Below are 56,636 nucleotides of genomic sequence, written 5' to 3' on the forward strand. Positions count from 1 at the left end.
CTGGCGGTCGTGGTCATCGTCATGGTCAGCCTGCTCGCCTTCTTCCACCTGCCGCTGCCCTGGTATGACGGCATCGTGCTGGCCATGCCCTTCATCTACACAGCAGGCATCTGGATCGCCGTCGTCTGCTCGATCGCCTTCACCGCCATGTATGCCTTCCGCGTCGCCGACGAGGCGCGACTGCTCGCCAATGCGCTTGCCGCCACCGAGCTGGTGCTGCAGCGCGAGCAGCATCTGTCGGCGCTCGACGGCCTCGCCGCCGCCGCCGCCCATGAGCTCGGCACGCCGCTTGCCACGATCACGCTCGTCGCCAAGGAGATGGAGCGTGCCCTCGGCAACGATCCGAAATTCGGCGAGGACGTCACGCTGCTGCGCAGCCAGAGCGAGCGCTGCCGCGAAATCCTGAAACGCCTCACCAGCCTGTCGTCGGAGGGCGAGGAGCATCTTGCCCGGCTGCCTTTGACCTCGCTGGTCGAGGAGGTCATTGCCCCGCATCGCGATTTCGGCATTTCGATCAAGCTCGACCCCGGTGATCGCATCGGTCCGGAGCCGGTCGGCCACCGCAATCCGGGCGTCATCTACGGCCTCGGCAATCTGGTCGAGAACGCCGTCGATTTCGCCCGCAGCCGCGTCACCATCCGCTGGAGCTGGGACGACGAGGACGTCAGCTTCGTTATCATGGATGACGGTCCCGGCTTTCCGCCGGAGATCATCGACCGCATCGGCGAACCCTACATGTCGACCCGCCAGGGCGCCGAGCCGGGCGGCGGCTTGGGGCTCGGGCTGTTCATCGCCAAGACGCTGCTTGAGCGCTCCGGCGCCGAGATCAGCTTCACCAATTCGAGCGGCCCGGGCGAGGGCGCTGTTGTCGAGATCTCCTGGCCGCGCGCCGCCTTCCTGAGCCGGCTGCCGGTCGGCACGACAATGTTCGACACTGCCTGAACGGGGACTGCCAAGGGTGCTCCGGACAGCCGGAAACCTTGCGGCAGCTGGTTTTGATCGTCACGGGAATGGCGCCGGCATTGGACATCGGCGCTTTGCACCTATATCTGCATGGAAAAACCATAAGAACGACTGGGATCAACGACAAAAAGGATCAAAGGCGATGACCACCCAGGACATTGCATCCGGGTTGCCAGGCGAAGACCATTCCCTGCTGCTCGTCGATGACGACAAGCCATTCCTGACCCGCCTGGCCCGCGCCATGGAAAGCCGCGGCTTTGCCGTCGACACCGCCGAAAGCGTCGAGGAAGCCGTCGCCAAGGTGCGCAGCAACCCGCCGGCCTATGCGGTGGTCGACATGCGGCTGGGTGATGGCGATGGCCTCGACGTCGTCTCGGCCATCCAGGAGCGCCGCGAAGACACCCGCACCGTCATTCTCACCGGCTACGGCAACATCGCCACCGCCGTCACCGCCGTGAAGCTCGGCGCCATCGACTATCTCTCCAAGCCGGCCGATGCCGACGACGTCTATGCCGCGCTGACCAACTCGTCGGGAGAGCGCGCAGCACCGCCGGAAAATCCGATGTCGGCGGATCGCGTCCGCTGGGAACACATCCAGCGCGTCTACGAGATGTGCGAGCGCAACGTCTCGGAAACCGCGCGCCGTCTCAACATGCACCGTCGCACGCTCCAGCGAATCCTCGCCAAGCGCGCGCCGCGGTAAGCAGATAAGGGAATAGGGGAGTAAGGGAGTAAGCAATAGTAAGGCCCGAAACCGATCTCCCTACTCACCTATCACTCGCTTTCCCCCTCCAGCGCCGGCACCGAAACGCCGGCCAGTTCCGCCGCCAGCAGGCGGGCAGCGCCGGCACGGGCGATGCGCAGCATCAGCGCCTTGCGTGTCGCCGCCACCATACGGTGCTCGGGTGCGTCGCGCATGATTTCGGCGCCATAACCGTCGGAGAGAATGAAGCCGCACTCCTCGGGGAAGATCTCGGCCGGTACCTCGGGATGGGTGGCGAAGAAGAAGCGGTCGGAATGCAACCGGTAGTCGGGCCATTTGCGGTCGACGCGAAAATCCTCGATCGACGACTTGATCTCGATGATCCAGATGTCGCCTTGGCGCGTCAGCGCCACGAGGTCGGCGCGCCTGCCCGTCGCCAGCGACAGTTCCGGCAGCACATGTGCACCCATCTGCATCAGAAGACGCTGCACGCCGCGGCGCACCAGCATGGCTCGCTCGGACTGGCGACCATCGACGAGAGGGTTGGAAGCAAGAGGCGAAATGATCGGCATGGACCGATCATCGCATCATTTGTTCACGTTTTGAACCCACTTGCTGGATTATTCCAGGCAGGCTGATGCCGCGCAGCCATACGTAGCTTCAGGTTGTATCATTGCGGCCTGTCGTTGAATCTGTTGGATTTTCCCGCGATGCGTGTTGCCGAAATGCCATAACCTGTGCCTTACGTTGGGTTCCGCGGGGCTTTGGGTGCACGCAAGGCTTGGCAAGCAAAATGCCTGACCGCTAAGAATGGTGGCAAAAATGAGGCCGAATCGGTCCGGATCCGCTCTTGCTTGGGAACCCCTAGATGCGATTGAAGTCTCTTGCCATTGTCGCCGCCCTGGCGCTGACCACCGCACTCGCCGGCTGTTCGACAGACGGCGTGTCGCGCATGTTCTCCAACGACTATGGCGGTCGCGTCGATGCCGGCTACCAGCTGCCGACGATTCCGATCAGCAAGGTCCCGCGCCAGTTCCATCGCCAGATCGTGCGCTACGAGACCGACGAGCAGCCCGGCACCATCGTTGTCGATACCGCGCAGAAGTTCCTCTACCTCGTCCAGCCCGAAGGCAAGGCCGTGCGTTATGGCATCGGCGTCGGCCGCGAGGGTTTCGAGTGGCAGGGCACGGCCCGCATTGCGGTCAAACGCGAATGGCCGGTGTGGACCCCGCCGCCGGCGATGATCAAGCGCCAGCCCGAGCTCGCCAAGTGGTCGGGCGGCATGCCCGGCGGCCCCAAGAACGCGCTCGGCGCCCGCGCCCTCTACCTGTTCAACAAGGGGGGCGACTCCGGTTACCGCCTGCACGGCACGCCGGAATGGAGCTCCATCGGCAAGGCCATGTCGTCGGGCTGCATCCGACTGATGAACCAGGACATCATCGACCTCTACAACCGCGTCGAAGTCGGCGCCAAGGTCATCGTGAAATAACTGCGGGCCGTCCAGGCAACACGGACGACGCAAACGAAAAACCGGGCACTTTGGCCCGGTTTTTTGTTGTCTTGAGTACCGGTTGCGTCAACCGGCCGGGCTGGTTGGCCTCGATCAGGAAACCTGCTCGACCTGCTGCACTTCGGGTACGAAATGGCGAAGCAGGTTCTGGATCCCGTGCTTCAGCGTCGCCGTCGACGACGGGCAGCCAGCGCAGGCGCCCTTCATGTGCAGGAACACGGTGCCGTTCTCGTAGCCGCGGAAGGTGATGTCGCCGCCGTCCTGGGCTACAGCCGGGCGCACGCGCGTATCGAGCAGTTCCTTGATCGTCACAACGATCTCGGCGTCGGCCTGGTCGAAGAACTCGTTCTCGTCGTCATGATGGCCGCCGCCGCCGGCTGCCTGACCGGCCATGACAGGCACGCCCGACATGAAATGTTCCATGATCGAGCCGAGGATCGCCGGCTTGAGGTGCTGCCAGTCGGGGCCGTCCTTGGTAACGGTAATGAAGTCGTAGCCGAAGAACACGCCGGTGACGCCGGGGATTTCGAACAGCCGGCCGGCCAGCGGCGACGCCGCACGCGCGCTGTCGGCGTCGCGGAAATCGGCCGTGCCTTCGAGCAAAACTTCCTTGCCCGGCAGGAACTTCAGCGTCGCCGGATTGGGGGTCGCTTCGGTCTGGATGAACATGGACGTGTCTCCGTGCCCGCGCGCGCGGGATGTCTCAGTTTGGAATAGTTCTAATTAAGCTTTGCACGGCCGACATTCAAGCCGCTGGCGCGCCTCCGCGCCAATATGTTGCGCCCAGACTATTGGGCCACAAGTCCATGAGGCCAGGCAGCTATCGGGCCAGACGCCTAGGTGTCGTTTCCAAGAAGGTTGTTCAGTCTTTGGAACGGGCTGATGCCTCCAAGGGCCGAGTGTGGGCGTGCCAGGTTGTAGTTGGCTGCCCATTGGTGAATGGCCTTGGCGCGTTCGTTCGATGAGGCGTATGGCCTGGCATAGGCCCATCCTCGCAGCGAAGTCTGGATGAAGCGCTCGGCCTTGCCGTTGGTGCGCGGGGTGTAGGGCCTTGTGCGGATGTGTCGGGCACCGGCACCTTGGAGCGCCTGGGCGAACAGTTTGGAGCGATACGCCGAGCCGTTGTCGGTCATCACCCGCTCAACCCTGGCGCCCAGCCTGGCGTACCAGGCCAGTGCCCGGTTGAGGAACCCAGTGGCATCATCCCGGCCCAGGCTCCGTTCGTAGCGCAACACCGGGGGCCGGGGATCGAGCCAGGCCAGCCGGTTCAGTCCCAGCCGGCGCAGCACCAAGCCTACCGTCGAGCGCGCCAGGCCCAAGGACCGGGCAATCGCCGGCCCGGTCATGCGCTGGCGCCGCAACTGCTCGATCCGCGACACCTGCATGGCTGCCAGCCGATGCCGGCAGCGGTGCGGCGCCGAACTGCGATCGTGCAGAACCCGGTCGCCGGCCCGGTAGCGGTCGAGCCAGCGATAAGCCGTTCGTTCCGAAACCCCGGCCGAACCGGCAGCACGCCGCACGCTCCAGCCCTGTTCAATTCGTTGCACCAAAAGCACTCGACCTGACGGCGTCAGACGCGCATTCTTATGGACGTTCATTCGGGGAGCTCCACTGAAGGTTGGTTGGCTTCGCAACCCCAGCTTCTCAGTCCCTCCTCGAATGAACAACCTTCATAGCTTCGACACCTAGGCCAGGCTGTCGATATCCTCGTCCGACAGGTTCTGCGGCACCACCGTCACCGGGATGGGGAAGGCAGCAGCCTTGCCGGCGATCGAGGCGACAAGCGGGCCGGGGCCTTCCTTGCCGGCACCTGCCGCCAGGACCAGGATAGCGATATCCTGGTCGTCTTCAATCAGCTTGTGGATCTCTTCCGCCGGCCGGCCTTCACGCACGACGAGCTCCGGCTCGATGCCGAGTGTCTCGCGCACCTTCGCGGCGTGGCTGTCGAGGGCTGCGTTGGCGGCAGCGGTTGCCTCCTCGCGCATGATCTTCTCGACGCCCAGCCAGTGCTGGAAGTCATCGGGCTCAATGACGTAGAGCAAGACCAGCACGCCGCTGGTGCTTCTGGCGCGCTTGGAGGCGTAGGCCACGGCGCGCTCGCATTCCGGCGTGTCGTCGATGATCGCCAGGAATTTGCGCCGGTGGCCGGCTTCCTTGCTGAGGCGTTTGGAGACCATGTTCTACCCGTGTTGCGCCGCGTCCCAGAGCACGACCCCGAAAAGTGGAAGCCCATTTTCGGACTAGATCATGCTCAAGACAAATAAGCCCCATTTCGAACTTTTCGGAATGGAACCGGCTCCAATCTGCCACCGGCGTCGGCTGCCCGCAAGCAGCCAGCGCCGATGATGCTGTCAGTCGCCGAGCAGGCCGATGATGTTGCGCACGTCCTTCATCGTCGTTTCGGCGATGGCGCGGGCGCGGTCGCCGCCGTCACGCAGCACGGCGTCGATATGGCCGGGGTCGGCCATCAGGCGGCGCATCTCGCTGGCGATCGGCGACAGCTTCTCGACAGCGAGGTCGGCAAGGGCGGGCTTGAACACCGAGAACTGCTGGCCGGCAAACTGGCTGAGCACCTCTTCCTTGGTCATGTCGGCCAGGCCGGCATAGATGCCGACCAGGTTTTCCGCCTCGGGGCGATCCTTCAGTTCGTCGAGCTCGCTCGGCAGCGGCGCCGGGTCGGTCTTGGCCTTGCGGATCTTCTTCGAGATGGTGTCGGCATCGTCGGTCAGGTTGATGCGCGAAAGATCCGACGGGTCCGACTTCGACATCTTCTTCGAGCCGTCGCGCAGGCTCATGATACGCGCCGCCGGCCCGCCGATGATCGGCTCGGTGATCGGGAAGTAGCCGTTGACCGTCTCTTCGCCCACCTGCATCTCGACGCCGATGCCGAGATCGGCGATGCGGGTCGAGAAATCGTTGTTGAACTTCTGGGCGATGTCGCGGGTCAGCTCCAGATGCTGTTTCTGGTCCTCGCCGACGGGCACGTGTGTGGCGCGGTAGAGCAGGATGTCGGCAGCCATCAGGCTCGGATAGGCAAGCAGGCCCAGCGAGGCGTTCTCGCGGTCCTTGCCGGCCTTGTCCTTGAACTGCGTCATCCGGTTCATCCAGCCGATGCGCGCCACGCAATTGAAAATCCATGCCAGCTCGGCATGCTGCAGCACGCGCGCCTGGTTGAAGACGATGTGCTTCTTGGGATCGATGCCTGAGGCCAGGAACGCTGCGGTGATCGAACGCGTCTGGCTCTGCAGGTCGTCATGGACGAGCTGGGCGGTCAGCGAGTGCAGGTCGACGACGCAATAGATGCACTCGTTGGTATCCTGCAGGGCGACAAACTTGCGAATGGCGCCGAGATAGTTGCCGAGATGGAGATTGCCGGTCGGCTGGACGCCGGAGAAGATGAGCGGTTTGAAGGCGGTCATGATGGATCCCGTGGCTTGTGGAGGGCCGTTTCGCGCGCGGCGAAATTCGAGTGGCGCTTATGAACGATGGCGCTCTTGCTATCAAGAGGGCGGGGCTATCAAGAGGGTCGGCGCCACCTGCCAACGAGGTTCTCGACATGCGCGCCGAGTAGCTTCGCTTGGCCGACGAGGCGCACAAGCAGCGGATCGTCGGGCGGTGTCCATCCGTGGTGCGCAGTGCGGATAGCCCGTTCCAGCGCAACCCGCAATTCGGCGCTGTCGCGACGCTCGAACAGATCCTTGAGCTCGGCAACGCGCTCCTGTGCTGTCCAGTCTGTGCGTGCCGGCGAGGCGATATGGATCGAGGTCGCTTCCAGTCCCGATGCAAAGCGCAGGCCCGGCTGGCGCAGAAACTTCCGCCACATGAACTGGTCCGTGTAGGTCCCCGCTGGCGCCGGGCTCCAGCCGACGGGCAGGGCACGATAGGCGCTCATGCGGTGGCCGCCGACGGTCAGGCCGAAAAAGGCTTTCTCGCCGTCGCGCACTTTTTGCCAGCAGCCGGGCTCGGCGAAGCTGCCGCCATAGACCACAAACTCGTTTCGGCCATGCACGTTGATCTGCACCATGTGGCCGAAATCGTGGCGCTTCAGCAGCTTGGCTAGGCTGGCGAGATGGCCGCGCAGCCAGAGGTCGTCGTCGCCACAATAGGCGACGATCTCGCCACGCGCCTCCTGAAGAGCCACGTGCCGGTGTGCCTCCCCGTGGCGCTGGCCCTTGGGAAAGTCGAAGTAGCGGATGCGCGGGTCGCTCCGGGCAAGGTCGCCGACGACGTCGCGTGTCTCTGCGGATGCGCCGTCGCCGACCACGAAGAGCTCGAAATCGGAAAAGCTCTGGTCCTGGATGCTGCGGATTGCGTATCCAATCAGATGCGCATGGTTGTGCGTCGGCACCAGCACGGTGGCAAAGGGCTTGCGGTTCACTCGGGCAGCCCGGCCATGCGCCTGATATCGCAGACGTGCTCGACGATCGCGGCGCCTTCGGCGGCCGAACTCATCGGCGCCGGTCCACCATTGAGGTGGCGGAGGAAGGCGGCGAGTTCCGCCTCGAGCGGCATATTGTTCTGGATCGCAACCTCGACCTCCGGCGCATTCAGATCGTTAGGGCTTCCCTGGCGCAGGATCAGATGGTCGTCGAAGCTGCCGTTCAGCGTCACCGTGCCATTGGTACAGGACAGGATCACCGACCGCCGGTTGACCGGGTGGTGCGCCGAGGTCTCGATCACCACGCGCGGCCCGCCGTCGCGGCCGAGCACGGCGACGAGACCGCTGGACGCCGGTCCAAGTCCGTCCGCGAACGCCGTTGCTACAGGTGGGACCTCGCCAAGGACATGCAGGCATATCGACAAGTCATGCGGCAGCAGGTTCCAGATCGGGTCGACCTCGTTGTGGGTCATCGACCAGCCGAGCCGGTACAGCCTGAGTCCCAGGACGTCGCCGATCTCGCCGCTTTTCGCAAATCGGGCGATGCGTTCGATTCCGGCGTGATAGCGCCATTTGTCCATGACGAAGAGGCGGTCGGCAGCCTTCTCAGCCAGCAATCGGGCCGTCGCCCGGTCCGAGGTCAGCGGCTTTTCGACAAACAGCGGAATGTTGCGCGGCAGGAGGCTGAGCAGCACCGCGCCATGGCTGTCACTCGGCGTGGCAACAACGGCGCCCTCGACCTCGGGCAGTTCATCCAGCGTCGGGACAATGTGGTCTGCACCGTTGGCTACGGCATTGGCGCGCGATCTTTCGCCAGGTGCCACGCATGTGACCTTGGCACCCAGCGCTTTCAGGTCGCGCAGGATCAGCTTGCCCCAACCGCCGCAGCCGATCAGACCGAGATGCGGGGCCTCACGCACGGCTGGCGCTCATTTGCGCGCGCACAGCCAGGTACTGTTGCGTCATCTCGGCGGCGGAACCCGCAGTCGTATCACGCGGCGACAGGGCAGGATCGCGGATGTCCCAGTCAAGGCCGAGCGCCGGATCGTCCCAGCGGCAGCCGATTTCATCCACAGTGTTCCAGTAGTGCGAAACCGAATAGCAAAGGCTGGAAACTTCAGGAAAATGGAAGCCATGGGCGACGCCGGGCGGGACTAGTGCTGCCTGCATTTTCGAACCCTTGAGCGTCACCGTCGTTGCCATGCCATGAGTCGGCGATTCCGGGCGAATGTCCGAGAGCGCGAGCACCAGCGTGCCTTCTAGGCAGACGAGATAGTCGGAGTGGATCACGTGCACATGTACGCCGCGCAGAACGTTGGCCTGGCTACGTACGAAATTCCACTGCACGGGCTCGATGCCGGCATCCCATTCCTGGCGGAAGATTTCCGTCAGGTTCCCGCGGTCATCGTCATGGGTCTTCAGGTCGCGAACAACGCATCCCAGCGGAAGTTTGATCATCGCTATGCTTCCCCACTGCCCCTGGCGCAGCTCTTGCCATGCCGCGCGTCGTGACTCCCAGCGTCTGTATCTGTCCGGTCGATGCAGAAAGCAATGCTCAATCGGCCCGTCGGCTTACGTAGGCACGGCAATCACTCAGATTCGGCCGGCGTTGGCGCAGGCTTGGCGCGATTGCGTTTGATGTTGCGCCGGATCATGCCGGCATCCGCGCCGCCGATGCCGAAGGCGACGCTGAAATAGATGATCATCGCAGCAGCCACCAGCACGCCGAGCGCCGCTGCCTGGGTATAGACGGGGGCCGCCGACCCCAGCCATTGATCGGCCTCGCCCGTGGCGAACCACAGTCCGCCGGCCATGATCGCGGAGGCGACGACAAGGCGCGGTATCCGTTTCATCAGTGCTGCGTCGCGATCCCACTGGCCGCGCCAGACCAGCGTGCCGAGCAGCATCGCCGCGTTGACCCAGCCGGCGATTGCCGATGCCGCAGCAATGCCGGGCGCACCCCAGGACGGAAACAAGGTCAGCGCGACCGAAATGTTCACCGCCACCGAAATGGCGGCGAAATACATCGGCGTGCGTGTGTCCTCGCGTGCGAAGAAGCCGGGCGTGAACGCCTTGATCAACACGAATGCCGGCAGGCCGAGGCCGAAGATGGCGAGGATCGATGCCACCACCGGCGTGCTGTTCGAGGCGGCGAAGGCGCCGCGCTCATAGAGCACACGCACGATCGGCTCCGACATGACCAGCAGGGCCGCGGCAGCGGGGAGCGTCAGGAACAGCGTGAACTCGACCGAGCGGTTCTGCAGGTTGGCTGCCTCGACCTTGTTGCCTGCCTTCAGCGCCCGCGACAGCTCCGGCAACAGCACGATGGCAACGGCGACGCCGACGACGCCGAGCGGCAACTGGTAGACGCGGTCGGCAAGGTTCAGCGACGACACGGCACTATCCTGGCCCGAGGCGATGGCCGTCCCGATCAGCGTGTTGATCTGGGTGATGCCGCCAGTGATCGCCGCCGGCAGCGCCAGCCACAGCAGGCGCTTGACGTTGGGCGTCAGCCTGGGCCGGCGGAAGCCGATCGATATGCCGGCATGGCGCACCGCGATCCAGACGATGATCAGCTGCACCAGACCGGCGGCCAGAACGCCCCAAGCCAGCGCGTAGCCGACGGTCAGCCCGTCATGGCCGCGATACCAGGCATTGGCCAGGACGCCGACGAGGATGATGTTGAGAAACACCGGCGCGATCGCCGCGGCGAAATAGCGGCGCAGCGAGTTCAGCATGCCGCTCATCATCGCCGCCAGCGACATGCAGATCAGATAGGGGAACATGATGGTGGCGAGCGCCACCGTCAGGTCGTACTTCTCGGGATTGTCGGCGAAGCCGGGAGCCACGACGAAACGCACGATCAGCGGCATCGCCAGTTCCATGGCGATGGTCAGTACCAAAAGCGCCGAAAACAATACGCCGAACACTTCCTCCGAAAAGCGCTTGGCGCCCTCCGTGCCGTTGGCCTCGATCTCCTTGGCAAACAGCGGCACGAAGGCGGCGTTGAAAGCGCCCTCGGCAAACAGCCGGCGGAAGGTGTTGGGGAACTGGAATGCGGCATAGAAGGCGTCGGCCACCGGCCCGGTGCCGAGGGCCGCCGCCATCAGCATCTCGCGCGCAAAGCCCAGCACCCGGCTCATCAGCGTGCCCGAGGCAACGGTCGCGAATTTCTTGATCAGTGACATGGGGCGCGACGATGCCTTGCGGATTTGGGCGGGATCATGGCTGGCGTCATTCGGCCGCCGCCGCCTTGGCCTTGGTCCGCTCGGCGCTTGCGCCCTCGAGGGTGGCGATCAGGCGGGTACGGATATTCTCGAGCCGTGTCGGGTTGTCGATCTTCTGGCCGGTCAGGTCGGTGACGTAGAAGGTGTCGATCACCTTCTCGCCGAAGGTGGTGATGTGTGCCGAGGCGATGTCGAGCGACAGGTCGGACAGCGCGCCCGTGATCTCCGACAGGAAGCCGGGGCGGTCGAGGCCTTCGACCTCGATCACCGAGAAACGGTTCGACAGCGCATTGCGGATTTCCGCACGCGGCTGGATGCGGAAGGTCTTCTGGCCGCGCTTCGGCTTGGCCCGCTTGGCGATCATCTCCGGCAGCCAGGCCCGGCCCGACAGCACGTCCTCGATCAGCTGGCCGACACGTTCGGCGCGCCGACGCTCGTCCTCGTCGCGGTCGAATTCGCGTGAAATCAGGATGATGTCGAGCGCCCGCCCATCGGCGGTGGTGAAGATCTGCGCGTCGACGATGTTGCCGCCGGCAGCCGCACAGGCGCCTGCGATCACCGACAGCAGGCGCGGATGATCCTGCGCCAGGATGGTGATCTCGGTGACGGCCTCGAATTCGTGGGTCCGCACCATTGTCGACAACTGCTTGCCGGCCGCATCGGCGCCGTGGATGAACTCGGCATGACGCTTCTGGTCTTCCAGGTCGACGGTCAGCAGGTAGTTGTCATAATGCAGCTTGACGTATTTCCGCCGCGCCGCCTCCGGCCAGTCGGAAAGTGCCGCGGCCAAAGTCTCGCGTGCCGCCGCCGTGCGCTCGGCCCGCGACAGCTCGGAAAAGCCACCGGTCAGGAGGAGCTCGGTCTCGTAATACAGCGTGCGCAGCAACTGGCCCTTCCAGCCGTTCCACACGCCCGGGCCGACGCCGCGGATGTCACAGACGGTCAGGATCAACAGCAGCTTCAGCCGCTCGACCGACTGCACGACGTCGGCGAAATCGTCGATGGTCTTGCGGTCGTTGAGGTCGCGCGTCTGCGCCGTCATCGACATCACCAGGTGGTTCTCGACCAGCCAGGCGACGGTCTCCGTGTCGGTCGGCGACAGTCCCATATGCGGGCAGATGCGGCGGGCGATCTTGCCGCCGGCCTCCGAATGGTCCTCCGGCCGGCCCTTGGCGATGTCGTGCAGCAGCACCGCGACATAGAGCACCTCGCGCTGCTTCTTCAGGCCGCCGATCAGCGAATGGCTGAGCGGATGGATCTTGGCGCCGTCGCCATGCTCGATCTCGGAGAGCACGCCGATGCAGCGCAAGAGGTGCTCGTCGACGGTGTAGTGGTGATACATCGAGAACTGCATCATCGCGACGATCTTGCCGAAGTCGGGGATCAGCCGGCCCAGCAGTCCGGCCTCGTTCATGCGCCGCATGTTGAGCTCGGGGCTGCGGTCCGAGGTCAGGATGTCGAGGAAATAGCGGTTGGCTTCCTCATTGCGGCGCAGGCCCTTGTCGACGAGACCGAGCGAGCGGGTCAGAAGCTTGAGCGCATTGGGATGCAGCTCCAGCCCGTGCCGGTCTGCGAACCAGAAGAAGCGCAGCATGTTGACCGGGTCGCGCGAAAACACCTTGTCGTCGGCGACGTTGATGCGCTGGTTGTCGATGATGAAGTCGCTGGTGCCGGCGAGCTTGCGCCGTCGCCTGGAAAAGCCCTGCAGCAGCCCGTGGAAGCCCGGCGCGTCTTTGGCCTGTTCCTCTTCCAGGGCGGCGCAGAAGATGCGAGTCAGGTCGCCCACTTCCTTCGCCACCAGGAAGTAGTCCTTCATGAAGCGTTCGACCGCCGAAAGCCCGGGCTGGGTGGTGTAGCCGAGGCGCTGGGCGATCTCCCGCTGGATGTCGAAATGCAGCCTTTCCTCCGGCTTGCCGGTCAGGAAATGCATGTGGCAACGCACCGCCCAGAGAAAATCCTCGGCCTCGACGAACTGGCCGTATTCGCCCTCGGTGAACACGCCCTTGTTGATCAGCTCGGCGCCGGTGCGCACGCGGTAGTAATATTTGGCGATCCAGAACAGCGTGTGCAGGTCGCGCAAGCCGCCCTTGCCGTCCTTGATGTTGGGTTCGACCAGATAGCGGCTCTCGCCCGCCTTGGCGTGGCGGCCATCACGCTCGGCGAGCTTTGCCTGCACGTATTCGGGGCCGGTGCCTTTCACCAGCTCCTTGTCGAAGCGGTCGATCAGTTCGTCGCAGAGCTTCTGCTCGCCCCAGATGAAGCGCGCTTCCAGGATCGCCGTGCGGATGGTGATGTCGCTGCGCGACAGGCGGATGCATTCATCGATGTTGCGGGTGGCGTGGCCGACCTTCAGCCCCATGTCCCACAGCATGTAGAGCATATATTCGACGATCTGCTCGCCCCACGGCGTCTGCTTGTAGGGCAGCAGGAACAACAGGTCGATGTCGGAGCCGGGCGCCAGCGTGCCGCGGCCATAGCCGCCAACGGCGACGACAGCCATGCGCTCCGCCGAGGACGGGTTCTTGGCGCGGTAGACGTGGGTGACGGCGAAATCGTAGAGGACGAGGATGATCTCGTCCATCAGGTGCGAGATCCGCACGGCACAGAGTGTGCCGCCGCCATCGTCCATCAGCATGTTCTCGGCGATCTTCTTGCCGGCGGCGATGTGGTCCTTGAACAGCTGCAGCGCCTTGGCGCGCACGGCCGGGTCGGTACCGTCGCCGTCGCTGGTCTGCGCCGTCAGTTCGCGGCGCAGCGCGTCCGCGTCGATCAGCTCTTCGAGTTTGAGCGGAACTTTGTTCATCTGCCTCGGCTGGCCTCGCCCTTGTGGCGGCGTCTATAGCGTGATTTTCCAGCCATGTGTATGGCCGACGTCGGGGCCCCGTTCAACCTGCGGCCGCGCGCTGCTTGGCTGTGGCCCGCCCCAGCGCGGCGCGCAGAATTGTTGCCCACCGCCCTGCGATCGCCGTCTCGTCCAGGAACGCTCGCGAATACGCCGTCAGCGGGCTTTGCGCGAAGAACGCTTCATAGAGCGCCGGGTCGCGATCGGCCCTCACCGTCCGCCGCGCCACCGAAATCAGCGTCAGCGGCACGGCCAGCTTGCGCATCAGGGGCGACCGTGCCAGCGGCTGCCAGCCGAAGGCAAGCCCGTCGCAGATGCGCTTTTCATGCGCATGCCAGTTGATGAAGCAGCGCTCGTCGAAATCCTCTGCGACCCGCGGGTTGCCCCAGTAGATCGGCACGCTGCCGGCGAGCATAGCGTCGACGAGCTTCTCGGTCGTGTAGCCGGCAGCGCTGCTGTTTTCGAAGGCGATGGTGAAGCGCCTGTCCCTGAGAAACGCCAGCTTGTCGTCGCGCGAGTTGCCGATCGGCGCGCAGTTGCGCTGCACCCGGCCAGGTGCGTCGACCCGGCGGTAGAGCGACAGGGCCCGGAACAGCCAGCGGCGCAGCTTGGCGCGCTTGTTGCCATAGATGAAGGCGCAGAAATGTGGCCTGTTGGCGCGCTGTTCGGGTGTCTCGGGCGGCAGTCCCGCCAGGCAGTGCAGGATCGAATCGCCGCGGCTGCTCCAGACGTAAAGCGGGTAGCGCATGTAGCGCTCGTTGCCGATATCGGCTTCGTAGTCGAAGGCCAGCGCCCACTCGCAATGGTCCATCAGCGGCGTTGCGTTTTCGCCCGTCAGGAAGACGCGCTCATAGTCGCCGGCGGGCACGTCGGGCATGCGGGTGCGGCCGACATTCTGATTCTTGGGCGCGAACGGTCCGATCAGCACGAGGTCGGCCTGATCGAGCTCGTCGCAATATTCGATCGCCACGCCGCAGGCCTGCGCCCACGGCGCGACATAGCTCTCGACGGCGCGACGCGGCGGCATGTCCTGCCAGAAATGGCAGCAATGGACCTTCACCACGGCTTGGCCGGAAAGGGACGTCGCGCTGGTTACGGCTCTATCGGTCATGCTGCATCTGTACTCGCGTAAGGTCGCCCCGGCATCGCGCAGCCCGGCCGACGTTCCATCCTGTGGAAGCCTTGACCTTCCAGCAGGTGGAACATCTACCTTACTGGCCCATGCCGCTGCATATACTGGATTTCTTGAGATGAAACATACCGAAGATCACGCCGGACACACCCACCATGGCCACGGTCACGGCGCGGCGCCCGAAACGGTGGTTCGCGACGCCGTCTGCGGCATGACCGTCGATCCCGCTGCCGGCAAGCCGTCGCTCGAACATGGCGGCCGCCTGTTCCATTTCTGCAGCGCCTCGTGTCGTGGCAAGTTCCAGGCGGCGCCCGACAAATATGTGAGCGCCAAGGACCCGGTCTGCGGCATGGACGTCGCCCGCAACTCGGCCAGACACTTCCTCAAGCACGAAGGTTCCGGTTATTACTTCTGCTCGTCCTCCTGCGCGGGCAAGTTCACAGTCGAGCCGGCAAAATACACCTCCGGCAGGCCGGCCGCGGCACCCGCGCCCAAGGGCTCGCAATATACCTGCCCGATGCATCCCGAGATCGTCAGCGACAAGCCCGGCTCCTGCCCGATCTGCGGCATGGCGCTCGAACCGATCATGCCGTCCGCCGACGACGGTCCAAATCCCGAGCTTGTCGACTTCACCAGGCGTTTCTGGATCAGCGCGGTCCTGTCCATCCCACTTTTGATCATCACCATGGGGCCGATGGTCGGCCTGCCGACACGTGACTGGATCGGCGAGCCGCTCGCGTCCTGGCTCGAGCTGATCCTGGCAACGCCCGTTGTGCTCTGGGCAGCGCTGCCCTTCTTTCATCGCGGCCTGGATTCGTTCCGCAACCGCAGCCCCAACATGTGGACGCTGATCTCGCTCGGCGTCGGCGCGGCCTATCTCTATTCGGTCGTGGCCACGCTGTTTCCCGACCTCTTTCCACACCAGTTCCGCGGCCATGGCGGCTCGGTGCCGGTCTATTTCGAGGCGGCCAGCGTCATCGTCGCGCTCGTCTTCCTTGGCCAGGTGCTGGAGCTCAGGGCGCGCGAGCGCACCGGTTCGGCCATCCGCGCGCTTCTCGACCTGGCGCCCAAGACGGCGCGTCGCATCGCCGCCGACGGCTCGGAAACCGAGGTCCCTCTTGAGGAGGTCGTCAGCGGCGACCGCCTGCGCATCCGCCCCGGTGACGGCGTTCCGGTCGACGGCATCGTGCTCGAGGGCCGCTCGTCGGTCGACGAATCGATGATCACGGGCGAGCCGGTTCCGGTCGAAAAGGTCGAGGGCGAGCGCGTCACCGGCGGCACGCTCAACAAGAACGGCTCGCTGATCATGCGCGCCGACAAGGTCGGTGCCGACACGGTGCTGTCGCAGATCGTCGACATGGTCGCCAAGGCCCAGCGCAGCCGCGCGCCGATCCAGGGGCTCGCCGACCGCATCTCGTTCTATTTCGTCCCTGCGGTGGTGGCCATCGCGATCATCGCCTTCATCGTCTGGGCGCTGATCGGGCCCGAGCCGAGCATGGTCTTTGCCATCGTCTCGGCGGTGTCGGTGCTGATCATCGCCTGCCCCTGCGCGCTCGGCCTCGCCACGCCGATGTCGGTCATGACCGCCACCGGCCGCGGCGCCCAGGCCGGCGTGCTGATCAAGGATGCCGAGGCGCTGGAGCGTTTCGCCAAGGTCGACACGCTGATCGTCGACAAGACCGGCACGCTGACCGAGGGGCGGCCGCAGTTGACCGACGTGGTCGCCGCCGACGGCATCTCGGGCGATGGGTTGCTGTCGCTCGCCGCCGGGCTCGAAAAGGGATCGGAGCACCCACTTGCGGAGGCCATCGTCGACGGTGCATCCAAGCGTGGTGTCACCGTGCCAGACGCGCAGGACTTCGAATCGATCACCGGCAAGGGCGTTTCGGGCACTGTCTCCGGCCGCAAGGTGGCGCTCGGCAATGCCGCCATGATGGCCGATCTCGGCCTTGAATTCGCTGGCCTCGCTTCCCGCGCCGACACCCTGCGTGCCGAGGGCAAGACGGCGATGTTCGTTGCCATCGACGGCCGGCCGGCCGGCATCGTCGCTGTCGCCGACCCGGTCAAGGCATCGGCTGCCGCCGCCATCCGCGAGCTTCACGACCTCGGCCTCAGGATCATCATGGCCACCGGCGACAACGCCCGCACGGCAAAAGCCGTCGCCGAAAAGCTCGGCATCGACGAGGTTCGTGCCGACATGCTGCCGGAGAGCAAGAAGGCGCTGGTCGACGAGTTGCGCGCCAAGGGGCAGGGTGTGGCCATGGCCGGCGACGGCGTCAACGACGCGCCCGCACTTGCTGCCGCCGATGTCGGCATCGCCATGGGCACCGGCGCCGACGTCGCCATGGAGAGTGCCGGCATCACCCTGGTCAAGGGCGACCTCGGCGGCATCGTCCGGGCGCGCAAGCTCGCCCGGGGCACCATCCGCAACATCAAGGAAAACCTGTTCTTCGCCTTCATCTACAACGTGCTGGGTGTTCCCGTCGCCGCAGGCGTCCTGTTTCCGGTCCTCGGCACGCTTCTGTCGCCGATGATTGCCGCCGCCGCGATGAGCCTGTCGTCGGTGTCGGTCATTGCCAACGCGCTGCGGCTGAGGGCGATCAAACTCTGAGATGCGGCCTCCAACAAGGAGATGTGAGTGTTCAGAAAGATCGTGCTCGCCCTGATGGCGACGGGGATGCTGGTTGCCGTTCTGCTCGAAACCGCGCCGGTCTGACCCAACCGGTGTCAACGTTGCCTGCGGCATCATCCGCAGGCGGCCAGCGCCGAACCTGAGGAGCAGGGGCACCCCGCTCCTCGCCGGTTGGCGGCGCCGTCAGAACTGGGTCGTCAGCCCCACCGTGATGATGCGCCCTCGGCCGGTCTTGTCGCCCATCTCGCCCGACACCGCCGGGCTGTAGGCCACGTTGGTCAGGTTCTCGACGTTCAGGAACGCCGTGGCGTTCTTGTGGACCTTGTACGAGGCATAGGCGTTGAACAGCGTATAGGCCTCCTTGGTTGCAGTATCGCCGAAGCCAACCGCATAGCGGCTGCCGCCGACATGGTTCATCGTCGTGCCGATTGTCAGTGCTTCCTCGAAGGCGCGGATGCCGACATCGACGGAGACCTTGCTCTCCGGCAGGAAAGTCGAATCGCCATTGCCGATGCCGGCGCCCCAGCCAACCGGCTGGTTGTTGCTCGCCGGGGTGTAGGAGAGATTGACGTAGGCGATGCCGGCATCATAACCGCCCTCGACCTCGAAGCCCCGTGAGTGCGTCGTTCCGGGAACGTTGACCCAGATCGCCCGTTCGTAAGGGTCGCCCGGGATATTGATCAGATTGTTGACGATGTAGTTGTCGATGGCGTTGTTGAAGTAGTTCACCTTAAGCCGCAGCTCGTCGCCGCCATAAAGCAGGTCGTTCCTGACGATATTGGCGCCGATCTCCCAGCCCCTTGATGTTTCCGGGTTGAGGTGGAAGTTGGAGTACTGGCCACCGCCGACGCCAGATCCGATCGGAACCAGCGCCCACAGCGCCTCGCGCGCCGAGGGCGGCCTGAAGGTGTGTGAGTAGGTCACATAGGGCTGCAGCCAGTCGAGCGGCTTTGCCGACAGCGTGATCTTCGGGTTCAGCGCGGATTCGTGCCTGGAGACATCGACATTGCCACCGGTCGGCGGGCAGAAGCCGATATTCGGTTTGCACGGGCTCTGGCGACCGCTCAGATCCCAGTAGTCGTAGTTGAGGCCGGCGTTCAGCTCGAAGATACCCTGTGACAGGGTGAGGTCGGAGAAGGCGCGCGCCTTCTGCATGTGCCCGGGCGGATTGGCGCCGCGGAACAGGTTGACCTTGTAGTCGTTGGACGAATAGGCCGCGCCATAGTCCCAGCGCGCGCTGAGCTCGTCGGTAATGTCGAACCGGCTGGTATTGGCGATGTCGAAGCCGAAGCCGAAGTCGCGCGTGTTGCGCTTGCGGTAGGATCCGCCCGTCGTCGGATCGTAGGACATGTCGGTGCGGTTGTAGTAGCCGTTGACCCTGAGGTCGATCCAGTCGCCGCCGGGCTGGTATTTGTAGTTGGCCGTATAGGTCGCGTTGTCGACACCCCAGTTGTAGCCCGAAACCAGGAAGTCGTTCTTGTACCAGCGCGCGCCCAGCTTCAGGTCGTGCACGTCGTCGGGCTGGAAGTGCAGCTTCACCAGGCCGGACCCGGGCTTGTTGCTGGCGTCGGGCCTGTTGTAGGTGCCGTCGCCACGCTGGTAGTTGCCATGCTCGCCATAGCTGAACGCGCCCAGGATAGAGGCTTGGCCACCTCCGGCCAATTCGGTCTGGACACCTGCCGCGGCCATCCCCGAAGCGCCATAGCCATTGCTGCCTGCCTTGACGGTCGTCTTGACGCCCCGGTCCTGGCCTTCGAGCACGACGTCGTCGAACTCGATGGTGCGGAAATTGACCGCACCTGCCAGCGAGCCCATGCCATAGGCGCCATTGACCGCGCCGCGTTCCGCGCCGATGCCGGCAAGAAGGTTGGTGTCGATGTAGAGCAACTCGCCGCCGGTGGAGGCGTGGCCTGCGGTGTTCCTGAAGGTCTGGGGCACTCCGTCGATCATCGTGTTAACGCGGCCATCGGCTTCGAAGCCGCGGATGTTCACCGACACGCCGGGCTGGCTCGACGACATGCGGGTGAACGTGCCCGGCATGCTGCGAACGATGGCATTGGCGTCACCGCCAAATTTCTCCTGGACGATCTTGCCGTCGATGACGCTGACGCCACCTGATGTCTGGAAGGGCGCTTTCGTATCGCTGCCGGCGCTGACCGTGATGGGTGGCAGCACCAATGGGCTCGTTGCCGGCGCCTTCCGGTCTGACTTGACCGGCTTGGGCGGCTGCTCGGCGCCGTTGGGGGACTGGGCATTCGCCACGCTGAGGGCAATGGCGCTGCACACGGCCGCCAACGCGACAGTGCTGCAACGGATGATGTGATGATTGTTCACTGTGTTCCTCGGAATGCTGGGAATCAGTGGCTTGCTCTGGAGAAAGAACTGCTAGCTTCTGATGCGCGTCTTCTCGGAAGACGACTTGGCGCCTGATTGATGGGATGAGCCCAGGCTCTCAACGCGCCATTGAAAACACTGGCAATGAGCGCCCAAACACAGGCGGTCGGCCTCTCGTCCAGGCATCCGAGAGAAGACATCGAAATTTCAGTATGTTGTTTGACCACCCCGTTGGCCGGTCGACGGCCATGAAGCTGAGCTACATTAACTTGATATTTGGAGTCAAGTTTTATGCGAGGCGATTTTGCGTCGCCCACAGGCGGATGCGGACGGCTATATCAGTGCCTTCCAGCTGCCTGAGACAGCCGCTGAAGACGAACCCATAGGCTTTGTTGCCGTAACTGCGCGGCATCGGTCGTCATCCTGCAAAGCGGTTTGAAAAGACGAGCAACGCGTCGACGCTGTAGCCAACGTGGCCCGGTGCGGTAAGCTGACACAAATCGCCGAGGAGACTGCCATGCCTTCACCGTCCGCAATCACGACGCTGCCCTCGGGCGAGGCCGTGCCGACCCTCGGCCAGGGCACCTGGATGATGGGCGAGGACCGCGGCCGCGTCGCCGACGAAGTCGCCGCACTTCAGCTTGGGCTCGATCTTGGCGTCACCTTGATCGACACCGCCGAAATGTATGGCACCGGCGGTGCGGAAAAGGTGGTGGGCGAGGCCATTGCCGGGCGCCGCGACGAGGTGTTCCTCGTCTCCAAGGTGCTGCCGTCCAACGCTTCGCGCAATGGCGTCATCCGCGCCTGCGAGGCGAGCCTCAGGCGCATGCACACCGACCGGATCGATCTGTACCTGCTGCACTGGCGCGGCGGCGTGCCGCTGTCGGAAACCATCGCCGTCTTCGAGGAGCTGCGTCAGTCGGGCAAGATTCGCCACTGGGGCGTCAGCAATTTCGATGCCGATGACATGGAAGAGATGAGCCGTCTGTCCAAGGGCGGCGCCTGCCAGTCCAACCAGGTGCTCTACAACCTCACCCGCCGCGGCATCGAGTTCGATCTGTTGCCGCAGTGCCGGGGCCTCGGCATGCCTGTCATGGCCTATTCGCCCGTCGAGCAGGGTGCGCTCGCCGGCAACAAGGGTCTCCAAGGCATCGCCGCCCGCCATGAGGCGACCGCCGCGCAGATCGCGCTCGCCTGGGTCCTGGCCCAGTCAGGCGTCATAGCCATCCCCAAGGCGACGCGCCTCGAGCATGTCAGGCAGAACGCCGCTGCGCGCGATATCAGGCTGACCGGGCAGGATCTGGCCGAACTCGACCGCCTGTTCCCGCCGCCATCGCGCAAGCGTCCTCTGGAGATGATCTGACCGTTTTGGCCGGCGCCTGTCAGCTCGCCTTGACGGAACAGATACCGTTGGCGCCGCCCTTGCCGGTGTAGGAGACGCTCGGCGAGCCATCGGGATTGATGCTCAGCGAGATGGTCACGCCAGCGCCCTTGATCTCGAAGTAGTTGTCGTTGAACTTCTTCAGCGCGCCTTCCTTGCCGTTGATGTAGACCGGCCCGCCTTGGTCGGCATGGACCTCGATGTTGCCGGGGCAGGTGGCGTTGAGAAGCGGGATCGACGCATGCGCCGGCGTTGCTAGCCCAAGGGCTGCCGCCAGGGCAGACATACCAGCCAAAGTCTTGTTCATTTCATTCCCCCATGTCTGGACGACATCAGGCATTGTTGCGCTGCTGCGACCGTGCCGCAAGCGCACATGGGCTCAGCTTGCCAGCGCCACGTCGGGCGCACCGATCCTTGCCTCGAAGCTGCGGCTCTTGATGCCGACATAGTGCTCGCCAAATGGCCGCGGCTTGGCGATGCCAAAGCCTTGCGCATAATCGACGCCGATGTCGCGCAACGCCCTGGCAATGTCGTCGTTCTCGACGAACTCGGCGATGGTGCGCTTGCCGGTCACTTCGCCGATATGCTGGATCATCTCGACCATGGCGCGGTCGATGCGGTCGACAAGCATGTCCTTGACGAAGCCGCCGTCGATCTTGAGGTAGTCGACGGGCAGGGCCTTGAGATAGCTGAACGACGACATGCCCGCACCGAAATCGTCGAGCGAGAAGCGGCAGCCATGCGCCTGCAGCGTGGCGATGAAGCGGGCCGCCCGGTCGAGGTCGGCGATCGCGCTGGTCTCGGTGATCTCGAAGCAGATGGTCGTGGGCGAAATGCCGCTGCGGGCAAACTGCTCCAATACGTAGTCGGCAAAGCTGTCGTCGCCGAAGCTCGCGCCCGACAGGTTGATGGCGCAGGTGGTGATCGGCGAAGCGTCGGCCGTCTGCCGGGCCAGGATGCCGAAGGCCTGGCGCACCATCCAGCGATCGATCAGCGGCATCAGCCCGTAGCGCTCGGCCGCAGGGATGAATTCGCCTGGTGTAATCAGCTTGTCCTCGGCATCGGCCAGCCGGACCAACAGCTCGACATGGGCGCCTGCCGCGCCATCGCCATGCAACGGCACGATCTCCTGGGCGAAGATGCGGAAACGGTTCTGCTCCAGCGCTTCGCGCAGGCGCTGCACCCAGGCCATCTCGCTCAGCCGCTGCTCCACCTCCATGTCGCCGATCTGCTGGATCTGGATGCGATTGCGGCCGCGCTCCTTGGCCATGTAGCAGGCGACGTCGACGCTGCGCAGAATCTCTTCCAGCGTCATGCTGGCATCCGACATTCCGACCACGCCGATGCTGACGCTGATCTTGAAAGCGCGTCCCGCCCAGACGAAGTTCAGCTCGTCGACGGCCTGGCGCAGGCTCTCGGCGGTGCTTGCCGCGAGCTCCTCGGGGCAGTTCTCCATCAGGATGCCGAATTCGTCGCCACCCAGCCGTGCCAGAAGATCGGTCGGGCGCAACCGGCTGTGCAGTGCCGCCGACACCTTGCGCAGGAGTTCGTCACCGGCCGCATGGCCGCAGGTGTCGTTGACGATCTTGAACTGGTCGAGGTCGAGATACATCAGCGCGTGCACCGCCGGGCGCTTGGCCAGGGCTGCCAGCGACGCGTTCAGCCGCGCCTCGAATTCGCGGCGGTTGGCCAGCGAGGTCAGCGTGTCATGGCTCGCCTGCCACGACAGCTGCGCCATGAATTCCTGTTCCTTGGTGCGGTCGTGGAACACCAGCACCGCGCCCGCCACCTTGCCGTCTACATAGAGCGGCGCTGCCACCAGCGACACTGCGACGCTCGAAAGGTCCGGCCGCATCAGCTGCTGCGGCACGCCGCTGCCGCCGACCGCTTCGCCCGAAAGGACGCGTGCGATGAAGCCGTTGTCTTCTTCGTCGCTCTCTTCGCTGACCAGCCGGAACAGCTGGTCGAGTGGCTTGCCCTTGGCGCTGGCGCCATGCCAGTCGAGCATCGCCTCGGCCGCCTCGTTCATATAGTCGAGCCGGCCCTCGGCGTCGGTTGCAACGACGGCCTGGCCGATCGAGGCCAGCGTGATCTGGGCGCGCTCCCGCTCGGCATTCAAAGCGCTTTCAAACGCCCGGCGTTGCTCCAGCAGATTGCCCGTGCGCCGCATCGCCAAAAGGATCAGGGCGCCTGCGGTTACCACGTTGACGCAGAGCAGCAGCACGGTGATGTCGCGCGAGCCGCGCCCGAGCGAGACGGAGAAGGCCTCAGCCAGCGGTGCCGTCTCTTCGTGCAGACGATGGATGTCGTTCTTCCACGCCGCGAGCTGTTCTGCCGAGGCACTGCCGCTCGAGATGCCGGCATGCATGGCCTCGCCGAGTGCCGCGATCTCCAGGATCTTCGGATCGGCGTCGACCCAGCGGTCGACGGCATTGGACAGGTAAGGCACGTGGCGGAAGTTCTTGAACAGCCAGATCAGGCCGGGATTGTCGTTGGGATGGTTGCCGCCGCGAAGGAAGCCGTCATAGGCGGCGTCATAGTCGAGCAGCGGTTTTTCCATCGCCAGGCGCGCGTCGCGGTCGGCCAGCGGCACCGCGATGGCGTGGCGGAAACGTTCGAAATAGTTGGCATCGCCGGAATTGGCATAAAGCGTCAGATAGTAGATCGCGTCCTTGTGGCCTTTCGACCAGGCGCTTTCGCCTGCAGCATAGGCGCGCACGGCAGACAAGGTATATAGACTGGCACCGGCAATGACGGTCTGTATCAGGACAACGGCGATGAAGGGCCACAGCAGCCCGATGAGCTGAAACCTGGATCTGATGTCGCGTTGTCTCGTCACATGTATGGCGAACGAACTCGCCCCCCAGCTTGTTCTCCCTCGCGTTTGCGGCGCGAATAGTTGCAATACCTATATGAGCAAGCTTTAAAATTCCTTTCCCTGTAAGGTTCAAAGCACTATCCAGTACATTGACGTAGGGTAAGGTATTTCCGGCCTGCTGCCAGCGATCTTCCGTCAACTTGGGTTGACGGAATTGCCTACGTCAACTAATGTTGACGAATGGTTGATCTGAACGCCCTGCATTTGCCCGATGATCCCGACGAAGCGCTGGCCGCGGTGGTTGCCTTGCGACGGCTGGCCGACACGCTTGAGCGGCGCGCGGTCAGGTCGGCGCTCGGGCAGGGCTGGTCATGGGCGCGGATCGCCCAGGCACTCGGCGTCAGCAAGCAGGCCGCCCACAAGCGGCTGTCCGACATCGGCGATGGGCCGGAGAGCTAGGAGACGAGAATGTTCAGCCGCATCAAGGCGCGTTTCAACGACATCGGCACGATCGGCACGCTATGCACCGGGGCGGAGCAACATGCGTTGCGGGATCATCAGCGCGAGCCGGGCGCCGAGCACTTCCTGCTCGCCGCGCTCGACCTGCCCGACGGTACGGCGCGGCAAGCCTTCGCAGCGGTCGGCGCGGATCCCGCGGCGCTGCACCAAGCCATCGCCCGTCAGTATGGCGACGCCCTTGCCGCCATCGGCCTGGACATCGCTTCGTCGTCGTCGGCAGGGTCGGAGCGGCTGGCCGCACGCCCCGGCGCATTCAATGCGTCGGCCTCCGGGCAGGAGGTCATGCAGGCGCTGGCGGCAAGCCGAAGCCAGCACGGCCCGCTGCTCGGCGCGCATGTCGTTGCCATCGTTGCCGGCATGCCGCACGGCGTTGCCGCCCGCGCCTTGCGGGCGATGGGCATCGACCTTGCCCAACTCAGATCCGCCGCCGAAGCTGTCGCCGGCGCCGATGCGCGTCCCTGAGCCGGGACGCGCTCACTTCGCCCGGTGAAGCCGAAGCGGCTTGGTCGTCTCGCGCTGGATGACGCCTTGTGCTTCGAGGTCGAGCTGGGCTGCCTTCAGCCACCAGCCGGCCTTGTCGCCGCCGGGAAACAGCTCCTCGGACAGGATCGGCAGCACCGCCGCCTTGGTTTCCGCCACGGTCAGGCCCGGCGTGGTTGCCGGCAGCACCTCAAGCAACGCGTCGCGCATGGCGGTGTATTTTGCCTTGTCGACACGCACGACATGGTTGGGCGAGACGATGTTGCGAATCTCTATCTTCTCAGCCGCCTTGGACATCGAGCTCTCCCTTTACATATTCGATCTTGGGGGCGCGAAAACCCATCGCCGCCCAGGCAGACAAAAGCCGCCACATGAAGCGGCCGGAATGCTTGGCATAACTCGGCAGGCTGTCTGTGAATTCGACGCCGGACCTGCGGTCGGCGGTCATCGTGCGCATCTCGGCCGGTGGCCGGTCGGCGGGGTCGATGCGCTCGCGATAGACCGACAGCCAATGCCCGCCCTTGAACTCCAGAAACATCGGCGAGTTGCAACAGGAAGCCACCACGCGCCGGGTCGGCGCCGTCCGGCTCAGCCGGTGTTCGCGCAACAGCTCGGCGCCATGCGCACAGCGGATCCGGTCTTTGCGGTAGAGCGTGTAGTTCGTGCCGCCGTCGCTTTCGAGCACCGGCGCGCCGCCGGGTAGCGCGGCGAAAATCCCGCCTGCCTTCTGGCAGCTGGAGCAATAGCAGATCGCGCCGACGATCGGCGTGCCGCTCGCCTCGAATGCCACCTGTCCGCATCTGCAGGCGATCCGTCGCATGTCAGCCATCTCATCACCTCGTCCGTCGATTTAAAACTAGACTGGACCGTCCAGTTTGATTTGTCAACGGCTTCGGCTTATGCTCGACATCGCAGCTGCCGATACAGGGACGTGCATTGATGAAGACCGCCAAAACGCGCCAGGAACGGACACGCGACACCATCCTCGATGCCGCCGCCGGCCTGTTTCTCCGCAACGGTTTCCTTGGCGCCAATATGGACGAGATCGCAGCGGTCGCCGACGTTTCCAAGCAGACCGTCTATGCCCATTTCCACAGCAAGGAAGCCTTGTTCCTCGATGTCGTCAGGGGGCTGACCGGCGTTGCCGGCGACGTCCACCAGGAGCAGGTCGCCGACCCCGTCGACGACCGCCCGATCGCCGATTACCTCCAGGAATTTGCCGAACTTCAGCTCACCATCGTCATGACGCCGAAGCTGATGCAACTGCGGCGGCTGGTCATCGGCGAGGTCGAGCGCTTTCCGGAACTGGGCAGGGCGCTGCATGCGCTCGGCCCGCAGCGCTCGATTACCCGCCTGTCGCGCGCCTTCGAGCGCTACCGCAGGCTCGGCCAGATCGAGGCCGACGACCTCGAGGCCGCGGCGTCGTTCTTCAACTGGCTGGTGATGGGGGCCCCCGTCAACGACGCCATGCTTCTGGGCGACGACGCCATCCTGCCCGCCGCGGCCTGCCGCGGCCACGCTGCCGAAAGCGTGCGCATCTTCCTCGCTGCCTTCGGCCCGCGCGCCACGCATCGGGCATAGGCGCCGGCTGGTGGCCGGCGCCGCAGGGTTCATTGACCTGATGCCATCAGGTCGCGCACCAGCGCGTCCTTCACCAGCCCGATCAGCTCGGCATGCAGTTCGCCGCGTGGTCGGCCGGCCTCGTCCGAACAGATCGGATCGAACTCGCCAAACGACTTGAGCAGTTCGGCCGCACCGTCCTTGCACTCGGGCAGGAAGCTGAAATGCGTCGCACCCGCCACGGTCGCATAGGTCCCCTTGGACGTCAGCTTCGCGAGTCCATCGGAGATGACAGCCAGCGGAATGCCTTCACCCTCGCCGAGATTGATGAAGTGCATCGGGATCGCGATGTCCTTCAGGCTGTCGGGGTCATAGGCCTGGGCGAGGCCGGGATCGGCCAGCACCGCCGTCTTGATCCGCTGGTCGAGGTTCGACTGCTCGAAGCGCGCCTGATCGATGCGGCGCAGGTCTACCTTGTCGACTGTAATCTTCTCGTCATTGACGTAGCCGACGCCGCTTACAAACCAGGCGCAGTCCCACTTCTTGTAGCTGTCGCAATAGCGGGCATAGGCCTCGAGATTGGCGCGCGCGCCCGAAAGCTCCATGGCACTGGCACCACCGAGCGAGAAGCCGACGATGCCGATCCTGTCGGCATCGATGACGCTGCTCCAGGCCGGATCCTTGGCCAGTGCGTCGATGACGGCGGACAGATCGGCCGTGCGCTGCCACAGCTTCGGCGTTTCGGCCGGGGTGGAAAAACCGCTGGTCGTGCCCGGATGGTTGGGGCCGGCAACGACGAAACCCGCCTTGGCAAGCTCGGTGGCGAGCCAGCTCATCGCCTGCACGCGGCTGCCCGATCCATGCGACAGCAGCACCAGCGGATGGCGGCCCGGCACCACGGGTGCATCAATGCTGGCTGCCGCGCCCTTGAACACCTTGTTGTCGCCGACAATTGTCGGCTTGCCGCCGACGGCTGCCGGATACCAGACGGTCACGGATAGATCGCGGCCGGTCTGCGGCACCGACATCTCTTTGACGCCCGCTTCCGAAGCGAAGCAGGCGGAGACGAAGCCGATGAGGGCGGGAATGGTGGTGAGTAACTGGAGCACGGGAGCCTCGCTCTGTTTGCGGATGAAGACGAGCGAGCAATGGCGAAAATTGACCTTTATCGGCGTCCTCGATCGCGATTCAGGTCGTGCTCGATCGCGATAGAGGCCATGATCGGCTGTCTGCTCTCCCGTGGGATTCGCCTTGATCTTCGTGCCCTTGTCCTTCGTCGCCGCCCTGTTGCTGGTCATCCTGCTCGTCGCAGCATTGCGCGCCCGCGAAACATCAGGCGGCAACACCGCCTTCCTCGTCCTCGTCGCGCTCTGCGCCGTGCAGTCGGTCGTCGTCGGTCTGCGCTGGGGCTATCATGTCGAGGCGGCGCGCTATGTCCAGCCGATCCTGGCTGCCGGCCTGCCGCCTTTGGTGCTGTTCAGTTTCCGCACCTTGCTCCAGCGCGATGATACCCAGGGCGGTGCCACACGCTGGCTGCACGCCTTGCCGCCTCTGGTCATGACTGCCATCGTGCTGTTCGCGCCCGCCTTTATCGATGCAGCACTTGTCGTGCTGTTCGTCGGCTATGCAATCGCCGTGCTGCACCTCGGACGCAGCGGCCCGGACGCTCTGGTCGAGGCGCGCCTCGACAGCGCGGTCGCCGCCCACCGCGCGCTCATCATCGCCGCTGTCGCGCTCTGCCTGTCGGCCCTGTTCGACCTCGGCGTTTTGCTCGCCTTCGAAAAATGGCAGGGCGAAAACGCCGCCGTCATTGCCAGCAACGCCAATCTGCTCGGCCTGTTCTTCATTGGCCTGACCGCCTTCGTCGCCTCGCGCGCCCATCCCTCGACACCGACCCAGACCAATCCATCCGAGCCGTCGCCGTCCGAGCAGGACCGCGAGGTGCTCGATCAGGTCCAGCGCCTGCTGATCGACCAGAAGCTCTATCGCGACGACAATTTGACCCTGTCCAGGCTGGCCCGCCGCGCGGGCGTGCCGGCGCGACAGATCTCGGGCGCCATCAACCGCCTCGCCGGCAAGAATGTTTCGCAGTACATCAACGACGTCAGGATTTCGGAAGCCTGCCGCCTGCTCAGGGACACCGACATGTCGGTCACATCGGCCATGCTCGATGCCGGCTTCCAGACCAAGTCCAACTTCAACCGCGAGTTCCGCCGCGTCACCACGCTGAGCCCCGCCTCCTGGCGCGAGCAGAACCGGCGCAGGGCCGCGAACGCCGCTTGAGCGGCCGCCATCGTCACGCCGCGCGGTAGGTCTGCGCCACGGCACCGCCTGGAATGGCTCTCGAACTCACCAGCTCGAGCCGGGCCGGCGCGGCGAGTTCGGAAAACAGCGGCAGGCCCTGGCCAAGCGCCACAGGGACGACCAGCAACGCGAAGCGGTCGACCAGCCGGCCGGCGACGAGGCTGCGGGCAAAGCTGACCCCGCCATGGGCGACGATCGGCTTGCCCTCCTGCGCCTTCAGCCTGGCGATTTCCTCCGCGAGGTCACCGCTCGCCACATAGGCCTGCGCCCAGCTCTCCGCGCCGGCTTGCAGCGCAGCCTGCGTGGTCGCCGTTGTGGCGTTCGCCAGGATTGGCGGCCCCCGCCGCGAGAACACCGCCTTGGGGATCTGGTTCATCGGTGCCGCGAACTGGTCGGTGGAAGTTGGCCACCAGGCAGCCATGCCATGGAAGGTGCGGCTGCCCTTGATGTGCAGGCTGGCGTTCCACAGGAACTCCACGCTCCACGCCTTGGCCTCCTGGTCGGTGCCGAACATCCAGCCGTTTCGCCCGTCCAGGTCGCTGACGAAACCGTCGACCGACATCGACATCTTCAACACCAGCTCTCTCATAGCCGTCTCCTCCATTGCGGTCCTGACCCGAGGACGCACGGGAACGAAAGATACCCACAGCGCGCGGCCATTTCATTGGCCGCGCGCTGTCGCATTCCGCAATCTCAGGCAGCTAGCGCTGCAGCCCGGCAAAGAAGGCCGCGACCTCTTCCGCCCAGACCTCGGGCACTTCCATCGCCGCAAAATGGCCGCCGCTGGCAAGCTCCGTCCAGCGCAGGATCGTGTTGCCTTCTTCGCCGTAGCGGCGGATGGCGACCTCGTCGCGGGCAAAGACGGCAACGCCCGTCGGCACGCCCGAATTCGGCTTCGGCGACCACGCCTCGGGATCATGCGCATTTTCATAGTAGAGCCGGGTCGACGAGGCAGCGGTTCCGGTGAACCAGTAGACCAGCACATTGGTCAGGAACCGGTCGAGCTCGACGGCATCAGGGCTGTCGCCGAAGCCGGCAAACATGTCGCCCAGCCAGGCGATGAGACCGGCCGGCGAGTCTGAAATGCCATAGGCCAGCGTCTGCGGCCGGCTCGACTGCAGCGCATTGAAGCCGAAGCGTTCGGCCATGAACTGTTGCAGGCGCTGCAAACGGCTCTTCTCGGCATCGCTGAACGTGGCCATCTCGCTGGGATCGATGGGCCCAAGCGGAATGAAGCCCATCGTCGCCGCGTTGACATGCACGCCGATGACCCGGTCAGGTGCTGCCCGGCCGATGGCAGGTGCGATGATCGCACCGGCATCGCCGCCCTGCACGCCGAAGCGCTTGTAGCCGAGGCGCGACATCAGCTCGAGCATGGCGCTGGCGATGCGGCCGTCATTCCAGCCTGCCGCGCGCGTCGGGCCGGAGAAACCGAAGCCGGGCAGCGACGGGATGACGAGATCGAAGCCAGCCTTAGTCAACGGCCCGATCGCACCGAGGAACTCGACGAACGAGCTCGGCCAGCCATGCAGCAGGAGCAGCGGTACGGCATCGATAACCCCCGACTTCACATGCAGGAAATGGATGGTCTGGCCGTCGATCTCGGTGACGAACTGCGGGTTGGCGTTGATCGCTGCCTCCTGCGTGCGCCAGTCGAAGCCGTTCTTCAGCCGCTCGATCGCACGGGTGACGAAACTGGATGCCATGCCGTAGCTCCAGCCGGTGCCTGGAATCTCGTTGGCGAGCCGAGTGTTGGCGAGCCGCGCCTTGAGGTCGGCCAGATCGGCTTCAGAAATGGCGATCTTGAAAGGGGTGATGTCAGACATTGCCGCGTGTCCTTTGCTATGTGCATGACCCCAGCGAAAATCGTGCGATCTCAGGGGGCCGTTCACAGGGTTGAAAGTGCATCCTTTCTAGCCGGCGGCATGGTCTTGCGGATTGAAGATTTCCGACAGTTTCAGCTGCGCGCGGCCTGCCCGGGGGTGACGCCCATGATCGCCTTGACCGAGCGGATCATGTGCGGCTGGTCGGCATAACCCAGCGCAAAGGCGACGTCCGCCGCCGGCCGGCCCTGCTGCAGCAGCGCCACCGCCTTCTGGGCGCGTTCGATCTGCGTGAAGGTCTTGTAGGTGACGCCGGTCGTCTTCAGGAAATGCCGCTGCAGCGTCCGCTCCGACATCGCCATCGGATGGCCCGAGACGATTGAGGCGACCACCCGGTTGTCCTCGACGATGGAGTTGCGCACCAGCTTGCGGACGAAGCCGTCGACCGTTTCGAAGGTCGGGATCTCCAGCACGTCGGAGCCGAGCCGGAAGCGGTCCTTGCCGATCAAGTCCAGCACCACACCCTGGTCGCGCATGACCTCGCCCGGCATCAGCGGCATGAAGCTGCTCGGCTTGAAGGCGATGGAAAGGATTTCGTCGCCGGCGGCATAGTCATGGGTGACGGCAGCCGTGGTCAGCCCGGTGCGCAGCACGGTGGTGGTGTCGGCATTCCTGAAAATGACCACGTCCCAGCAGCCATCCGGCTGGATCTGCATCGAGCCGCCGGTCGCAAAGCTTGTCCGCGTCACCGACTCGACGAACGGCGACGACCAGCCTTCCAGTGTCACGACCTCATGCATGTCAGCCGCCGCGCTCCTCGCGGGGGCAGTGTCGCCGGAGTTGGCTGATGAGGCAAGGGTGCACTGGCCCCGAGGTGGCGCTGGTCGACACCGTTGGGGCTATGGCCGATAGCTGTTGGCTCAAGCCTTTTCGGACGCCGGCCGCAGCTTGACACGCCGGTGACGGCGGGTAGTTTCCTGCCCGCGAGGTAACGTCCTCTCCCGCCAGGGAAAGAATGTCCGGGAACGGCCCGGCCCAATCAAAGGGCTTGTTCATGTGCCGTCATCATCTGTCCTCGCGCCTTGTCCTGAAAACGGCCGCCTCATGGCTGAGACGCTTCGGGAACTCCGGCCCGCGTATCGTGCTGCCGGGCATGAACCGCGTCCGATGATGTAGGTGGTATCAGCTTCGAGATGACCGAACTTGGCGCCCCTCCCTCCAGTGACGTCGCTTCTGAGCCTCTCGACAGGCCTCTGAGCCGCTGGCCGCTGCTCCGCTGGTTTGCCTCATCGGCGACATTGAACGTTCCCCAGGCTTCCGCGCCGGTGGCGTTCTCGCTCGTCGCCTTGGGCCTCACGGGCGACGCACGGGGCGGCGCCGCCATGATCCTGGCCATGACCCTTGCACAGGTCGTCGGCGCCATCCCGATTACACGGCTCGGTACGAACCGTTCAGCCGCGACCTTCCTGAGGCTGTTGGTGGCCTTCCGCACGCTCGCCTTGGCTGCTGTGGTTTTGTGCGCGTTTTACCAGGCGCCGTTTGCTTTGCTTGTCTTCTTCGCGGCTGTGGCCGGCTTGGTCAACGGCGCGGCATTCGGATATTTGCGCGCGTTGCTCAATCACTTCACGTCTGCTTCGCATCTGCCCCGAACGCTCGGCATTGCAGCCACCCTCAATGAGCTGACCTTTGTTCTTGGTCCGGTGGTGGCGTCCGCCCTTGGCGCCGTCTCGCCCGTCTTTGCCCTGCTCGCGCTGACACTGCTCGGTGCCATTCCGGCCCTGCTGGTGCCGCAGGCGGGCAAGAGCCATGTCGAGCACGCGCCTCATGCCGAGGGTTCGGTGCTCAGCCCCTCCATCCTGCTGTGGCTCGTCTGTGCGGCTGCAGGTTCGTCCACGGTCGCGGCCATCGAAATCGGAGCCGTCGCGCTCGCCCTGAAATTCGGCTACCCACCGACGCTGGCCATCCTGTTCACGGTGCCGCTGTGCCTGGCCTCGGTCGCGGGCGGCATCTGGGTCAGCGTGCGCAACCGCATGGCAAGCAGCAGGGCCGTCGTTTTGCTGCTGTGCGTCTTGACGCTTGGAGCCGCACTCGCCGCACTCGGACCATCGCTTGTGACCACGGTCGTCGGCGCCGTCCTCATCGGATTGGTCCTGGCGCCTCTCGGCACCTACTACTCGCTCGTTCTCGACCGCTTGGCCCCGCCGCGCAGGCGACCCGAAGTGTTCGCCTTGCTGCGTACGTCGAGTGCTGTAGGCATCATTTTTGCCAGTGCAGTGCTGACGGCCGCGTCCCTGTCGAGCGCGTTGATCGTCGTCACGGCCACGATGTTCGCGGTGACGCTGACGGTAGCATTTGCGACGCTTAGGCGCCGAACCGGTGCCGTCAATCAAACCTGAGGCCGGAAGCCTTGAAGGTGACCGCCAAAACCGCGTCGCCGGCGGCCGGGTCATGGGTAACAGTCGAGGCGGCCAGCCCGCTACGCAGCACTGACGTCGTATCGCCGTTCCTAGAAGCGACCACGTCCCAGCCCGGCTGCATCTTCACAGAGCCGCCGCCAAACCGGGGCCGCGTCATCGCCTCGACAAACGGCGCCCCGTCCAGTGTCACGACCTCATGCATCTCTGCCGCCGGGCTCCTCGCAAGCGCAGTGTCTGGAGATGCGGGGGGATGCAAAGGTGGGGCGGGAGAGCCGGCGGCCGACCCGTGCCGGGCAGGCAGTTCGGCAGACAGGCGCGCCCGAACACTACTTTTCAGGCGCGCCGCCGTGGATCGCGGGCTTGGTCCAGTTCGGGCTGCCCGTGAAGCTATTGAAATCACAGGACCGAAGAGGGGCTAGGTGCTACCGGTCAGGTTTGGAAATGGGACAGCCGCCGTTCTGCTGCAAACCTCTTCGCGACCGTTGAAGTTTGCTTCAACACTACCTGAAAGCAGGTTTGTCCGAATCGATTGTGGCTAGCAGCTACTCTCCAAGATGAACCTGGATATCTCGGAGGATTGTGAAAATGTCGGGATGAATATCTTCGACGCGTAGCTCCTCAATAATCCTCGAAGGCGTTAGAGTAACCGTGAATTTCTCCTGAACCATGCGCGAAATTTCTGAGAAAACAGCCTTCCCGGGTACGACCTTTCTCTTGAACTCATCATTCGGCCATGCGTGGGTGAAGGCTTGCTCTTCTTCAGCCGAGATCGTCGCTATGTCTTTCTTTGCACTTTTGCCAACCTCATAGCTAATCTTGGCTCCGATGCGGGCCGAGAGGGTCTTTGATTTCATCTGCTCGAAGCAAAAATTAAAGATTTCCTTGATTTCTTGTTCCCATTCGTGAGGCAGGGCGCGAGTAGAGTGCTTTCGCACGACAGCGTTTACCGCGTTCGCCACGAGTAATAGATTCTCGATTTCTTTGAATGGCAGAACCCTGCATTGCGTGTCGTTCGTGTTGACGTCGCGAAGGAACTCGTCGATCTCGTCGTCGCAACGATAGTCGCGATCGAATATAGCCGCTACAGGGATGTGAAAGCCGAAGAAATTCTCGAAGACCCAGGATGATGTGGCTACGCGGGACCAGTTTGCAAACCCGTCCGTCTTCATGAGGGTAACGGTTGCACTAGAGATGAAATCCATGCCGCCTTGCTTCTTTGCAACCTTGGAGAGGATGCGAGCATCCTTCCCTTCGAAGTAAAGAACCTTCTTCGTCTTTGCCAATCGTGCGAACTGTGCGTTCTCCGAGCTGCCGATGGCGGCGTACACATCGGAATATCCCGCATCTCCCTGTATTCTCTTTGCGCCCCTTGATTCCGGTCGGACGATCAGAACGTCACCGGGTTCGACTGCGTTGATGATTTCCGTGGAATGAGTGGCTACGAAATACTGTCCGACTCGTTGTCCAATCACGCTCAAAAGTCGATGCTGGAGATCAGGGTGTAAGTAAATATCGGGTTCATCCAATATGAGCGTTGAATCCTCATCGGCGACGACAAGATGCATCATTGTCTGCATCCAGACTTGGAACCCAAAGCCTGCCCACTGGACTTCCCTGACATGTGATCCGTCGCGGAAGTACATTCGGACAATCGGGCGAGCGCCTCCATGCTCGATCTCTGGAGGACGAAGTTTTACTCCAGGCCATCCCAACTCCACCAAATCCGCGAACGTGTTGAACTCGTCTCTGCTCTTGTGAAGCCAGAAGTTTCGGAAATTACGGCTGGCTAGCCGTCCGTATCTGTTCCGCTCCACGGTTTCCTGAAGGACAAGTTCCTCGTTCTGTTCCAACGGGCTAAGTGTCGGAACGATCACGAGCTTCAATGGAAATTGTTCCCGCAGGAAAGTCGCATTCTTGCGCGCCGCGATATCGGTTACCAGAAAACACTCAAGATCGCCGTCACTTGGTATGGAGATCGCGAACGAGTTCCCATTGTCGAGCTTGATCCTTATCTGCGCAGGTCCGTCACCGAAATTATGAATACAGGACCTCAGGTCATTCTGGATGGCCGACGCTGGGGTCATCCAAGTTGAGCAAACTCCGTGGCCACCTTGTGATTTGAGAGTCGCTGTTCTCCGGCTGGCGAACCTCAACGCATCAAATGCGATTCGGAAGGCATCAAGTGCTGTAGATTTTCCAGCATTGTTCGGTCCTACTAGGACATTTCTATCCCTAGCCGAAAGGATGAAGCGAGAAAACGATTTGTATTCAGCGAACTCTATGGATTTGACTTTGCTCATACCGTGGGAAATCCGACCACTAGGTGCAGAGAAACACCCGAGCCCTGCCACCGCGCATATTGTTCACGCGCGATTGCGGGGGCGAGGCCCGGAAACTCGGCATCAAGCAGCGCTGGTGTCTCTTCGACAGTGATGTCCCAAGCCGCCGGCAAATCGTCCCCCTCCAGCTACACTGATGAACTGCTCTCATTCTAACTAGGTGAAATCAGCCATTGAAGCGCAAGCTAAATGGAGTTGCCCTTTCGATCCAGATACTTCGGCAACCTTATTGAAACTGTACACACCGGCAGGAGCTCCGCGCCTGATCAATCATCAAATTGAATCATCAATTCACTCATCTGACATCTCAGGGTTTCAACCCCCTAAAATTCGCCGTCAGCAACCCCCTTCGTTTGCGCTAGGAGCTTGATTGCCCAGCGCAATCGATGGTGACTGGGGCGGCTCGATGATTGCTCGATGGCTGAAACGGGGCGCTTAGCCGCCGTCTGGCGTAAACTCACCTGTGTTAGCAGTTAGATCGCACTCGCCTAGACCGCCCGATTGAACACCGCCTCAATAGGATGCCCATCAGGATCAATCACGAACGCAGCAAAATAGCTCGGCCCATAATGTTCCCGCAGGCCGGGGCCGCCGTTGTCGGTGCCGCCATGGGCGAGCGCTGCTGCGTGAAACGCCGCGATCGCTTGGCGGTCGGGTGCGGCGAAGGCGAGATGGAAGCCGGGGCCGGGCGGGCGCTGGCCGATGCTAAGCTGCTTGAGCGCCAGCTTGTCGCCGCCGCCTGCGACACCGTAGCCGACGGCCTGGTCGTCGGCGCCGGGCGAGAGGTCTTCCCAGACCCTGACATAACCGAGCGGGGCCAGAGCCGCGTCGTAGAAGGCAGCCGAGCGTTCGATGTCGGAGACGCCAAGCGAGATGTGGTGAAGCATGCCGGTCTCCGCTCCTTGCTGCGGCCTACTTCCCCGCCAGCCCCTTGAGCCTGTACAGCGCGTCAAGCGCCTCGCGCGGGGTCATTTCGTCTGGGCTCAGCCCCTTGAGCGCCTCGCTGAGTGTGTCGTTGGCGACGGGTTTAGCCGCCTCGCGTTTCACCGCGACCGAGAACAGCGGCAGGTCGTCGACAAGGCGGTCGGCCTTACCAGAGGTCTCGCTTTCCTCGAGCTGGTGCAGCACCTCCTTGGCGCGCGCCACGACAGCGTCGGGCAGGCCGGCGAGCCGGGCCACCTGCACGCCGTAGGAGCGGTCGGCGGCACCCTTGCCGACCTCATGCAGGAACACCACTTCGCCTTCCCACTCCTTCACCCGCATCGTCACATTGTGCAGGCGGCCGAGCTTGCCGGAAAGTGCCGTCAGTTCGTGGAAATGGGTGGCGAAGATGGCGCGGCAGCGGTTCTTTTCGTGCAGATATTCGACTGCCGCCCAGGCGATCGACAGGCCGTCGAAGGTGGCGGTACCCCGACCGATCTCGTCGAGGATGACAAGCGTGCGCTCGCCCGCCTGGTTGAGGATGGCGGCGGTCTCGACCATCTCGACCATGAAGGTCGAACGCCCGCGCGCCAGATCGTCCGAGGCGCCGACGCGGGAGAACAGCCGGTCGACCACGCCGATATGTGCACGCTCGGCGGGTACGAACGACCCCATCTGGGCGAGGATGGCGATCAGCGCGTTCTGGCGCAGGAAGGTCGACTTACCACCCATGTTCGGGCCGGTGAGCAGCCAGATGGCGCCGTTCCTGTCGTTGCCGTCAGGCGACAGCGTACAGTCATTGGCGACGAAGGGAGCTGCCGCCTCGCGCCTCAGCGACTGCTCGACCACCGGGTGGCGCCCACCAAAAATGTCGAAGGCGAGGCTGGCGTCGACCTCGGGCCGGCACCACGCCTCGTTCTGGGCGAGCACGGCGAGTGCCGCCGACACGTCGAGCACGGACAGCGCGTCGGCGCCTGACCGGATCGCCTGGGCGTGGGTCACTGCCTCGCCGACCAACTGGTCGAAGGCCTGGAGTTCGATTGTCAGCGCCCGGTCGGCGGCATTGGCGATCTTGGTCTCGAGGCCGGCGAGCTCGGTGGTGGTGAAGCGCATCGCATTCGCCATGGTCTGGCGGTGGATGAAGCGCGCCTTGGCCTCGTCGCTGCCGTTCAGGGCCGTCTGGTTGTTCGCCGTCACCTCGATGTAGTAGCCGAGCACGTTGTTGTGGCGGATCTTGAGCGAGCGGATGCCCGTCTCCTCGATCAGGTCGCGCTCCATGCCGGCGATCACCCGGCGCGACTGGTCGCGCAGCGCCCGCATCTCGTCGAGTTCCGGATGATAGCCGGCGCGGACAAAACCGCCGTCGCGCTTGAGAAGCGGCAGCTCCTCGCCCAGCGCCACGTCGAGATGGTCGGCGAAGCCTGTGGGCAGGGCCGATATCGCCGCGATCGCCGCCGCCAGCTGCTTCGGCAGGGAAGCGCCCGCAAACAACCCGGCAATGGTGCGCGCCGCCGAGAATCCCGAACGCAGCGCGCCGAGATCGCGCGGCCCGCCGCGGTTGAGCGCCAGCCGCGACAGCGCGCGCGGCATGTCGGCGACGCCCTTCAGGCTGAGCCTGAGCGCATCGGTCAGCCGCATTTCGCCGGTGAAGAACGACACCGCGTCCAGCCTGGCGCCGATGGCTTCGGGATCTGTCAGCGGCGACATCAGCCGGTCGGCGAGCAGGCGCGCGCCGCCGCCCGTCACCGTACGGTCGATGGCGCGGAACAGCGAGCCGTCGCGGCCGCCCGACAGGGTGCGCAACAATTCGAGATTGGCGCGTGTCGCCGGGTCGATGAACAGCGTGGTGCCCGACTGCTCGCGCTCGGGCCGCGACAAAGGCGGCCGCTCGGCCTTCTGGGTCTTTTCGACATAGGCGATGACGCCGGAGATGGCCGACAGTTCGGCGCGCGAAAACGCGCCAAAACTGTCCGGCGTCGCCACGTCGTAGAAACGGGCGATGCGGCTGGGCGCCGAGGTCGAATCGAACAGGCTCGGCGGCTGCGGGTTGACGATGCGGCCGACCAGATCGAAGCTCGGGCGCAGCTCCTCGTCATGGAAGGCAGGTTCGGCGACGATCAGCTCGCGCGGGTCGACGCGGAAGATGTCGGCCGAAAGCCGTTCCGGCGTCGTCTCGGCGACGCGGAAGATGCCGGTCGAGATCTCGATCCAGGCGATCGCCAGGCTGGCTTCGCCCGCGCCCTTGACCCGCCCCAGCGCCATCAGGAAATTCGATTCCTGCGGCGCCAAAAGCTTGTCTTCGGTGATGGTGCCAGGCGTCACCAGCCGCACCACGTCGCGCTTGACCACTGACTTCGAGCCGCGCTTCTTGGCTTCCGCCGGGTCTTCCACCTGCTCGCACACGGCGACCCGGTAGCCTTGCCCGATCAGCTTCTGCAGATAGTCGTCGGCGGCATGGATCGGCACCCCGCACATCGGGATGTCCTGGCCCTGGTGCTTGCCGCGCTTGGTCAGCACGATGCCGAGCGCGCGCGAGGCCTTCTCGGCGTCGTCGAAGAACAGCTCGTAGAAGTCGCCCATGCGATAGAACAGCAGCGAATCCGGGTTCGCCGCCTTGATCTCCATATACTGTTCCATCATCGGCGTCGGCGCGGCATGCACCGGGGCTTCGGCCCGGCTTTCCCCTCCGGCTTCCGCAAAGTCAGCTTCCGCAGCGATTATCGGTCGATCGTTCACGCCTGAACCTTCGAAAAAAGGAAATTCCCTCGTCTGCTTGGCGGTTTACAGCGCCGATGTGTAGCCTTAATCCAAAACGCTCCACAAAAAGAAATTTAAGGGACAGGAACGCTTCTCACCATGGCAACTACCAGGAAACCCGACAATTCCGGTCCCTCCGTCTCCGCTCAGGAAGCGCTCGACTTCCACGCCATGGGCCGCCCGGGCAAGCTCGAGATCAATCCGACCAAGCCGATGGCGACGCAGCGCGACCTCAGCCTCGCCTATTCGCCCGGCGTCGCCGTGCCGGTGAAGGCCATCGCCGAGGATCCCTCGCGCGCCTTCGACTACACGACGCGCGGCAATATGGTCGCCGTCATCTCCAACGGCACCGCCATCCTCGGCTTGGGCAATCTCGGCGCGTTGGCCTCCAAGCCGGTCATGGAAGGCAAGTCGGTGCTGTTCAAGCGCTTCGCCGACGTCGATTCCATCGACCTTGAGGTCGACACCGAGGACGCCGACGAATTCATCAACTGCGTGCGTTTCCTCGGGCCGTCCTTCGGCGGCATCAATCTCGAGGACATCAAGGCGCCCGAATGCTTCATCATCGAGCAGCGCCTGCGCGAGCTGATGGACATCCCCGTCTTCCATGACGACCAGCACGGCACCGCCATCATCGCCGCCGCCGGCCTGATCAACGCGCTCGAAATCACCGGCCGTGACATGAAGTCGGCCAAGCTGGTCTGCAATGGCGCCGGTTCCGCCGGCATTGCCTGCATCGAGCTGATCAAGTCGATGGGCTTCACGCCTGACAATGTCATTTTGTGCGACACCAAGGGCGTGGTCTACCAGGGCCGCACCGAAGGCATGAACCAGTGGAAGTCGGCGCATGCGGTCAAGACCGAGGCGCGTTCGCTGGCCGACGCCATGGACGGCGCCGACATCGTCTTCGGCCTCTCGGCCAAGGGCGCGCTGACACCGGCCATGATCCAGTCCATGGCCAAGAACCCGATCATCTTCGCCATGGCCAATCCCGATCCGGAGATCACGCCCGAGGAAGTCGCCGAGATCCGCACCGACGCCATCATGGCGACCGGCCGTTCGGACTATCCGAACCAGGTCAACAACGTGCTCGGCTTCCCCTACATCTTCCGCGGCGCGCTCGATGTCCGCGCGACAACCATCAACGACGCCATGAAGGTCGCCGCCGCCAACGCGCTGGCCGAGCTCGCCCGCCAGGATGTACCCGACGACGTCGCCGCCGCCTATCAGGGCAACCGGCCGAAATTCGGTCCCAACTACATCATCCCGGTGCCGTTCGACCCGCGCCTGATCTCGGCGATCCCGATCGCGGTCGCCAAGGCCGCCATGGAATCGGGCGTCGCCGGCCGGCCGATCCTCGATCTCGACAAATACGCCAACGAGCTCTCCGCCCGCCGCGACCCGATCGCCTCGACCTTGCAGCGCATCTATGACCGGGTGAGGCGCCAGCCCAAGCGCATCGTCTTCGCCGAGGGCGAGGAAGAGCAGGTCATGCGCGCCGCCGTGTCTTATGTGAACCAGAAGCTCGGCACCGCCATCCTTCTCGGTCGCGACGACATCATCAAGGAAAACGCCCGCCAGGCCGGCATCGACCTCAATAAGCCCGGCCTCGAGATCATCAATGCGCGGCTGTCACGCCGCAACGCCATCTATGCCGACTTCCTCTACGAGCGTTTGCAGCGCAAGGGTTACCTTTTGCGCGACTGCCAGCGACTGATCAACAACGACCGCAACCATTTCGCCGCCTGCATGGTGGCGCTCGGCGATGCCGACGGGGTCGTGACAGGCGTCACCCGCAATTACTCGACGGTGCTCGAAGACGTCCGCCGCGTCATCGACGCCAAGCCCGGCCACCGCGTCATCGGCGTGTCGATCGTGCTCGCCCGCGGCCGCACCGTCATCGTCGCCGACACCGCCGTCCACGATATGCCGAACGCCGAGCAGATCGCCGACATCGCCGAGGAAGCCGCCCACTTCGCTCGCCGCATGGGCTACGAGCCGCGCGTGGCGATGCTCGCCTACTCGACCTTCGGCCATCCGGCCGGCGAGCGCTCCGAGCGTGTCCAGGAAGCGGTCAAGATCCTCGACAAGCGCCGCGTCGATTTCGAGTATGACGGCGAAATGGCCGCCGACGTCGCCCTCAACCATCGCCTGATGCAGCAGCAATACCCCTTCTGCCGCCTCTCCGGTGCCGCCAACGTGCTGGTCATGCCGGCCTTCCACTCGGCGGCGATCTCGACCAAGATGCTACAGGAACTCGGCGGCTCCACCGTCATCGGCCCGCTGCTCGTCGGCTTGAACAAGCCGGTCCAGATCGTCTCGCTCAACGCCAAGGACAGCGACATCGTCAACATGGCGGCGATTGCGGCGTATAACGCGGGGGCTTGAGGCGCGGTTCGCGCAGCGAACGAAAAGCCCCCAAATGGGCTTTTCGAGCGCCTCAAGGCCCGGAGCCATAGCGGAGGGCATGGCGCTGCCGCCCTCCTTGCTCCGGCGACGGTTGGGCGAGGCGTCGCAGGCGCCGATTTTCCTCCTTGGGGGGGTGAGGAGTGGTTTCTACCGGCAACGAAGCCTACTACTCGACTTTCGAATGGCTGGTGCCGAACTGGCGTTTCCGTGGTAATTTAAGTTCCCAAGGGTATTCGGCAGACTGGGAAGCAAGGCGCGCTAAATTTCTCCACGAACGAGAACTCGCACGATCTCAGTATAAATCAATGATATCCAATACATACATTCATTCATAATGATTTCACAAACATCTTCTGATCCTCCAATTTGACCCAGGTCAATATTTTCTTCACCAACCCTGTTGTGAAACATCCTGTTCCTAACATTAACCAAAAGAGAATGAACAGAATTGAAGGGCACGCGGAATAGAATATCCCCGGAATCGTCAAACTCGAAGCCTCGGACGCTGCCGCGAACGCTTTTGTCTAGTTGAATTTTCAGCGCAGAAACGAAGTCCTCGCTCTTGCCTGCTACAGAAAAGTCAAAAGTTAGGCGGTTGAGATTCCCGTTCTGCGAAAGTGTCGGGATAAATCGTTCGAATGCTTTAAGGTCTCCGTCTCTATCGTTTTTTAGCAGGGATTGAAGAAAGGCATGAGATTTTCGAAAGTCAGTTTGAATTGTTGCGTAAAGTAATGGAAATGTAACAGATATAAATTCCAGTATCCGATACAGATACAAAAAAGCTTCGGTGTTTCTCCCGGCTTCCTTACTAACTATGCATAGTATGATATCCTGGCGTAGGGTGCAGTAGAAAGCCTCGTTTCTAGATTTTGTTCTTGAAAGAAACTCGCCATACTCTCCAATGGAAATTGAAGAGTCAAATATCTTTTTAACTATATGTTCTGGAGAGATAAGGGATTTTGAAAATACTCGTAATTGATCTTTCCTTAGCTTCGTAATCCGGCCGGTTTTTTTGTTAAAAACGTCGACCGATCCGACAAGTATTCTAAGTATTTCGTGTATTGGGGCTCCGTCGTCGTACAGGCCAAACGGCCTACTCGGAACCTTGTTTTTTGAAATTGGCTCTTTGAGAGTGAAGTTGACCGCCATATTTAATCCACGAGAGTGGCGTTAAAAAACTCTTCGGTAAGGTCTTCGACACTGATATTTTTAAAGACTTCAATCTTTTCGATAAAAAGCCTGGAAAGCTCGCGTCGATATTTCCCAACATTTACCTTCGATATGTCGATTGCTTTAAAAGATTCTTCGAATGTGGCAACCGATTTCGCAAATTCTGTGGGGTCTAGAGCTTTAAGTGTCTGAAAGCTCTTCTTGGCTCCAACCGCGAGTCCGATGAGATTGTTGCCAAGACGAAGCCAATCTCGTGCGAACGGATCTGCAGAGAGGTGATCCACGATGCTTAAAACTTCATCGAATCCGATCTCGGCTTCGGAGAGGTTTGACTCCATCACCTTGCCTACGAGAATTTCATCGAGTTTCGACTCAATGATTCTGGAGTTCTGATTGTTCACGCTATCGGTTAGGAATGCTGTGTAGGCCTCTGCAACATCGCTTTGTCGAAATGCGCCCGGCTTCTTTGTATTCTCGGTTTCCTTCTCCGACACGACCTGAATGGTCAGTTGTTCGGTGTCGAGAAGTCCTTTCGTGAGCATCTCAATTTGATGGCGCGCGGTCATCGGCTTCTGGCCGTTGTTTAATGTAATCATTCGATACAGAAGAAGGTCGTAGCGCTCAGCAATGATTACATTTAAGTGTAGCGGTCGAGTGGCGTCGAAAAGCTGATCGCTGGATGCGTCGTGAAGGGTATTCAGCCGCTGCATACCATCGAGTATGTATCCATTTTGGATATTGTTGTTAACAAAGGATTGCAAAGAATTAATGGAGAGGTTATTTGATTCTTGTTTGTTTACAAATGCTAAAGTGATAGGCGGCATAATACACCCGCGTGCGATATCTTTCTTTAAACGTGCGTAGAATTTCTTCCCTTGAATTTTTCTTTGTTGTTCAAAGCGATTTAGAAGAGGAAACAAATTTTCTAGTGCATAACTGTAGGTCGTTTGCCCTAGGGCAACAGAGCTTTTGATCACGCCATCTCGTGAAGCGCTGAATAGTTGTATCATCTTTTCGCCACCTTGTTATTTCGTCCTGTTGAGTTGCGGCTTCCGGATTTGTAAGGGCGCATTCCTGACTTGCCTGTCGTTTGCCAGGCCGTTGCAGGGTCGTGGACCCCGTAGGCATGCAGCCATAGACAGTTTAAGCAGACTCTCTGTCAATGGGGTTACTGCCGTGTACTACGGAGGGTGAAATTCGATTGTCCGCCGGCTTATACCGCGCTTTTAAGCTGTGAGGCTGCATCGCAGGAAATGACATGCATCCATTGTGCTAACTTGGAGCAGGATTGTTGCCGTAGCCGGAGGTCAGCCGTCTTGCATCATCTGTCAGCAATACGCGTGGATAGCCGCTCCCGTTTCTCCCCGCCTCCAAAACATCCCGTACAATCCCCTGCAGTTCCTCCCGCGGAACGCCGGTCGCGATGGTGACATGCGAGGAGCAGCCGGCGCCTCCGGCAATAGGCTGACGTAGCCTGTTGCCCGGGGAGGTTCCGTCCGAGAGTTCCCCACCGGGCGGGTGCGCTGGACGATGCGCTAGTGGGGCAGGGGGAAATGCCCATGCTCCGGAAGCGGAACGGGCGGAGACAGAGATCGCCGGCGGAGCGCGGGTTCGCGCCACAATCTAGATCAGAAGGCCTCGGCTCCGCGCCCCGCTTCCCGGATTCTTTTCCCAGACTGAAGTGTTCTTTGACAATGGCCAGGCGCGAAGGCGAGCGTGGCGATGAAGAAACTCGGCAAGGTCGCGATCCTTCGCGCCCCTCTCTGGCCTGCCGGACATCTCCCCCTCAGGTGGGGAGATTGGCAGCTTCGGCGCAGCGCATATCCTGCAATGGTGACTATTGGCGAAGGTCGTGGTGACGGCGTGATCTCCCCACCTGAGGGGGAGATGGCCGGCAGGCTAGAGGGGGGGGTGGGACGGAATGAGGTCGGGTAACGTTGGCGCCGCCCCTCATCCGCCTCCCGTGCCTGTCGAGGGGCGGGGCACCTTCTCCCCGTAGACGGGGCGAAGGAAGAGCTCAGAGCAACCCGGCCTGCTCGGCCTCGTGCTTCAAGTTCTGCCTTGGCCGAGGTCCGATCTGCTGGATGACAAGGCCGGCGGCGAGCGAGCCTAGATCGCCGCAATCCTTGAGCGAGCGCCCTTGCGTGTAGCCATAGAGGAATCCGGCGGCATAGAGGTCGCCGGCGCCTGTCGTGTCGACCAGTTCGCGGATTTTGGTCGCGTGGATGACCACGGTCTCGTCGCCGCGCACGATGACCGAGCCCTTCTCGGAGCGGGTGACAGCGGCGATCTTGCAGTCCTTGCGGATCAGCGACAGTGCCTCGTCGAACGACGACGTCTCATAGAGCGACTTGATCTCGTGGCTGTTGGCAAAAACGATGTCGACGGTGCCCGAACGCATCAGTTCGAGGAACTCGGCGCGGTAGCGGTCGACGCAGAACGAATCTGACAGCGTCATCGACACTTCGCGGCCGGCGGCATGCGCATGTGCTGCCGTCATGCGGATCGCTTCCTTGGCCAGCGGCGGGTCCCACAGGTAGCCTTCGAAATAGGTGACCTTGGCACCGCTTGCCTTGTCCGCCTCGACGTCGTCTGGCCCGAGCTCGACGCAGGCGCCGAGATAGGTGTTCATCGAACGCTCACCGTCTGGGGTGACGAGGATCATCGAGCGCGCCGTCGGCGGCGTGCCGTCGAGGGGCCCTCCTTCAAGCGGCGTTGTGTCGAAGGCGACGCCCTGGGCGCGGATGTCGTGGGTGAAGACCTCGCCGAGATGGTCGCGGGAAACCTTGCCGAAATAGGCCGAACGGCCGCCGAAGCTGGCGATGCCGGCAGCGGTGTTGCCGGCCGAGCCGCCCGAGGCCTCGATCGCCGGGCCCATGCGGGAATAGAGCAGTTCGGCGCGCTCGGCGTCGATCAGGTTCATCGCCCCCTTGATGATGCCGTTGTCGGTGAGAAAGGCCTCGTCGCATTGCGCGATGATGTCGACGATGGCGTTGCCGATGCACAGCACGTCATATTGGCTCATCAGGGTCTCCGCGGCGCTTTGGCCGTAAAAAGGGGCCGAGGGGTCGGCAAAACGGATTGCGTTTAGCGGCTCGCGGCGCGTTTGCCTACCGGCAAATTGGCAGCAGGCGCTTGAGGCCGGCCCCGCGGCACCTTATCTCAGCGCGGAAACAGGGAGACGTAACCCCAACATGATCCTCGACGCCGCCCGCACTGCTGCCGGCCAGCTCTTTTCGGCCGAGTTCCGCACGGTGTTTTTGAAGACGCTGGGGCTGACACTGCTTACGCTCGTTGCGCTGTGGTTCGGCATCCGCGAGGTGTTCGACTGGCTGGCCTGGCCATGGATCGACGCCATGCTGCCCGGCCTGCCCGCCTGGACCGGCTGGCTCGGCCTGATCGCCGCGATCATTGCCGGCATAGGCCTGGCTCTGGGACTGGCGCTGCTGATCGCGCCGGTCACGGCGATCGTCGCGGGCCTGTTTCTGGACGATGTCGCCGAGGTCGTCGAGAAGACCAACTATCCCACCGAACGTCCGGGGCAGCCGGTGCCGGCCTTGCGCGCGATCGTGCTGGCGATCAAGTTCTTCGGCATCGTCATCCTCGGCAATCTGCTGGCGCTGTTGTTGATGTTCATCCCCATCGTCAACATCGGCGCCTTCTTCCTGGTCAACGGCTACCTGCTCGGTCGCGAGTTCTTCGAGTTCGCCGCCATGCGGTTCCGCTCGGAAGAGGACGCCAAGGATTTGCGCCGCCGCAATGCCGGCACGGTGTTCATGGCCGGCCTTGTCATCGCAGCCTTCCTCGCCGTGCCGATCCTCAACCTTCTCACCCCGCTCTTCGCCGCGGCGATGATGGTGCATCTGCACAAGAGCGTGTCGGCCGCCGAACGCCGGCCAGAAATGGCGCGGGCATGACGAGCGTTCAGCTCTCGCGGCCGAACATCGCCTGCAGCTTGGCATAGGCGATGCCGTCGCGGGAGAATTCGAACGTGCCCTGGCCCAGCATCTCGCGCGACGCCCGCTCCATCATGCCGAAGGCGTAGGCGGTCAGCTTCGAGCCGAGCGAGATGCGCTTGGCGCCCGCCTCGGCCAGCACCGCGACCGAGAAGCCCGGCACTGCCAGAACGTTGACCGGTTTCGTGACAGAGCTGCACAGCGTCCGGATCATTTCGATGTCTGATATCCCGGGGGCATAAAGCACGTCGGCCCCGGCCTTCTCGAAGGCCTGCAGCCGCTTGATGGTGTCGTCGAGATCGGGGCGGTTCCAGAGGAAGTTTTCCGACCGCGCCGTCAGGACGAAGTCACCCTTCAGCGCCCGCGCAGCCTCGGCTGCCGCAGTGACGCGCTCGACGGCATGCGAAAAATCGTAGATCGGCCGGTCAGGCTCGCCGGTGTGGTCCTCGAGCGAGCAACCGGCAAGGCCTGCTGCCTCGGCGGCAAAGACGGTTTCGCCTGAGCTTTCGGGGCTGTCGCCCTTGCCCTTCTCGAGGTCGGCCGAAACAGGCAGCCCGGTGGCGTGCGCCAGATCGCGGCAGTGGTGGATCATCTCCTCGAAGCCGACATCACCGTCGGGCCGCCCGCGCGAGAAGGCATAGCCGGCGCTGGTCGTCGCCAGCGCTTCGAAACCGAAGGAAGCCAGAAGCTTTGATGTGCCGATGTCCCACGGATTGGGAATGATGAAGGCGCCCGGCGCCTTGTGAAGTTTCCGGAAGACCGCGCCCTTGTCCATGTCATCGCCCTCGATCCGAACCGACGGGCAATATTAGACCGGCGCGCCGGAGGGCTCAAACCCTGTTTCAGGCGATCGGGATCAGTCCTGCCAGTTTGCGCATGTCGTCGAACAGCACGGCGCCCGCCGCCTTGAGGCCATCGCAGTCGGAGTGCGGGTCGCGGTGATAGCCGAACACCCGCATGCCGGCGGCACGCCCAGCCTGGGCGCCGGCGACGCTGTCCTCGATGACGATACAGTCGGCTGGGGCAAAGCCCATCGTGCCAGCGGCGTGCAGGAACAGGTCCGGAAACGGCTTGCCGCGCTCGACCATGGTGGCCGAGAACAGCACGTCGTGGAAATAGGGCAGCAGCCCGGTCTGGCCGAGCGTCATATGCATCTTGTTGACCCGTGCCGACGACGCCACGCAATAGGCGATGCCGGCCGTCTGCACGGCGCTGACGAAGGTCTCGACGTGCGGGATCGCCTGGACGCCTGACGCAAACAGTTCCGGCAGCTCGCGGTACCAGCGCTCGACGAAGTCAGGCCCAAGGCTGACGCCCGTCGCCTCGACTTCCTTCTGCACCGACACCAGGCTGCGGCCGACGAACTGGCGGCGGCAGTCTGCGTAGCTGACGGGATAACCCGCCTCGGTCAGCCAGGCCGCGAGCCGCTGGTTGGCCAGCGGCTCTGTGTCGACCAGCACGCCGTCGCAGTCGAAGATGACGAGATTCGGCTTGTTCACGCGGTGCCCGTGGAGCCGAAGCCGCCGGCGCCGCGCGACGTGTCGCCGGCAAGCGTGCGCTCCTCGACCCCGGCGCGGGTCACCGATGCGATGACGATCTGGGCGAGGCGCATGCCGCGCTCGACATAGAAGTCTTCGTCGCCATGGTTGATCAACAGCACCTTGACCTCGCCGCGATAGTCGCTGTCGATGGTACCCGGCGTGTTGAGGCAAGTGATGCCGTGCTTGAAGGCAAGGCCGGAGCGCGGGCGAATTTGACCTTCGAAACCTTCCGGTATTTCGAAGATCAGGCCGGTCGGCACCAAAGCGCGCTTGCCGGGCAGGATCAAAAGCGGCCGGTCATCCGGCACCGCGGCGCGCAGGTCCATGCCGGCGGCACCCGACGTTTCGTAGGACGGCAGGGGCAGCTCGCCCGAATGCGGCAAGCGGACGATCCCGATGACGGGGGCGGAAGAGGTTGCGGCGGTCGATGTCATGGCGGCGATCCTATGGGACAGCGTCCAGAAGAGGTCAATTCACAAGAGGTCGCACTCAGCGAATTTCCACCGGCACCACTGTTGTTTCGCGGATCTCCTCCATGACGAAGGAGGCCGAGACATCCGACAGCGGCACCTTGGCGATGAGGCGCTGGTAGAGACGGTCATACGCTTTCACATCGGCGACGCGGGCACGCAAGACATAGTCGAGATCACCCGACATGCGATAGACGCCGGTGATCTCGGGAAACGATGTCACGCCGGCGCGGAACCTGGCCAGCCATTCGGGGTCGTGGCTCGACGTCCGCACCAGGATGAACACGGAAAGGCCAAGGCCGAGCTTGTCGGCGTCGACGAGCGCCACCCGGCCGGTGATGAAGCGCTCATCGTCGAGCCTTTTGACACGGCGCCAGCAGGCATTGCGCGACAGGCCGACGCGCTCGGACAGCTGGTCGACCGAAAGCGTGCCGTCGCGCTGCAGTTCGGCGAGTATTCTTCGATCAATCGTATCGAGTTCTCCAGACATCTTGGGATAAATGTCCCAAAACTTGGTGAATGGCAAGGACAGATTGGGACCGATGAACCTCTCTCCCGTGCGACGATACTCATGTCAGCCAGGGAGGTTCTCATGTCCGCACGCATCGCAAAGCTGTTCACGGCTCACCCCGAGGCGGTCGACGAGAGCTATTTCGAGCACATGCGTTTTGCCGGCTGGTTCGCCGGTCAGCTGTTCCTGGCAGCGGGCGCGGCACTCATTCACGCTTTGTTACCCTTCCTGTTCGAATCTACTGCCAGCACGATCATCCGCCGGCTGTACGAGCGGACACACAATCGGGGACGTTGAAGCGCATGTGCCGGTGGGCTGCCTATATCGGTGAAGAGGTCTTCCTCGAAGACATCGTGACGGCGCCGTGCCATTCGCTGATCGCACAGAGTCATTGCGCGCAGGAGGCCAAGTCGCCGACCAATGGCGACGGTTTCGGGCTTGCCTGGTATGGCGACAGGCCGGAGCCGGGCCTCTATCGCGACATCCTGCCGGCCTGGTCGGACCCCAATCTGAAAAGCCTGTGCCGGCAGATCAAGTCGGGCCTGTTTCTCGCCCATGTCCGGGCATCGACCGGCGGCGCCACCAGCCGCGCCAACTGCCACCCCTTCATTTCGGGACGCTGGAGCTTCATGCACAACGGCCAGATCTCGGGCTTCGAGAAGATCCGGCGCCGGCTCGAGGCCAGCATCAACGACGATCTCTACGAGCAGCGCCAGGGCACGACCGATTCCGAGCTGTTTTTCATGCTGATGCTGGAAGAGGGGCTCGACGCTGATCCGCAGGGCGCGGTCACCCGTGCCACCGGCCGTGTGGTTGCTGCCGCACATGGCGCCGGCATTGATCCGCAGCTGAAGCTGACTGCCGCTTTCAGTGACGGCACAAGCCTGTTTGCCGTGCGCTTTGCCACCGACGGACATGCGCCGACGCTCTACACCCGCGACGGCGAAACCGGTCGCTGTATCGTCTCCGAACCCTTCGACCGCGAAGGACAGAGCTGGCAGGCGGTGCCGCCGTCGAGTTTTGTCGCCATGACGCCTGATGAAATGACCGTCCGCCCGTTCCAGCCGGCATTGGCGCAACTCGCACTGGCCGGCTGAAACCGGCGGCCTGCAGGCGACGTTTAGGCGGAACGAGATCGACGCCTACGCGTAGACGTGTCCAGACCAATGCGTCGGCACTTGCGCTTTGCCCAATGTCTGCGCGGCTGTCCCAAGTGTCAGTTTGACCGGCCGCTGTCCGATTTGTTCAAGATCGAAGCGGGCCGAAGTGTATTTTCCAGGGACATCCGAAGGGATTTCTGCTGCCAGCCTTGGCTTGTTACCGCTGCGTTTGGCGAAGCCTCGAAGACAGCAGATCTCGCCAGTCAACTCACCGCGAGCTTGCACAATGCGCCCGACAACTGCATCTCTCTGCATCACGACCAAACGCGTCGTCGAGACACGCGACTTCTACATCAGGCATTTTGGCGTGCATCCTGTCTTCGATTGCGGCTGGTATGTCAGCCTTGAATTTGAGACAGGGCTTTCGCTGCAATTCATGGAGCCGCAGGGAGAACAACCCACATGCGACACGGCGGGCCTGACTTACAATTTCTGCGTCGACGACGTCGATGACGAGCATCGCGCAATGACAGCCGTGGGGCTGGTGCCTGTCATGCCGATCGAAGACCATCCCTGGGGCGATCGCGGCTTTGCGATCCGGGACCCCAACGGCATCACGCTCTACATCTACTCCAACCGCGAACCATCCCACGAGTTCAGGCAGTTCTATGCGCCACGGATTGACCATGACCTGTGATCGCGTTCTAGCCTTCCTGGACGAGCTGCAGGATCAGCGGGCAGATCACTTCGCTATTGTGTCGCGGCTGCGCGAGATCGTGCTGCAGGCCGGTCCGTCCATCTCCGAGGAGGTCAAATACGGCGGCATCCTGTTTTCGGCGCGTACGCCGTTTTGCGGCGTCTTCTCATATGCCGGTCATGTTACGCTGGAACTCAGCCAAGGTGCGGCTTTGCCGGACACGCACGGCGTGCTTCTGGGGCAAGGCAAACTGCGACGCCACATCAAGCTCTTCTCGGTGTCGGACATCGAGGATCGGCATGTCACTCACTATGTCGCGCTGGCGCGCCAGGCCGCAGACGCCTGAAAGGCGTTAGCCGCGCTGCCGTCAATGATGCGTCAGGGCGCGGTTCATCGGCTCCCAGTACATCTTCGCCCAACCTTCATCGAGCGCTGCATGCGCCGAGCGTGGGTAACCGGCCTGGTCGAAGGTCAGTCTCGTGCCGGTGCCGTCGGCCTGCAGTTCGAAGCGCACGATCGAATAGGTGCCTTCGGGCCAGACGCGGGAGCGCCAAGCCTGGACGATGCGGCGGTTGGGCACCAGTTCGACATTGCGCGCCTCGATATCGCCGCCGAACATCGAGACTTCGCCGCCCTCATGGGGCGAGATATGGGCCGCCCGGCCACCCGTCATGGCCTGAAAGCGGGCGGAATCGAGCAGCAGTTCATAGATGTTTCTGGGTGAGCCCTTGAGATGCACTTCCTGGTGGATGGTCATGTCGACCTCCTGCAAAGGCGCGATGTGTCCCGCGCGTTGAGAATATTTTCCGCCCGTCCGGCAGGAACGTCAACGGCGGTTTGCGACGACGAAAGTGCCGCCGTCGAGTGTCTCCTGACAGTGCCTTGGCAGGAGAGGGATTGTAGTTTCGAAGTCCGATTCGTAACTGCGCAACGAGCCCTTCGTCCGAATGGACGCCCAAGGGCCGGCGCGGGGGGCCATGCAGGACGGAAACAGATGACGGAAGACCAGACGCTAGCCGCCCCGGCACTCAAGGAAATCTTCGATCGCGACCGCCTTCGCCACATTGCCACCGAGACGGCGGCCATCTCGGCTGCTTTCGATGCGGAAAAGTTCATGGCGTTGGCGACCGCCAATCTCGACGATCTCGGCATCATGCAGCGGCTGCGACAGACCGCGACCAGCCTGCACGGCGCCCTGCCGGGCAGCTTCGAGCGTGGCGTCGATGTGCTTTACGAGCTGGCGCCGCGCATCCAGCACAGCTTCGCCTCGATCGTTCTGTCGGAATATGTCGCGCTTTACGGCAAGGGCCATGTCGACCTGTCGATGCAGGCACTGCACTATTTCACCCGCTTTGGTTCGGCCGAATTCGCCATCCGGCATTTCCTGGCCATGGATTTCGATGGCACGCTGAAGGTGATGCGCCGCTGGGCACTCGACGACAACGAGCATGTGCGCCGCCTGGCCAGCGAGGGATCGCGCCCGCGGCTACCGTGGTCGTTCCAGCTCAAGCAGCTGATCAAGGATCCGTCGCCGACGGCACCCATCCTCGAGACGCTGCACAGCGATCCCAGCCTCTATGTGCGCAAATCCGTGGCCAACCACCTCAACGACATTTCCAAGGACCATCCCGACCGGGTGATCGACCGCATCTCGGCATGGGACATGGACGACAGGAACACTGCCTGGATCGTCAAGCACGCGCTGCGGACGATGATCAAGAAGGGCGATCCCCGCGCACTTGGCGCGATCGGCACGACGGGCAAGCCGCTGGTGCGTGTCGACACCTTCGCGGTCCAGCCGGCGGCGATCCTGCTCGGCGGCCGCATCACGCTCAAGGCCAACATCGCCTCGACCGCCGAGACGGCGCAGCAGCTGGTGGTCGACTATGCCGTGCACTACGTCAAGAAAAGCGGCGGCAGCTCGAAGAAAGTGTTCAAGCTCAAGGAGATCAACCTTGCGCCGGGCAGCCAGAAGGAACTCTCGATCAGCCAGGCGGTGCGCGACTTCACCACACGCAAGCACTATCCCGGCCATCACTTGATCGAGCTGATCGTCAATGGCGAGACGGTGGCCGAGGGCGGCTTCGAGCTGAAGGGGTAGAGGCCAGACGTTGACGTCGCACCTCCCCCCCATTTGAGGAGGGAGGACCTGAACATCCTGCATTGCTCCAATTCCTCGACAGGCACGGCCTCGGCTGTTAGAAGCCCGCCATCACAAGGAATCCCCGATGGCTGAAGACATCGAAAAGGCGGTGGCGCGCCGCCGTACGTTCGCGATCATCGCCCACCCTGACGCCGGCAAGACGACGCTGACCGAAAAGCTGCTGTTGTTCGGCGGCGCGATCCAGCTCGCCGGCGAGGTCAAGGCCAAGAAGGACAAGATCCAGACGCGCTCCGACTGGATGAAGATCGAGCGCGAGCGCGGCATTTCGGTCGTCACCTCGGTGATGACCTTCGAATATGGCGACAACGTCTTCAACCTGCTCGACACGCCCGGCCACGAGGACTTCGCCGACGATACCTATAGAACGTTGTCTGCGGTCGACAGTGCTGTCATGGTCATCGACGCGGCCAAGGGTATCGAGCCGCGCACGCTGAAGCTGTTCGAGGTCTGCCGCCTGCGCGACATCCCGATCATCACCTTCGTCAACAAGATGGACCGCGAGGCGCGCAACACCTTCGAGATTCTCGACGAGATCGAAGAGAAGCTGGCGCTCGACACCGCCCCGATCACCTGGCCGATCGGTCAGGGCAAGACCTTCTCCGGCACCTATCACCTCGCCCAGAACGCGGTGCGCCGTGGCGACGCCGAGGCCGAGCGCACGCCGGTGCATGGTCCCGATTCCAACCGCGCCGCCGGCCTGTTGCCGGACAATGAGCGCCCGGCGTTTATCGAGGAACTGGAGCTTGCCCGCGAGGCCTGCCGCCCGTTCGACCTGCAGGCGTTCCGCGAAGGCCATCTGACGCCGGTCTATTTCGGTTCGGCACTGCGCAATTTCGGCGTCCGTGACCTGATCGAGGCGCTTGGCGACTTCGGCCCCGCGCCTCGGGCTCAGGAGGCCGACACGCGCAAGGTCGAGGCGACGGAAGAGAAGATGACGTCCTTCGTCTTCAAGATCCAGGCCAATATGGACCCGAACCACCGCGACCGTATCGCCTTCGTGCGTGTCTGCTCCGGCGAGCTCAAGCGCGGCATGAAGGCCAAGCTGGTCCGCACCGGCAAGCAGATGAGCCTGTCAGCGCCGCAGTTCTTCTTCGCCCGTTCGCGCATCACCGCCGACGAGGCTTATGCCGGCGACGTCGTCGGCATCCCAAACCACGGCACGTTGCGCATCGGCGACACGCTGACCGAGGGCGAGGACATCCTGTTCCGCGGCGTTCCCAACTTTGCGCCCGAAATCCTGCGCCGCGTCCGCCTCGGCGATGCGATGAAGGCCAAGAAGCTGAAGGAAGCGCTGCACCAGATGGCCGAGGAAGGCGTCGTCCAGCTGTTCCAGCCCGAGGACGGCTCGCCTGCCATCGTCGGCGTCGTCGGTGCGCTGCAGATCGACGTGCTCAAGGAGCGCCTGTCGGTGGAATATACCCTGCCGGTCGATTTCGAGATGGCGCGCTTCTCTGTCTGCCGCTGGATTGATGCCGACGACAAGGCCGACCTGCACCGCTTCATCGAAAGCCATCGCGGCGACATCGCGCGCGATCTCGATAACGACCCGGTGTTCCTCGCTCAGCACGAATTCTCGCTCAATTACGAGGCCGAGCGCTGGAAGATGATCCGCTTCGCCGCGATCAAGGACTATCAGGTCCGCGACAAGGTCGCCTGAAGAAGGGTGGGAGGGGCGGATTTGCCGCCCTGCAGCTCGTTTCGTCATTCCGTCATGTAAATCGCCTAATGGCATCGCAGTGCCGCTGCCTGCCCGTGGTCCAAGCCATGGGGCGTGACAGGTCGGCACTGGAGATGTTCAATGCGCCGAGCTTGCTGAAAAGGGCCGGCGCCGCCAGGGCGGGGGCACTAGAGCGCCGTGCGTCCGGGTGGACGCACAAAGGACGCTCCAAGGCTTAAAGTGGCGCATCGTGCTTTCCGAAAATCGAGAGCGATTTTCGGGCCGATGCGCGGACATGGAGGAAATGACGTCGCATGATGGTTTCAGCATTGATCGAGCGTGAACTGACCCGCGTTGGCTCTCCTGTCCGCTACGGCGTCTTCGTCGCCGTCGTCGGACCCAGCGGTGCCGGCAAGGACACGCTGATTGCCTATGTCCGAGAGCGCCTGACCGACGACGACCATGTCGAGTTCGCCCGCCGCGTCATCACCCGCCACAGCGACGGTGCGACCGAGGATCACGACACGCTGGCCGACGCCGCCTTCATCGAGGCGGACGCATCGGGCGCCTTTGCGCTGTCCTGGGAGGCGCATGGTTTGCGCTACGGCATTCCAGCTTCCGTCGACGATGCCATTTCGGTCGGCCACGTCGTCGTTGCCAACACCTCGCGCGGGGTCATCCCGGCGCTACGCCAGCGCTACGCCAATGTCGCCGTGGTCGAAATCACCGCAGCACCCGAAATCCTGGCCACCCGGCTTGCCGCGCGCGGCCGTGAATCGCGCGGCGAGGTGCTGGCGAGACTGGCGCGTACCGCTCCGCATGATCTCAGTGGTCCCGGCCATGTGGTGATCGACAACAGCGGCCCGGCTGAAATCGCCGGCGAACGCTTCCTTGCCGTGTTGCGCAAGGCCGTCGCCTTCTCCGACGTATCCGGCATGATATAGGAAAGTAAAGACTTACGTATTTCGCGGATCGATCCGCAGCATGTGGTTGTCCCAGACATGCTCGGGATCGTCGGTCTTTTTGCCGTCGGGATCGACGACAAGGCCGGCGCCCGTGGTGGCGAGGAAACCATCGCGGTCCGGCGCCAACCCGCAAACCTCGACCAGATCGGCATTGGCCACGACCTTGCCCGTCTTGGCCTCGATCATTGCCCAGGCGTTGCCTTGCGGCGAAGAGACGGCGATCAGCCCGGCGTCGCGATTGGCCGCGACCGAGCCGATATAGTTGCGGAAACCGCCGAGGATGTCCTCGGGCATGTCAAGCATTTCCAGCTCCTTGCCGCGCGCGGCTTGGCCGATCAGAAGTGGCTTTTCCGTTGCCGGCCCCTCGTGCTGGCAGCCGAACCAGACGGTGCCGTGGGCGTCGATGTCCATATGCCGGATCGACAGTTGGTGAAGCTTTTCCGGCAGTTCGTGTTTCTCGATCAGATCGCCCGAGACGCGGTCGACAAGCACGAAGGACGGCTTCATGGTTGGAATGTTGAGCTTGGCGCGGCCGAAATCCGGATGGGTCTCGATGCCGCCATTGCAGATGGCGAGCGTGCGCCCGTCGCCAAGCAGGATCAACTCATGCGGGCCGACGCCATGGGTCGGGAATTCGCTGAGGCGGCGGAAGCCGTCGCGCGCGTCATAGACGCCGACCATGCCGGCGGCGTTGTCGAAGTCGTTTTCGGTGACGTAGAGCAGCGCGCCATCGGGCGAGAATACGCCATGGCCGTAATAGTGGCGGCCGGCGATGCTCGGGATGGTCAGCGGCGCGTCTTTGCCGGTGTGGTCGAACACCAGCATGAAGGTGCCGGGCTGGCGCGCAAACACCACCGACTTGCACGAGACGGGATCGAATGTCACGTCGTGTCCGCGCTCTGGCAGGGTGACGCTGTGCAGGAACTTGCCGGCCTCCGACAGGATCGCCACGCCAT

General features: G+C 63.3%; 52 protein-coding genes (2 of these 52 cut by a window edge). 19 read left to right on the forward strand and 33 right to left on the reverse strand.

Features of this window, described 5'->3' with window-relative positions; genetic code table 11:
- Window positions 1-942, forward strand: the 3' portion of a protein-coding gene (locus Amn_RS01270; protein ID WP_067955412.1) for an ActS/PrrB/RegB family redox-sensitive histidine kinase. Its footprint begins 384 nt before the window's first position; 942 of the gene's 1,326 nt are visible here — the last part of the coding sequence; the start codon falls outside the window, past its left edge; its stop codon occupies window positions 940-942.
- Between the two features lie 163 nt (window positions 943-1,105).
- Complete coding sequence (locus tag Amn_RS01275; RefSeq protein WP_286294322.1) at window positions 1,106-1,666, forward strand: ActR/PrrA/RegA family redox response regulator transcription factor; 561 nt, start codon at window positions 1,106-1,108, stop codon at window positions 1,664-1,666.
- A gap of 71 nt (window positions 1,667-1,737) precedes the next feature.
- Here Amn_RS01275 and Amn_RS01280 read toward each other — a convergent pair whose 3' ends face one another.
- Window positions 1,738-2,238: an MmcB family DNA repair protein gene (locus tag Amn_RS01280; protein WP_067955407.1), complete on the reverse strand. Its 501-nt coding sequence runs from the start codon at window positions 2,236-2,238 to the stop codon at window positions 1,738-1,740.
- Window positions 2,239-2,534: 296 nt separating this feature from the next.
- On the opposite strand from Amn_RS01280, the gene Amn_RS01285 reads away from it, so the two are divergent.
- Complete coding sequence (locus Amn_RS01285; protein ID WP_067955405.1) at window positions 2,535-3,155, forward strand: L,D-transpeptidase; 621 nt, start codon at window positions 2,535-2,537, stop codon at window positions 3,153-3,155.
- Between the two features lie 114 nt (window positions 3,156-3,269).
- Here the strand turns inward: Amn_RS01285 and Amn_RS01290 are convergent, their stop codons facing one another.
- From Amn_RS01290 to Amn_RS01335, 10 genes are all read right to left on the reverse strand, one after another.
- Window positions 3,270-3,845 (reverse strand): NifU family protein, encoded by a 576-nt coding sequence (locus Amn_RS01290; protein ID WP_067955404.1) that lies wholly within the window; start codon window positions 3,843-3,845, stop codon window positions 3,270-3,272.
- Between the two features lie 167 nt (window positions 3,846-4,012).
- A complete protein-coding gene (locus Amn_RS01295; protein ID WP_286294324.1) occupies window positions 4,013-4,774 on the reverse strand; it encodes a leucine zipper domain-containing protein in 762 nt (253 codons plus the stop codon).
- 87 nt (window positions 4,775-4,861) lie between these two features.
- Entirely contained in the window at window positions 4,862-5,353 is a 492-nt protein-coding gene (locus tag Amn_RS01300; protein ID WP_067955402.1) for a universal stress protein, read from the reverse strand.
- A gap of 174 nt (window positions 5,354-5,527) precedes the next feature.
- Complete coding sequence (gene trpS, locus Amn_RS01305) at window positions 5,528-6,595, reverse strand: tryptophan--tRNA ligase (RefSeq protein ID WP_286294325.1); 1,068 nt, start codon at window positions 6,593-6,595, stop codon at window positions 5,528-5,530.
- Between the two features lie 98 nt (window positions 6,596-6,693).
- Window positions 6,694-7,554: a glycosyltransferase family 2 protein gene (locus tag Amn_RS01310; RefSeq protein WP_286294326.1), complete on the reverse strand. Its 861-nt coding sequence runs from the start codon at window positions 7,552-7,554 to the stop codon at window positions 6,694-6,696.
- Complete coding sequence (locus Amn_RS01315; protein WP_286294327.1) at window positions 7,551-8,474, reverse strand: Gfo/Idh/MocA family protein; 924 nt, start codon at window positions 8,472-8,474, stop codon at window positions 7,551-7,553. The genes Amn_RS01310 and Amn_RS01315 overlap by 4 nt, the downstream gene beginning before the upstream one ends.
- Complete coding sequence (locus tag Amn_RS01320; RefSeq protein WP_067955393.1) at window positions 8,467-9,012, reverse strand: dTDP-4-dehydrorhamnose 3,5-epimerase family protein; 546 nt, start codon at window positions 9,010-9,012, stop codon at window positions 8,467-8,469. The genes Amn_RS01315 and Amn_RS01320 overlap by 8 nt, the downstream gene beginning before the upstream one ends.
- A gap of 131 nt (window positions 9,013-9,143) precedes the next feature.
- On the reverse strand, window positions 9,144-10,742 hold the full coding sequence (gene murJ, locus Amn_RS01325) for a murein biosynthesis integral membrane protein MurJ (protein WP_286294329.1): 1,599 nt from the start codon (window positions 10,740-10,742) through the stop codon (window positions 9,144-9,146).
- A gap of 46 nt (window positions 10,743-10,788) precedes the next feature.
- Window positions 10,789-13,584 (reverse strand): [protein-PII] uridylyltransferase, encoded by a 2,796-nt coding sequence (locus Amn_RS01330; protein WP_286294330.1) that lies wholly within the window; start codon window positions 13,582-13,584, stop codon window positions 10,789-10,791.
- Window positions 13,585-13,666: 82 nt separating this feature from the next.
- The gene (locus Amn_RS01335) at window positions 13,667-14,734 is read right to left on the reverse strand and encodes a glycosyltransferase family 10 domain-containing protein (RefSeq protein ID WP_286294331.1); all 1,068 of its coding nucleotides are present in this window, start codon (window positions 14,732-14,734) and stop codon (window positions 13,667-13,669) included.
- Between the two features lie 139 nt (window positions 14,735-14,873).
- On the opposite strand from Amn_RS01335, the gene Amn_RS01340 reads away from it, so the two are divergent.
- Window positions 14,874-17,366: a heavy metal translocating P-type ATPase gene (locus Amn_RS01340; protein ID WP_286294332.1), complete on the forward strand. Its 2,493-nt coding sequence runs from the start codon at window positions 14,874-14,876 to the stop codon at window positions 17,364-17,366.
- Window positions 17,367-17,570: 204 nt separating this feature from the next.
- On the opposite strand, the gene Amn_RS01345 is transcribed toward Amn_RS01340, so the two are convergent.
- Entirely contained in the window at window positions 17,571-19,721 is a 2,151-nt protein-coding gene (locus Amn_RS01345; RefSeq protein ID WP_286294333.1) for a TonB-dependent receptor domain-containing protein, read from the reverse strand.
- Between the two features lie 517 nt (window positions 19,722-20,238).
- Here Amn_RS01345 and Amn_RS01350 point away from each other — a divergent pair.
- Window positions 20,239-21,084: an aldo/keto reductase gene (locus tag Amn_RS01350; RefSeq protein WP_286294334.1), complete on the forward strand. Its 846-nt coding sequence runs from the start codon at window positions 20,239-20,241 to the stop codon at window positions 21,082-21,084.
- Window positions 21,085-21,103: 19 nt separating this feature from the next.
- On the opposite strand, the gene Amn_RS01355 is transcribed toward Amn_RS01350, so the two are convergent.
- Window positions 21,104-21,409: a hypothetical protein gene (locus Amn_RS01355; RefSeq protein WP_286294335.1), complete on the reverse strand. Its 306-nt coding sequence runs from the start codon at window positions 21,407-21,409 to the stop codon at window positions 21,104-21,106.
- 72 nt (window positions 21,410-21,481) lie between these two features.
- Window positions 21,482-23,941, reverse strand: a complete 2,460-nt coding sequence (locus tag Amn_RS01360) for an EAL domain-containing protein (RefSeq protein ID WP_353622414.1) — start codon at window positions 23,939-23,941, stop codon at window positions 21,482-21,484.
- A gap of 219 nt (window positions 23,942-24,160) precedes the next feature.
- On the opposite strand from Amn_RS01360, the gene Amn_RS01365 reads away from it, so the two are divergent.
- Entirely contained in the window at window positions 24,161-24,379 is a 219-nt protein-coding gene (locus Amn_RS01365) for a hypothetical protein (protein WP_067955378.1), read from the forward strand.
- Window positions 24,380-24,388: 9 nt separating this feature from the next.
- On the forward strand, window positions 24,389-24,901 hold the full coding sequence (locus Amn_RS01370) for a Clp protease N-terminal domain-containing protein (protein WP_286294336.1): 513 nt from the start codon (window positions 24,389-24,391) through the stop codon (window positions 24,899-24,901).
- A gap of 12 nt (window positions 24,902-24,913) precedes the next feature.
- Here Amn_RS01370 and Amn_RS01375 read toward each other — a convergent pair whose 3' ends face one another.
- Window positions 24,914-25,216: a DUF6958 family protein gene (locus tag Amn_RS01375; RefSeq protein ID WP_263005440.1), complete on the reverse strand. Its 303-nt coding sequence runs from the start codon at window positions 25,214-25,216 to the stop codon at window positions 24,914-24,916.
- A complete protein-coding gene (locus Amn_RS01380; RefSeq protein WP_210252524.1) occupies window positions 25,200-25,748 on the reverse strand; it encodes a GFA family protein in 549 nt (182 codons plus the stop codon). The genes Amn_RS01375 and Amn_RS01380 overlap by 17 nt, the downstream gene beginning before the upstream one ends.
- Window positions 25,749-25,858: 110 nt before the next feature.
- Here Amn_RS01380 and Amn_RS01385 point away from each other — a divergent pair, with 110 nt between their 5' ends.
- A complete protein-coding gene (locus Amn_RS01385; RefSeq protein ID WP_067955371.1) occupies window positions 25,859-26,500 on the forward strand; it encodes a TetR/AcrR family transcriptional regulator in 642 nt (213 codons plus the stop codon).
- 29 nt (window positions 26,501-26,529) lie between these two features.
- Here the strand turns inward: Amn_RS01385 and Amn_RS01390 are convergent, their stop codons facing one another.
- Window positions 26,530-27,588, reverse strand: coding sequence for an alpha/beta hydrolase family protein (locus tag Amn_RS01390; RefSeq protein ID WP_286294340.1), 1,059 nt, complete (start codon window positions 27,586-27,588; stop codon window positions 26,530-26,532).
- Window positions 27,589-27,739: 151 nt separating this feature from the next.
- Here Amn_RS01390 and Amn_RS01395 point away from each other — a divergent pair, with 151 nt between their 5' ends.
- Window positions 27,740-28,762 (forward strand): helix-turn-helix domain-containing protein, encoded by a 1,023-nt coding sequence (locus Amn_RS01395; RefSeq protein ID WP_286297800.1) that lies wholly within the window; start codon window positions 27,740-27,742, stop codon window positions 28,760-28,762.
- Between the two features lie 13 nt (window positions 28,763-28,775).
- Here the strand turns inward: Amn_RS01395 and Amn_RS01400 are convergent, their stop codons facing one another.
- The 3 genes from Amn_RS01400 to Amn_RS01410 form a co-directional block, all read right to left on the reverse strand.
- Window positions 28,776-29,372, reverse strand: coding sequence for a dihydrofolate reductase family protein (locus Amn_RS01400; protein ID WP_182575570.1), 597 nt, complete (start codon window positions 29,370-29,372; stop codon window positions 28,776-28,778).
- A gap of 112 nt (window positions 29,373-29,484) precedes the next feature.
- The gene (locus Amn_RS01405; protein ID WP_286294341.1) at window positions 29,485-30,609 is read right to left on the reverse strand and encodes an epoxide hydrolase family protein; all 1,125 of its coding nucleotides are present in this window, start codon (window positions 30,607-30,609) and stop codon (window positions 29,485-29,487) included.
- Window positions 30,610-30,740: 131 nt separating this feature from the next.
- Window positions 30,741-31,406 (reverse strand): helix-turn-helix domain-containing protein, encoded by a 666-nt coding sequence (locus tag Amn_RS01410; protein ID WP_154385872.1) that lies wholly within the window; start codon window positions 31,404-31,406, stop codon window positions 30,741-30,743.
- Between the two features lie 393 nt (window positions 31,407-31,799).
- Between Amn_RS01410 and Amn_RS01415 the strand changes: the two genes are divergently transcribed.
- The gene (locus Amn_RS01415; RefSeq protein ID WP_286294343.1) at window positions 31,800-33,002 is read left to right on the forward strand and encodes an MFS transporter; all 1,203 of its coding nucleotides are present in this window, start codon (window positions 31,800-31,802) and stop codon (window positions 33,000-33,002) included.
- Here Amn_RS01415 and Amn_RS01420 read toward each other — a convergent pair.
- The 4 genes from Amn_RS01420 to mutS form a co-directional block, all read right to left on the reverse strand.
- Window positions 32,989-33,225: a hypothetical protein gene (locus Amn_RS01420; protein WP_286294344.1), complete on the reverse strand. Its 237-nt coding sequence runs from the start codon at window positions 33,223-33,225 to the stop codon at window positions 32,989-32,991. The two genes, Amn_RS01415 and Amn_RS01420, sit on opposite strands and share 14 nt — an antisense overlap.
- A 340-nt stretch (window positions 33,226-33,565) precedes the next feature.
- A complete protein-coding gene (locus Amn_RS01425; RefSeq protein WP_286294345.1) occupies window positions 33,566-35,323 on the reverse strand; it encodes an ATP-dependent nuclease in 1,758 nt (585 codons plus the stop codon).
- A 527-nt stretch (window positions 35,324-35,850) separates the two neighbouring features.
- A complete protein-coding gene (locus Amn_RS01430; protein WP_286294348.1) occupies window positions 35,851-36,249 on the reverse strand; it encodes a VOC family protein in 399 nt (132 codons plus the stop codon).
- Window positions 36,250-36,274: 25 nt separating this feature from the next.
- A complete protein-coding gene (gene mutS / locus Amn_RS01435) occupies window positions 36,275-38,923 on the reverse strand; it encodes a DNA mismatch repair protein MutS (protein ID WP_286297801.1) in 2,649 nt (882 codons plus the stop codon).
- Between the two features lie 216 nt (window positions 38,924-39,139).
- Between mutS and Amn_RS01440 the strand changes: the two genes are divergently transcribed.
- Window positions 39,140-41,428 carry an NADP-dependent malic enzyme gene (locus tag Amn_RS01440; RefSeq protein ID WP_286294349.1) on the forward strand — a complete coding sequence of 763 codons (2,289 nt, stop codon included), beginning with the start codon at window positions 39,140-39,142 and terminating at the stop codon, window positions 41,426-41,428.
- A gap of 279 nt (window positions 41,429-41,707) precedes the next feature.
- On the opposite strand, the gene Amn_RS01445 is transcribed toward Amn_RS01440, so the two are convergent.
- The 3 genes from Amn_RS01445 to Amn_RS01455 form a co-directional block, all read right to left on the reverse strand.
- Window positions 41,708-42,598: a hypothetical protein gene (locus Amn_RS01445; RefSeq protein WP_286294351.1), complete on the reverse strand. Its 891-nt coding sequence runs from the start codon at window positions 42,596-42,598 to the stop codon at window positions 41,708-41,710.
- Window positions 42,599-42,600: 2 nt separating this feature from the next.
- On the reverse strand, window positions 42,601-43,629 hold the full coding sequence (locus Amn_RS01450) for a hypothetical protein (RefSeq protein ID WP_286294353.1): 1,029 nt from the start codon (window positions 43,627-43,629) through the stop codon (window positions 42,601-42,603).
- 1,007 nt (window positions 43,630-44,636) lie between these two features.
- A complete protein-coding gene (locus tag Amn_RS01455; RefSeq protein ID WP_286294354.1) occupies window positions 44,637-45,644 on the reverse strand; it encodes an adenosine kinase in 1,008 nt (335 codons plus the stop codon).
- Window positions 45,645-45,813: 169 nt separating this feature from the next.
- On the opposite strand from Amn_RS01455, the gene Amn_RS01460 reads away from it, so the two are divergent.
- Window positions 45,814-46,536 (forward strand): sulfate transporter family protein, encoded by a 723-nt coding sequence (locus Amn_RS01460; RefSeq protein ID WP_286294355.1) that lies wholly within the window; start codon window positions 45,814-45,816, stop codon window positions 46,534-46,536.
- Window positions 46,537-46,543: 7 nt separating this feature from the next.
- Here the strand turns inward: Amn_RS01460 and Amn_RS01465 are convergent, their stop codons facing one another.
- The 4 genes from Amn_RS01465 to Amn_RS01480 form a co-directional block, all read right to left on the reverse strand.
- Window positions 46,544-47,350 (reverse strand): isocitrate lyase/PEP mutase family protein, encoded by an 807-nt coding sequence (locus Amn_RS01465; protein WP_154385880.1) that lies wholly within the window; start codon window positions 47,348-47,350, stop codon window positions 46,544-46,546.
- A 67-nt stretch (window positions 47,351-47,417) separates the two neighbouring features.
- Window positions 47,418-48,074 carry an HAD family hydrolase gene (locus Amn_RS01470; protein ID WP_286294357.1) on the reverse strand — a complete coding sequence of 219 codons (657 nt, stop codon included), beginning with the start codon at window positions 48,072-48,074 and terminating at the stop codon, window positions 47,418-47,420.
- Window positions 48,071-48,550 (reverse strand): dUTP diphosphatase, encoded by a 480-nt coding sequence (dut, locus tag Amn_RS01475; RefSeq protein ID WP_286294358.1) that lies wholly within the window; start codon window positions 48,548-48,550, stop codon window positions 48,071-48,073. Before dut ends, Amn_RS01470 begins: the two co-directional genes overlap by 4 nt.
- A 55-nt stretch (window positions 48,551-48,605) precedes the next feature.
- Window positions 48,606-49,076 carry an Lrp/AsnC family transcriptional regulator gene (locus tag Amn_RS01480; RefSeq protein WP_067965828.1) on the reverse strand — a complete coding sequence of 157 codons (471 nt, stop codon included), beginning with the start codon at window positions 49,074-49,076 and terminating at the stop codon, window positions 48,606-48,608.
- A 102-nt stretch (window positions 49,077-49,178) separates the two neighbouring features.
- On the opposite strand from Amn_RS01480, the gene Amn_RS01485 reads away from it, so the two are divergent.
- The 4 genes from Amn_RS01485 to Amn_RS01500 all read left to right on the forward strand — a co-directional run bounded on the left by Amn_RS01485 (window position 49,179) and on the right by Amn_RS01500 (window position 51,240).
- Window positions 49,179-49,394, forward strand: a complete 216-nt coding sequence (locus tag Amn_RS01485) for a DUF6356 family protein (RefSeq protein WP_067965826.1) — start codon at window positions 49,179-49,181, stop codon at window positions 49,392-49,394.
- 5 nt (window positions 49,395-49,399) lie between these two features.
- The gene (locus Amn_RS01490) at window positions 49,400-50,194 is read left to right on the forward strand and encodes a class II glutamine amidotransferase (RefSeq protein ID WP_154385886.1); all 795 of its coding nucleotides are present in this window, start codon (window positions 49,400-49,402) and stop codon (window positions 50,192-50,194) included.
- Between the two features lie 289 nt (window positions 50,195-50,483).
- Entirely contained in the window at window positions 50,484-50,894 is a 411-nt protein-coding gene (locus tag Amn_RS01495; RefSeq protein WP_286294362.1) for a VOC family protein, read from the forward strand.
- Window positions 50,884-51,240, forward strand: coding sequence for a DUF1801 domain-containing protein (locus Amn_RS01500; protein ID WP_067955333.1), 357 nt, complete (start codon window positions 50,884-50,886; stop codon window positions 51,238-51,240). Before Amn_RS01495 ends, Amn_RS01500 begins: the two co-directional genes overlap by 11 nt.
- Window positions 51,241-51,261: 21 nt before the next feature.
- On the opposite strand, the gene Amn_RS01505 is transcribed toward Amn_RS01500, so the two are convergent.
- Entirely contained in the window at window positions 51,262-51,651 is a 390-nt protein-coding gene (locus tag Amn_RS01505; protein ID WP_067955332.1) for an SRPBCC domain-containing protein, read from the reverse strand.
- A gap of 237 nt (window positions 51,652-51,888) precedes the next feature.
- Between Amn_RS01505 and Amn_RS01510 the strand changes: the two genes are divergently transcribed.
- The 3 genes from Amn_RS01510 (at window position 51,889) to phnN (ending at window position 55,659) form a co-directional block, all read left to right on the forward strand.
- Window positions 51,889-52,995, forward strand: coding sequence for a DNA alkylation repair protein (locus Amn_RS01510; protein WP_286294365.1), 1,107 nt, complete (start codon window positions 51,889-51,891; stop codon window positions 52,993-52,995).
- A gap of 127 nt (window positions 52,996-53,122) precedes the next feature.
- On the forward strand, window positions 53,123-54,715 hold the full coding sequence (locus Amn_RS01515; protein ID WP_067955329.1) for a peptide chain release factor 3: 1,593 nt from the start codon (window positions 53,123-53,125) through the stop codon (window positions 54,713-54,715).
- A 314-nt stretch (window positions 54,716-55,029) separates the two neighbouring features.
- The gene (gene phnN, locus Amn_RS01520) at window positions 55,030-55,659 is read left to right on the forward strand and encodes a phosphonate metabolism protein/1,5-bisphosphokinase (PRPP-forming) PhnN (protein WP_067955327.1); all 630 of its coding nucleotides are present in this window, start codon (window positions 55,030-55,032) and stop codon (window positions 55,657-55,659) included.
- Window positions 55,660-55,671: 12 nt separating this feature from the next.
- On the opposite strand, the gene Amn_RS01525 is transcribed toward phnN, so the two are convergent.
- Window positions 55,672-56,636, reverse strand: partial view of a DUF1513 domain-containing protein gene (locus Amn_RS01525; protein ID WP_286294366.1) — the 3' portion only. Its footprint extends 145 nt past the window's final position; only the last 965 of its 1,110 coding nucleotides appear in the window; its start codon lies beyond the right edge, outside the window; the stop codon is at window positions 55,672-55,674.

Origin of the sequence: Aminobacter sp. Y103A, from assembly GCF_030294925.1 — a bacterium.
In the GTDB taxonomy this organism is placed as follows: domain Bacteria; phylum Pseudomonadota; class Alphaproteobacteria; order Rhizobiales; family Rhizobiaceae; genus Aminobacter; species Aminobacter ciceronei.

Coding starts and splice junctions, on each gene's coding strand:
- Amn_RS01275 (WP_286294322.1), top strand. CDS start 1,106: ATGACCACCCAGGACATTGCATCCGGGTTGCCAGGCGAAGACCATTCC.
- Amn_RS01280 (WP_067955407.1), bottom strand. CDS start 2,238: ATGCCGATCATTTCGCCTCTTGCTTCCAACCCTCTCGTCGATGGTCGC.
- Amn_RS01285 (WP_067955405.1), top strand. CDS start 2,535: ATGCGATTGAAGTCTCTTGCCATTGTCGCCGCCCTGGCGCTGACCACC.
- Amn_RS01290 (WP_067955404.1), bottom strand. CDS start 3,845: ATGTTCATCCAGACCGAAGCGACCCCCAATCCGGCGACGCTGAAGTTC.
- Amn_RS01295 (WP_286294324.1), bottom strand. CDS start 4,774: ATGAACGTCCATAAGAATGCGCGTCTGACGCCGTCAGGTCGAGTGCTT.
- Amn_RS01300 (WP_067955402.1), bottom strand. CDS start 5,353: ATGGTCTCCAAACGCCTCAGCAAGGAAGCCGGCCACCGGCGCAAATTC.
- trpS (WP_286294325.1), bottom strand. CDS start 6,595: ATGACCGCCTTCAAACCGCTCATCTTCTCCGGCGTCCAGCCGACCGGC.
- Amn_RS01320 (WP_067955393.1), bottom strand. CDS start 9,012: ATGATCAAACTTCCGCTGGGATGCGTTGTTCGCGACCTGAAGACCCAT.
- murJ (WP_286294329.1), bottom strand. CDS start 10,742: ATGTCACTGATCAAGAAATTCGCGACCGTTGCCTCGGGCACGCTGATG.
- Amn_RS01330 (WP_286294330.1), bottom strand. CDS start 13,584: ATGAACAAAGTTCCGCTCAAACTCGAAGAGCTGATCGACGCGGACGCG.
- Amn_RS01335 (WP_286294331.1), bottom strand. CDS start 14,734: ATGACCGATAGAGCCGTAACCAGCGCGACGTCCCTTTCCGGCCAAGCC.
- Amn_RS01340 (WP_286294332.1), top strand. CDS start 14,874: ATGAAACATACCGAAGATCACGCCGGACACACCCACCATGGCCACGGT.
- Amn_RS01350 (WP_286294334.1), top strand. CDS start 20,239: ATGCCTTCACCGTCCGCAATCACGACGCTGCCCTCGGGCGAGGCCGTG.
- Amn_RS01355 (WP_286294335.1), bottom strand. CDS start 21,409: ATGAACAAGACTTTGGCTGGTATGTCTGCCCTGGCGGCAGCCCTTGGG.
- Amn_RS01365 (WP_067955378.1), top strand. CDS start 24,161: ATGGTTGATCTGAACGCCCTGCATTTGCCCGATGATCCCGACGAAGCG.
- Amn_RS01370 (WP_286294336.1), top strand. CDS start 24,389: ATGTTCAGCCGCATCAAGGCGCGTTTCAACGACATCGGCACGATCGGC.
- Amn_RS01375 (WP_263005440.1), bottom strand. CDS start 25,216: ATGTCCAAGGCGGCTGAGAAGATAGAGATTCGCAACATCGTCTCGCCC.
- Amn_RS01380 (WP_210252524.1), bottom strand. CDS start 25,748: ATGGCTGACATGCGACGGATCGCCTGCAGATGCGGACAGGTGGCATTC.
- Amn_RS01385 (WP_067955371.1), top strand. CDS start 25,859: ATGAAGACCGCCAAAACGCGCCAGGAACGGACACGCGACACCATCCTC.
- Amn_RS01400 (WP_182575570.1), bottom strand. CDS start 29,372: ATGAGAGAGCTGGTGTTGAAGATGTCGATGTCGGTCGACGGTTTCGTC.
- Amn_RS01405 (WP_286294341.1), bottom strand. CDS start 30,609: ATGTCTGACATCACCCCTTTCAAGATCGCCATTTCTGAAGCCGATCTG.
- Amn_RS01410 (WP_154385872.1), bottom strand. CDS start 31,406: ATGCATGAGGTCGTGACACTGGAAGGCTGGTCGTCGCCGTTCGTCGAG.
- Amn_RS01415 (WP_286294343.1), top strand. CDS start 31,800: ATGACCGAACTTGGCGCCCCTCCCTCCAGTGACGTCGCTTCTGAGCCT.
- Amn_RS01420 (WP_286294344.1), bottom strand. CDS start 33,225: ATGCATGAGGTCGTGACACTGGACGGGGCGCCGTTTGTCGAGGCGATG.
- Amn_RS01425 (WP_286294345.1), bottom strand. CDS start 35,323: ATGAGCAAAGTCAAATCCATAGAGTTCGCTGAATACAAATCGTTTTCT.
- Amn_RS01430 (WP_286294348.1), bottom strand. CDS start 36,249: ATGCTTCACCACATCTCGCTTGGCGTCTCCGACATCGAACGCTCGGCT.
- mutS (WP_286297801.1), bottom strand. CDS start 38,923: ATGATGGAACAGTATATGGAGATCAAGGCGGCGAACCCGGATTCGCTG.
- Amn_RS01440 (WP_286294349.1), top strand. CDS start 39,140: ATGGCAACTACCAGGAAACCCGACAATTCCGGTCCCTCCGTCTCCGCT.
- Amn_RS01445 (WP_286294351.1), bottom strand. CDS start 42,598: ATGGCGGTCAACTTCACTCTCAAAGAGCCAATTTCAAAAAACAAGGTT.
- Amn_RS01450 (WP_286294353.1), bottom strand. CDS start 43,629: ATGATACAACTATTCAGCGCTTCACGAGATGGCGTGATCAAAAGCTCT.
- Amn_RS01455 (WP_286294354.1), bottom strand. CDS start 45,644: ATGAGCCAATATGACGTGCTGTGCATCGGCAACGCCATCGTCGACATC.
- Amn_RS01460 (WP_286294355.1), top strand. CDS start 45,814: ATGATCCTCGACGCCGCCCGCACTGCTGCCGGCCAGCTCTTTTCGGCC.
- Amn_RS01465 (WP_154385880.1), bottom strand. CDS start 47,350: ATGGACAAGGGCGCGGTCTTCCGGAAACTTCACAAGGCGCCGGGCGCC.
- dut (WP_286294358.1), bottom strand. CDS start 48,550: ATGACATCGACCGCCGCAACCTCTTCCGCCCCCGTCATCGGGATCGTC.
- Amn_RS01480 (WP_067965828.1), bottom strand. CDS start 49,076: ATGTCTGGAGAACTCGATACGATTGATCGAAGAATACTCGCCGAACTG.
- Amn_RS01485 (WP_067965826.1), top strand. CDS start 49,179: ATGTCCGCACGCATCGCAAAGCTGTTCACGGCTCACCCCGAGGCGGTC.
- Amn_RS01490 (WP_154385886.1), top strand. CDS start 49,400: ATGTGCCGGTGGGCTGCCTATATCGGTGAAGAGGTCTTCCTCGAAGAC.
- Amn_RS01495 (WP_286294362.1), top strand. CDS start 50,484: ATGCGCCCGACAACTGCATCTCTCTGCATCACGACCAAACGCGTCGTC.
- Amn_RS01500 (WP_067955333.1), top strand. CDS start 50,884: ATGACCTGTGATCGCGTTCTAGCCTTCCTGGACGAGCTGCAGGATCAG.
- Amn_RS01505 (WP_067955332.1), bottom strand. CDS start 51,651: ATGACCATCCACCAGGAAGTGCATCTCAAGGGCTCACCCAGAAACATC.
- Amn_RS01510 (WP_286294365.1), top strand. CDS start 51,889: ATGACGGAAGACCAGACGCTAGCCGCCCCGGCACTCAAGGAAATCTTC.
- Amn_RS01515 (WP_067955329.1), top strand. CDS start 53,123: ATGGCTGAAGACATCGAAAAGGCGGTGGCGCGCCGCCGTACGTTCGCG.
- phnN (WP_067955327.1), top strand. CDS start 55,030: ATGATGGTTTCAGCATTGATCGAGCGTGAACTGACCCGCGTTGGCTCT.